The sequence below is a fragment of the Streptomyces flavidovirens DSM 40150 genome (genome assembly GCF_000429085.1).
Classification (GTDB): domain Bacteria; phylum Actinomycetota; class Actinomycetes; order Streptomycetales; family Streptomycetaceae; genus Streptomyces; species Streptomyces flavidovirens.
Genome location: NZ_AUBE01000023.1, coordinates 1 through 51,506 on the forward strand (window position 1 = coordinate 1; position 51,506 = coordinate 51,506).

The 51,506-nt window shown below is 69.7% G+C and carries 73 protein-coding genes and 1 tRNA gene (1 of these 74 running past the window's edge); 11 read left to right on the plus strand and 63 right to left on the minus strand.

Going from position 1 to position 51,506, the window contains the following annotated elements; translation table 11 throughout:
• Positions 1-18 precede the first annotated feature (18 nt).
• Together G412_RS0124630 and G412_RS0124635 are read right to left on the minus strand one after the other, a co-directional pair.
• Positions 19-288, minus strand: coding sequence for a hypothetical protein (locus tag G412_RS0124630; protein WP_028814417.1), 270 nt, complete (start codon positions 286-288; stop codon positions 19-21).
• 238 nt (positions 289-526) lie between these two features.
• Positions 527-832, minus strand: a complete 306-nt coding sequence (locus G412_RS0124635) for a hypothetical protein (protein ID WP_028814418.1) — start codon at positions 830-832, stop codon at positions 527-529.
• Positions 833-1,620: 788 nt separating this feature from the next.
• Here G412_RS0124635 and G412_RS0124640 point away from each other — a divergent pair.
• Positions 1,621-1,860, plus strand: a complete 240-nt coding sequence (locus G412_RS0124640; protein WP_028814419.1) for a helix-turn-helix domain-containing protein — start codon at positions 1,621-1,623, stop codon at positions 1,858-1,860.
• A gap of 494 nt (positions 1,861-2,354) precedes the next feature.
• Here the strand turns inward: G412_RS0124640 and G412_RS0124645 are convergent, their stop codons facing one another.
• The 33 genes from G412_RS0124645 to G412_RS0124810 all read right to left on the minus strand — a co-directional run bounded on the left by G412_RS0124645 (position 2,355) and on the right by G412_RS0124810 (position 26,882).
• A complete protein-coding gene (locus G412_RS0124645; protein WP_028814420.1) occupies positions 2,355-2,543 on the minus strand; it encodes a hypothetical protein in 189 nt (62 codons plus the stop codon).
• Positions 2,540-2,851: a hypothetical protein gene (locus G412_RS39305; RefSeq protein ID WP_157839153.1), complete on the minus strand. Its 312-nt coding sequence runs from the start codon at positions 2,849-2,851 to the stop codon at positions 2,540-2,542. Before G412_RS39305 ends, G412_RS0124645 begins: the two co-directional genes overlap by 4 nt.
• A 144-nt stretch (positions 2,852-2,995) precedes the next feature.
• On the minus strand, positions 2,996-3,727 hold the full coding sequence (locus G412_RS0124655) for a GntR family transcriptional regulator (protein WP_028814421.1): 732 nt from the start codon (positions 3,725-3,727) through the stop codon (positions 2,996-2,998).
• Between the two features lie 804 nt (positions 3,728-4,531).
• Positions 4,532-4,831 (minus strand): hypothetical protein, encoded by a 300-nt coding sequence (locus tag G412_RS0124660; RefSeq protein ID WP_028814422.1) that lies wholly within the window; start codon positions 4,829-4,831, stop codon positions 4,532-4,534.
• Positions 4,832-4,843: 12 nt separating this feature from the next.
• On the minus strand, positions 4,844-5,098 hold the full coding sequence (locus G412_RS0124665) for a holin (RefSeq protein ID WP_028814423.1): 255 nt from the start codon (positions 5,096-5,098) through the stop codon (positions 4,844-4,846).
• Positions 5,095-5,829, minus strand: coding sequence for a peptidoglycan recognition protein family protein (locus tag G412_RS35835; protein ID WP_037649787.1), 735 nt, complete (start codon positions 5,827-5,829; stop codon positions 5,095-5,097). Before G412_RS35835 ends, G412_RS0124665 begins: the two co-directional genes overlap by 4 nt.
• Positions 5,830-5,889: 60 nt before the next feature.
• Positions 5,890-6,135, minus strand: a complete 246-nt coding sequence (locus G412_RS0124675) for a hypothetical protein (protein WP_028814424.1) — start codon at positions 6,133-6,135, stop codon at positions 5,890-5,892.
• Between the two features lie 10 nt (positions 6,136-6,145).
• Positions 6,146-6,541 (minus strand): hypothetical protein, encoded by a 396-nt coding sequence (locus G412_RS37325; RefSeq protein ID WP_028814425.1) that lies wholly within the window; start codon positions 6,539-6,541, stop codon positions 6,146-6,148.
• Positions 6,542-6,550: 9 nt separating this feature from the next.
• Entirely contained in the window at positions 6,551-9,892 is a 3,342-nt protein-coding gene (locus tag G412_RS35845; protein ID WP_051338591.1) for a hypothetical protein, read from the minus strand.
• A gap of 11 nt (positions 9,893-9,903) precedes the next feature.
• Positions 9,904-12,465: a phage tail protein gene (locus G412_RS0124690; RefSeq protein WP_028814426.1), complete on the minus strand. Its 2,562-nt coding sequence runs from the start codon at positions 12,463-12,465 to the stop codon at positions 9,904-9,906.
• Between the two features lie 146 nt (positions 12,466-12,611).
• On the minus strand, positions 12,612-13,079 hold the full coding sequence (locus G412_RS0124700; RefSeq protein WP_028814427.1) for a hypothetical protein: 468 nt from the start codon (positions 13,077-13,079) through the stop codon (positions 12,612-12,614).
• Complete coding sequence (locus G412_RS0124705; protein ID WP_028814428.1) at positions 13,076-13,534, minus strand: phage tail tube protein; 459 nt, start codon at positions 13,532-13,534, stop codon at positions 13,076-13,078. The genes G412_RS0124700 and G412_RS0124705 overlap by 4 nt, the downstream gene beginning before the upstream one ends.
• A 67-nt stretch (positions 13,535-13,601) precedes the next feature.
• A complete protein-coding gene (locus G412_RS0124710; RefSeq protein WP_028814429.1) occupies positions 13,602-14,024 on the minus strand; it encodes a minor capsid protein in 423 nt (140 codons plus the stop codon).
• Complete coding sequence (locus tag G412_RS0124715; protein WP_028814430.1) at positions 14,017-14,367, minus strand: hypothetical protein; 351 nt, start codon at positions 14,365-14,367, stop codon at positions 14,017-14,019. Before G412_RS0124715 ends, G412_RS0124710 begins: the two co-directional genes overlap by 8 nt.
• Positions 14,368-14,379: 12 nt before the next feature.
• Entirely contained in the window at positions 14,380-14,694 is a 315-nt protein-coding gene (locus G412_RS0124720; protein WP_028814431.1) for a hypothetical protein, read from the minus strand.
• Entirely contained in the window at positions 14,691-15,113 is a 423-nt protein-coding gene (locus G412_RS35850) for a hypothetical protein (RefSeq protein ID WP_051338592.1), read from the minus strand. Before G412_RS35850 ends, G412_RS0124720 begins: the two co-directional genes overlap by 4 nt.
• Before the next feature lie 8 nt (positions 15,114-15,121).
• Positions 15,122-15,631, minus strand: coding sequence for a hypothetical protein (locus G412_RS35855; RefSeq protein ID WP_051338593.1), 510 nt, complete (start codon positions 15,629-15,631; stop codon positions 15,122-15,124).
• A complete protein-coding gene (locus G412_RS35860; RefSeq protein WP_037649789.1) occupies positions 15,631-16,164 on the minus strand; it encodes a hypothetical protein in 534 nt (177 codons plus the stop codon). Before G412_RS35860 ends, G412_RS35855 begins: the two co-directional genes overlap by 1 nt.
• Positions 16,165-16,177: 13 nt before the next feature.
• Entirely contained in the window at positions 16,178-17,182 is a 1,005-nt protein-coding gene (locus tag G412_RS0124740; protein ID WP_028814432.1) for a major capsid protein, read from the minus strand.
• Between the two features lie 17 nt (positions 17,183-17,199).
• Complete coding sequence (locus tag G412_RS37330; RefSeq protein ID WP_051338594.1) at positions 17,200-18,009, minus strand: hypothetical protein; 810 nt, start codon at positions 18,007-18,009, stop codon at positions 17,200-17,202.
• 264 nt (positions 18,010-18,273) lie between these two features.
• A complete protein-coding gene (locus G412_RS0124750) occupies positions 18,274-19,413 on the minus strand; it encodes a phage minor capsid protein (protein ID WP_028814433.1) in 1,140 nt (379 codons plus the stop codon).
• Positions 19,388-20,938, minus strand: a complete 1,551-nt coding sequence (locus G412_RS35870) for a phage portal protein (protein ID WP_244283204.1) — start codon at positions 20,936-20,938, stop codon at positions 19,388-19,390. Before G412_RS35870 ends, G412_RS0124750 begins: the two co-directional genes overlap by 26 nt.
• Entirely contained in the window at positions 20,925-21,122 is a 198-nt protein-coding gene (locus G412_RS0124760; RefSeq protein ID WP_028814434.1) for a hypothetical protein, read from the minus strand. The genes G412_RS35870 and G412_RS0124760 overlap by 14 nt, the downstream gene beginning before the upstream one ends.
• On the minus strand, positions 21,122-21,325 hold the full coding sequence (locus G412_RS0124765) for a hypothetical protein (protein WP_028814435.1): 204 nt from the start codon (positions 21,323-21,325) through the stop codon (positions 21,122-21,124). Before G412_RS0124765 ends, G412_RS0124760 begins: the two co-directional genes overlap by 1 nt.
• Positions 21,322-22,608, minus strand: coding sequence for a PBSX family phage terminase large subunit (locus G412_RS0124770; RefSeq protein ID WP_028814436.1), 1,287 nt, complete (start codon positions 22,606-22,608; stop codon positions 21,322-21,324). The genes G412_RS0124765 and G412_RS0124770 overlap by 4 nt, the downstream gene beginning before the upstream one ends.
• Positions 22,598-23,140: a helix-turn-helix domain-containing protein gene (locus G412_RS35875; RefSeq protein WP_051338595.1), complete on the minus strand. Its 543-nt coding sequence runs from the start codon at positions 23,138-23,140 to the stop codon at positions 22,598-22,600. The genes G412_RS0124770 and G412_RS35875 overlap by 11 nt, the downstream gene beginning before the upstream one ends.
• Positions 23,141-23,521: 381 nt before the next feature.
• Positions 23,522-23,656: a hypothetical protein gene (locus G412_RS41465; protein WP_279626786.1), complete on the minus strand. Its 135-nt coding sequence runs from the start codon at positions 23,654-23,656 to the stop codon at positions 23,522-23,524.
• A 163-nt stretch (positions 23,657-23,819) separates the two neighbouring features.
• Positions 23,820-24,341, minus strand: a complete 522-nt coding sequence (locus G412_RS35880) for a hypothetical protein (RefSeq protein WP_051338596.1) — start codon at positions 24,339-24,341, stop codon at positions 23,820-23,822.
• On the minus strand, positions 24,338-24,838 hold the full coding sequence (locus G412_RS0124790) for a hypothetical protein (RefSeq protein WP_244283205.1): 501 nt from the start codon (positions 24,836-24,838) through the stop codon (positions 24,338-24,340). Before G412_RS0124790 ends, G412_RS35880 begins: the two co-directional genes overlap by 4 nt.
• Positions 24,835-25,494 (minus strand): hypothetical protein, encoded by a 660-nt coding sequence (locus G412_RS39810; RefSeq protein ID WP_051338597.1) that lies wholly within the window; start codon positions 25,492-25,494, stop codon positions 24,835-24,837. Before G412_RS39810 ends, G412_RS0124790 begins: the two co-directional genes overlap by 4 nt.
• Complete coding sequence (locus tag G412_RS0124800; RefSeq protein ID WP_028814439.1) at positions 25,494-26,342, minus strand: hypothetical protein; 849 nt, start codon at positions 26,340-26,342, stop codon at positions 25,494-25,496. The genes G412_RS39810 and G412_RS0124800 overlap by 1 nt, the downstream gene beginning before the upstream one ends.
• A gap of 67 nt (positions 26,343-26,409) precedes the next feature.
• On the minus strand, positions 26,410-26,574 hold the full coding sequence (locus G412_RS40300; protein WP_167546486.1) for a hypothetical protein: 165 nt from the start codon (positions 26,572-26,574) through the stop codon (positions 26,410-26,412).
• The gene (locus tag G412_RS0124810; RefSeq protein WP_028814440.1) at positions 26,574-26,882 is read right to left on the minus strand and encodes a hypothetical protein; all 309 of its coding nucleotides are present in this window, start codon (positions 26,880-26,882) and stop codon (positions 26,574-26,576) included. The genes G412_RS40300 and G412_RS0124810 overlap by 1 nt, the downstream gene beginning before the upstream one ends.
• Before the next feature lie 159 nt (positions 26,883-27,041).
• Between G412_RS0124810 and G412_RS0124815 the strand changes: the two genes are divergently transcribed.
• Positions 27,042-27,335, plus strand: a complete 294-nt coding sequence (locus tag G412_RS0124815; protein WP_028814441.1) for a helix-turn-helix domain-containing protein — start codon at positions 27,042-27,044, stop codon at positions 27,333-27,335.
• An 82-nt stretch (positions 27,336-27,417) separates the two neighbouring features.
• On the plus strand, positions 27,418-27,765 hold the full coding sequence (locus tag G412_RS0124820) for a DUF6233 domain-containing protein (protein ID WP_028814442.1): 348 nt from the start codon (positions 27,418-27,420) through the stop codon (positions 27,763-27,765).
• 18 nt (positions 27,766-27,783) lie between these two features.
• Here G412_RS0124820 and G412_RS0124825 read toward each other — a convergent pair whose 3' ends face one another.
• Complete coding sequence (locus tag G412_RS0124825) at positions 27,784-28,104, minus strand: hypothetical protein (protein WP_028814443.1); 321 nt, start codon at positions 28,102-28,104, stop codon at positions 27,784-27,786.
• 112 nt (positions 28,105-28,216) lie between these two features.
• Between G412_RS0124825 and G412_RS0124830 the strand changes: the two genes are divergently transcribed.
• Together G412_RS0124830 and G412_RS37335 are read left to right on the plus strand one after the other, a co-directional pair.
• Positions 28,217-28,435, plus strand: a complete 219-nt coding sequence (locus G412_RS0124830; RefSeq protein ID WP_028814444.1) for a hypothetical protein — start codon at positions 28,217-28,219, stop codon at positions 28,433-28,435.
• 105 nt (positions 28,436-28,540) lie between these two features.
• Positions 28,541-29,161 (plus strand): FxLYD domain-containing protein, encoded by a 621-nt coding sequence (locus tag G412_RS37335; protein WP_157839154.1) that lies wholly within the window; start codon positions 28,541-28,543, stop codon positions 29,159-29,161.
• Between the two features lie 109 nt (positions 29,162-29,270).
• Here the strand turns inward: G412_RS37335 and G412_RS0124840 are convergent, their stop codons facing one another.
• From G412_RS0124840 to G412_RS41805, 24 genes are all read right to left on the minus strand, one after another.
• Complete coding sequence (locus G412_RS0124840) at positions 29,271-29,612, minus strand: hypothetical protein (RefSeq protein WP_028814445.1); 342 nt, start codon at positions 29,610-29,612, stop codon at positions 29,271-29,273.
• Between the two features lie 69 nt (positions 29,613-29,681).
• Positions 29,682-30,419 carry a hypothetical protein gene (locus tag G412_RS0124845; protein WP_028814446.1) on the minus strand — a complete coding sequence of 246 codons (738 nt, stop codon included), beginning with the start codon at positions 30,417-30,419 and terminating at the stop codon, positions 29,682-29,684.
• Between the two features lie 91 nt (positions 30,420-30,510).
• Positions 30,511-30,831: a hypothetical protein gene (locus tag G412_RS39315; protein ID WP_037649794.1), complete on the minus strand. Its 321-nt coding sequence runs from the start codon at positions 30,829-30,831 to the stop codon at positions 30,511-30,513.
• A 336-nt stretch (positions 30,832-31,167) separates the two neighbouring features.
• Positions 31,168-31,560, minus strand: a complete 393-nt coding sequence (locus G412_RS0124865) for a hypothetical protein (protein WP_028814449.1) — start codon at positions 31,558-31,560, stop codon at positions 31,168-31,170.
• Positions 31,557-31,844: a hypothetical protein gene (locus tag G412_RS0124870; RefSeq protein ID WP_028814450.1), complete on the minus strand. Its 288-nt coding sequence runs from the start codon at positions 31,842-31,844 to the stop codon at positions 31,557-31,559. The genes G412_RS0124865 and G412_RS0124870 overlap by 4 nt, the downstream gene beginning before the upstream one ends.
• Before the next feature lie 97 nt (positions 31,845-31,941).
• Positions 31,942-32,508 (minus strand): hypothetical protein, encoded by a 567-nt coding sequence (locus G412_RS0124880; protein WP_028814451.1) that lies wholly within the window; start codon positions 32,506-32,508, stop codon positions 31,942-31,944.
• Positions 32,505-32,726: a hypothetical protein gene (locus G412_RS0124885; protein WP_028814452.1), complete on the minus strand. Its 222-nt coding sequence runs from the start codon at positions 32,724-32,726 to the stop codon at positions 32,505-32,507. The genes G412_RS0124880 and G412_RS0124885 overlap by 4 nt, the downstream gene beginning before the upstream one ends.
• On the minus strand, positions 32,723-33,463 hold the full coding sequence (locus G412_RS0124890) for an ATP-binding protein (RefSeq protein ID WP_028814453.1): 741 nt from the start codon (positions 33,461-33,463) through the stop codon (positions 32,723-32,725). The genes G412_RS0124885 and G412_RS0124890 overlap by 4 nt, the downstream gene beginning before the upstream one ends.
• Positions 33,464-33,465: 2 nt before the next feature.
• Positions 33,466-34,299 (minus strand): hypothetical protein, encoded by an 834-nt coding sequence (locus tag G412_RS37340; RefSeq protein WP_051338599.1) that lies wholly within the window; start codon positions 34,297-34,299, stop codon positions 33,466-33,468.
• Positions 34,300-34,387: 88 nt separating this feature from the next.
• The gene (locus G412_RS0124900; protein WP_028814454.1) at positions 34,388-34,825 is read right to left on the minus strand and encodes a hypothetical protein; all 438 of its coding nucleotides are present in this window, start codon (positions 34,823-34,825) and stop codon (positions 34,388-34,390) included.
• Positions 34,826-34,860: 35 nt separating this feature from the next.
• Complete coding sequence (locus G412_RS0124905; RefSeq protein WP_051338600.1) at positions 34,861-35,379, minus strand: hypothetical protein; 519 nt, start codon at positions 35,377-35,379, stop codon at positions 34,861-34,863.
• Positions 35,372-35,599: a hypothetical protein gene (locus G412_RS0124910; RefSeq protein WP_028814456.1), complete on the minus strand. Its 228-nt coding sequence runs from the start codon at positions 35,597-35,599 to the stop codon at positions 35,372-35,374. Before G412_RS0124910 ends, G412_RS0124905 begins: the two co-directional genes overlap by 8 nt.
• Positions 35,596-36,042, minus strand: a complete 447-nt coding sequence (locus tag G412_RS37345; RefSeq protein WP_051338601.1) for a WhiB family transcriptional regulator — start codon at positions 36,040-36,042, stop codon at positions 35,596-35,598. Before G412_RS37345 ends, G412_RS0124910 begins: the two co-directional genes overlap by 4 nt.
• Complete coding sequence (locus G412_RS39320) at positions 36,039-36,524, minus strand: hypothetical protein (protein ID WP_037649796.1); 486 nt, start codon at positions 36,522-36,524, stop codon at positions 36,039-36,041. Before G412_RS39320 ends, G412_RS37345 begins: the two co-directional genes overlap by 4 nt.
• Positions 36,524-36,796, minus strand: coding sequence for a hypothetical protein (locus G412_RS35905; RefSeq protein ID WP_037649798.1), 273 nt, complete (start codon positions 36,794-36,796; stop codon positions 36,524-36,526). Before G412_RS35905 ends, G412_RS39320 begins: the two co-directional genes overlap by 1 nt.
• Positions 36,793-37,575 (minus strand): ERF family protein, encoded by a 783-nt coding sequence (locus G412_RS0124935; protein WP_028814457.1) that lies wholly within the window; start codon positions 37,573-37,575, stop codon positions 36,793-36,795. The genes G412_RS35905 and G412_RS0124935 overlap by 4 nt, the downstream gene beginning before the upstream one ends.
• Positions 37,572-38,630 (minus strand): YqaJ viral recombinase family nuclease, encoded by a 1,059-nt coding sequence (locus G412_RS0124940; RefSeq protein ID WP_037649801.1) that lies wholly within the window; start codon positions 38,628-38,630, stop codon positions 37,572-37,574. The genes G412_RS0124935 and G412_RS0124940 overlap by 4 nt, the downstream gene beginning before the upstream one ends.
• A complete protein-coding gene (locus G412_RS37350; RefSeq protein ID WP_051338602.1) occupies positions 38,630-39,091 on the minus strand; it encodes a hypothetical protein in 462 nt (153 codons plus the stop codon). Before G412_RS37350 ends, G412_RS0124940 begins: the two co-directional genes overlap by 1 nt.
• Positions 39,091-39,717 (minus strand): hypothetical protein, encoded by a 627-nt coding sequence (locus G412_RS0124950; RefSeq protein WP_157839155.1) that lies wholly within the window; start codon positions 39,715-39,717, stop codon positions 39,091-39,093. The genes G412_RS37350 and G412_RS0124950 overlap by 1 nt, the downstream gene beginning before the upstream one ends.
• A complete protein-coding gene (locus G412_RS0124955) occupies positions 39,714-40,091 on the minus strand; it encodes a hypothetical protein (RefSeq protein WP_028814460.1) in 378 nt (125 codons plus the stop codon). Before G412_RS0124955 ends, G412_RS0124950 begins: the two co-directional genes overlap by 4 nt.
• A gap of 69 nt (positions 40,092-40,160) precedes the next feature.
• On the minus strand, positions 40,161-41,003 hold the full coding sequence (locus G412_RS0124965) for a hypothetical protein (RefSeq protein WP_028814461.1): 843 nt from the start codon (positions 41,001-41,003) through the stop codon (positions 40,161-40,163).
• Entirely contained in the window at positions 41,000-41,365 is a 366-nt protein-coding gene (locus tag G412_RS0124970) for a hypothetical protein (protein WP_028814462.1), read from the minus strand. Before G412_RS0124970 ends, G412_RS0124965 begins: the two co-directional genes overlap by 4 nt.
• Before the next feature lie 87 nt (positions 41,366-41,452).
• Entirely contained in the window at positions 41,453-41,776 is a 324-nt protein-coding gene (locus tag G412_RS0124975; protein ID WP_028814463.1) for a hypothetical protein, read from the minus strand.
• Positions 41,679-42,053 (minus strand): helix-turn-helix domain-containing protein, encoded by a 375-nt coding sequence (locus tag G412_RS41805; RefSeq protein ID WP_157839156.1) that lies wholly within the window; start codon positions 42,051-42,053, stop codon positions 41,679-41,681. The genes G412_RS0124975 and G412_RS41805 overlap by 98 nt, the downstream gene beginning before the upstream one ends.
• Before the next feature lie 249 nt (positions 42,054-42,302).
• Between G412_RS41805 and G412_RS0124980 the strand changes: the two genes are divergently transcribed.
• On the plus strand, positions 42,303-42,677 hold the full coding sequence (locus tag G412_RS0124980; RefSeq protein WP_078607354.1) for a hypothetical protein: 375 nt from the start codon (positions 42,303-42,305) through the stop codon (positions 42,675-42,677).
• A gap of 198 nt (positions 42,678-42,875) precedes the next feature.
• A complete protein-coding gene (locus tag G412_RS39815; RefSeq protein ID WP_028814465.1) occupies positions 42,876-43,061 on the plus strand; it encodes a hypothetical protein in 186 nt (61 codons plus the stop codon).
• 16 nt (positions 43,062-43,077) lie between these two features.
• Here the strand turns inward: G412_RS39815 and G412_RS0124990 are convergent, their stop codons facing one another.
• The gene (locus tag G412_RS0124990; protein ID WP_028814466.1) at positions 43,078-44,049 is read right to left on the minus strand and encodes a tyrosine-type recombinase/integrase; all 972 of its coding nucleotides are present in this window, start codon (positions 44,047-44,049) and stop codon (positions 43,078-43,080) included.
• Positions 44,050-44,163: 114 nt separating this feature from the next.
• Positions 44,164-44,236, minus strand: a tRNA-Arg gene (locus G412_RS0124995).
• A gap of 320 nt (positions 44,237-44,556) precedes the next feature.
• On the opposite strand from G412_RS0124995, the gene G412_RS0125000 reads away from it, so the two are divergent.
• From G412_RS0125000 to G412_RS0125015, 4 genes are all read left to right on the plus strand, one after another.
• A complete protein-coding gene (locus G412_RS0125000; protein ID WP_028814467.1) occupies positions 44,557-46,167 on the plus strand; it encodes a dynamin family protein in 1,611 nt (536 codons plus the stop codon).
• An 8-nt stretch (positions 46,168-46,175) separates the two neighbouring features.
• Positions 46,176-48,068, plus strand: coding sequence for a YfjP family GTPase (locus G412_RS0125005; RefSeq protein ID WP_037649839.1), 1,893 nt, complete (start codon positions 46,176-46,178; stop codon positions 48,066-48,068).
• 100 nt (positions 48,069-48,168) lie between these two features.
• A complete protein-coding gene (locus tag G412_RS35915; protein ID WP_078607344.1) occupies positions 48,169-48,630 on the plus strand; it encodes a single-stranded DNA-binding protein in 462 nt (153 codons plus the stop codon).
• Between the two features lie 193 nt (positions 48,631-48,823).
• Positions 48,824-50,254: a Cys-Gln thioester bond-forming surface protein gene (locus G412_RS0125015; RefSeq protein WP_028814469.1), complete on the plus strand. Its 1,431-nt coding sequence runs from the start codon at positions 48,824-48,826 to the stop codon at positions 50,252-50,254.
• A gap of 208 nt (positions 50,255-50,462) precedes the next feature.
• On the opposite strand, the gene G412_RS0125020 is transcribed toward G412_RS0125015, so the two are convergent.
• A protein-coding gene (locus G412_RS0125020; RefSeq protein ID WP_028814470.1) for a tyrosine-type recombinase/integrase crosses the window boundary here: on the minus strand, positions 50,463-51,506 show its 3' portion. It continues 213 nt past the right edge of the window; the window shows 1,044 of its 1,257 coding nt (coding positions 214-1,257); its start codon lies beyond the right edge, outside the window; it ends in the stop codon at positions 50,463-50,465.

Sequence of the window (51,506 nt, forward strand, 5' to 3'; positions counted from 1 at the left end):
AATGCGGTGGCTTGCGCCTTAGCTGACGATGCCGAGGATGGGCAGTGCCGGGGCGTCGGAGTTGTCGACGATGGCGGACTTCTTCATGTCGTGGCACTGGTTGGTGCGTGCCTCGTCGAGGACCTCGATGGTGATGACGTCGATGTCCTGGATGGTCGGGCAGACATCGTCGATGATCTGGAGGTTCTGCGAGAACGACGGCTCGTCGGTGGCGATCGCCGGGGAGGCGGCGAAGCCGGTGGCGGCAAGCGTGAGCAGAGAGCCGGCGAGCACCTTCTTGGCGTTCATGCGATGAGCCTTTCCTGAAAGGGGGAGGAGATCCAGCGCCGTGGAGGCGCCGATGCAATATCTAACGTCACAATCGCGAGGGAGTTGCGGTTCTGGCGCGGGAATTACCTCGTTTGCCGCTTCTTTCCGCATGCCGCGAGAGGTCATACGAAAGCCAGGCCTCGTGGAAGGCGTCCACGAGACCTGGCGTCTCTCCCGGTATACCGGGGAAGTGTTGCGATTAAGCGCGCCGAGCGCCTTAGCGGACGGTGCCGAGGATGGGCAGTGCCGGGGCGTCGGAGTTGTCGACGATGGCGGACTTCTTCATGTCGTGGCACTGGTTGGCGCGGGCCTCGTCGAGGACCTCGATGGTGATGACGTCGATGTCCTGGATGGTCGGGCAAAGGTCATCGATGATCGTGATGTTCTGCGAGAACGACGCTCCGTCGCCCTTTCCGTGCCCACCCCGATTGTTCGGGTCCTCGTAGGCCATCGCCGGGGAGGCGGCGAAGCCGGTGGCGGCAAGCGTGAGCAGGGAGCCGGCGAGCACCTTCTTGGCGTTCATGCGATGAGCCTTTCATGAAATGGGGGAAGTCCGGCGCCGTTCAGGCACCGGTGGAATAGCTAACGCATTGATCGCGGACTGGTCGCTGCGGGAGGGGTAGATTCACTCCCTTGCCGCATTCCTGGCACTCGTTGAGGGGTATGTGGTGGCGCGAATAGGACTTTCGTAAGATGCTCCCGGCCCCGCGTTTCAGTGGGACGCCTGCGGGAGGATTTGCCGACCCTGGGGTGGTCGATGTGCTGCGCTCGGGCCATGCGCCGCGAGCCGGTGGCCCGGAGGGCCTCGTACGGGCGTGGCGGTCGCGGTAGTCGCAGTGCTGACGGCCGAGGGATGGACGAACCCTCCGCAATGATCTTGCGGAGGGTGTGGATCGCGCCTCTGGTCTGTGAAAGGCGCCCCCGGCAGGACTCGAACCTGCGGCCAAGCGCTTAGAAGGCGTGCGAGATTAAGCGATGTGCTGACCTGCGTTTCCGCTGGCCGCGCCGAACCAATCTAGGGAAAGGCGCTTGGCCTAAATTTCTCGGAACTTTGACGCAGAACCGACGCCCAGACGCGACGCCGCCCCGGCCTCCACTGTAGAGGCCGGGGCGACCGGGATGCTGCGGCTCCGTCATCTGGACGGAATGACGAACCTCGCGCGAGGCCTTCGACCGCAGACCCGTGCCCACCCGTGAGGGCGGACATATGCCGGAGGGGGGTGCCAAGCCGTTCTACCCCAATCCTCCGCGATCAATCAATGTGGGTTTTGCCCTACATACTTTGGATCATGAAGCGGCGAACGTGATCGGGTGCCGCGCTCTGTCCCTCCGCCTGACTGGGTCATCGCCCGTCGCCGAGCCATCGGGGAACAGATCCGAGCAGCCCGGCTATGGGCCAACCTCACGCAAGAGGAAGTGGCGAACAGGACCGGGATGGACCGGGCGACGTACAACCGCATCGAGCAGGGTCACGCTTCGGCGCTGCTCGACTCTCTGATCCTCATCGCCGACGCCATCGGTGTCCCGCTCGCCGACCTCGTACGGCAGTGAAGAGCCCCGGCCGGCCAAGTAGCGGCCAACCGGGGCGACGAGCTAACTCCCGCAGACGCTGCAGGGCCACGCCGTCTGGCTGACGCAGTTGCCCCAGTCGTCGTACACGTAGATCGTCGTTTTGGTGCCAGTGCACCCGTTGTTACCGCAGGGCGTTTGCTGGTCCTCTTGGTGTCCCATACGTGAACCTGACCTTCTGCTCGGAGGTGGGCTCCCATCGCCGTTTGCACTCGGTGCAGTACCAGCGCCATTGGTCGTCGGCGCCGGGCCGTGTAGTCGTGGTGTCTTTCCACAGCAGCGGGTGCGTGGGGCAGTGGGGGCAGTACGGCGGCTGTTGCGCCACGGCAGGCTCCGTTCTCGTAGGTTCGCCAGCGTGTCGCGGCAGCCGGTCGTGCAGGGTGCTGACCCGCGGCTGTCCACCCGTACGAGCGACCAGCGGCGGGGCCCGTCTCGGCCGTCGACCTGTCCAGGGGCGTGGCGGCCGAGACGGGGGCTCAGTGGGGGTGCTGGCCCAGCGCGCGCGGCGCGGGCGGCGCCGAGCGCCGGCCGTGAGGCTCGGGCGCGAAGTCTTCGGGGGTGATGGGCGGCCCGTGCCAGAGGAGGGTGACGCCGTGCTCGTCGCAGTGGGCGCCCGTGTCGTCCTCGTCGGGGAACTCGTGGTCGCCCTTCGGGCACTCGGTCATCGCCGGGCCTCCCGTACTGCCCGCCGCAACTGAGCTCCGGTCTCGCACCCTTCGGGGCACGTCGGGCAGTCCGTGCAGTGGTCGAGGAGTGCCTTGTACGCCGCGTCTCCGCGGTGGCCCTGGCAGGACCGAGGGAACCAGTGAGTGGCGTAGTCGAGGATTCGGATCGGGCGCGGTCCGAGGTCGATGGCCGTGGACGCGGTGAGGGTGATCCCACACCACACGCAGTCCATGCCGCGCTGCTGCCGCTGGGACAGTCCGCGGAAGGGCGGGAGTGGTGCGGGTGCGGTTGCGGTGTCGTTGGACATGCTGGACCCCTGCGGCAACAGTGGGTGATCCCTGCGGAACACCCCGTACATGCATGGTCCACCGGTGGACTAGTCAGGTCAAGGGGTTGCACACGAAAGAGCCCCCCGCCAACGGCAGGGGCTCACAAGAGGGTTGACGGAATATCAGCCGCCCATCGGATACTCCTCCGTCCGCGACCAGCGGCCCGCCGGGCTGATGCCCACCTCGTAGGCCAGCGCGCGCCCTTCAACGTCGTAAGCCACGTGTCGCGCCTCCGCCACGGCGGCCGGGCCCTCCAGCCGCAGCAGCTCCAGCTCCTGCTCCGTGGCCAGGCGGGCAGTCCACCAGTCGCGGCCGGTGTGGGGCCGACGGCCAGTCTGCATCTCCACGTACCGGGTCGTCCCCTCGCGGACACGCTCACGCTGCAACAGCCTGGGCGCTGCTGCGCCGACCTCGGCCGTGAACCAGCTGTACGAGGTAGCCGTGGGCGTCTCGCCCTCGAACGTCACGCGGTGGCGGCAGACCACGTTCGCGCCGGTCTCGATGCCGAGCCCGGTGGCCACGTCCTCCGGCGCCGGGACGATGTCGGCGGACACGATCTCGGCGTACTCCCCAGCGGTGTAGATGTTGCCGGTCGCAACCGAGGTGGCGTACCGCTCTCCTGCGGTACGGGCAAGCGGGGTTCGCTCGCGCACCGTTGAGCCGGTCCCCTGGCGGGTCTCGATGAGTCCTTCCTGGCGGAGAACGTCGAGCGCCTTCACGACAGTGGCGCGCGAGACACCCCACTTCTCGGTCAGTTCGCGCTCGGACGGCAGCGCCTGGCCGGCCGTCAGTTCGCCGCGCACGATCCGGCCTCGGAGGTCGGCGGCGATCTGGTCGTACTTGGGCAGTGCCATTACTTTCCCCTGCTGACTAGTGGACTGGCCCAGTAGTCATGCTGAGGGTCAACGTGCGTAGAGGTCAAGCGTCCCAGGACGCACGAATCGCCCCCTGCCCTCCCCGAGGGGAGAACAGGGGGCGTTGTCGTCAAGAGCGCCGTCGTTCGGCAGGGAGCCCGAGCACGCTCGGGTTCGATGGGGGCGGGTCAGGATCTTCCGGCGGCGGGGCCCCGTCGCGGCGGCAGACCCGTGCGTCCTTGTCGTACTCCGGCGTCTGCCAGCTGTACCCCGTCTCGCAGGACTGGCCTGCCGGTCCTGGGGGTCCCGTGTCGCCGGTGTCGCCCTTCTCCCCGCGCTCGCCCTGCGGTCCCGGCACGGTGGAGTCCGCACCCGGCTGGCCGGCCGGGCCGGTGGGTCCGGGCACGGTCGAGTCGGCGCCCGATCGCCCTGGTTCACCAGAGGGTCCGGGTTCTGTGGAGTCCGAGCCCGGTCGCCCTGGCTTGCCTGGAGCACCGGACGCGCCCGGCGACGGTGTGATCGTCGGCGCGGCCCTACCGTCCTTGCCGTCCCTGCCATCGGTCCCGGCGCGGCCGGGTACTCCGGACGGTCCGACGTCGCCGCGCGAGCCTGGTTCCCCAGCAACTGGCGTGCCACCCATCTGCTGCACCTGGCGGGCCAGCGCATCTCTGGCCTCGTTTGCTTCGCGCAGGTCGACGGCCAGATCCTGCACGGTGAAAAGGGCCGCGCCAGCGAGGATCGCGCCGCCGACTGCAAGAACGTCCCTGCTGCGTGACCGGCTTTCGTCCGGCGCCTTGTGCCGCCTCACGCTTTCGCCCCCGTCACGATTGCTGTCAGGTACGGAAGCAGGACCGCGACGACGGTGATGACCACGCCGATCATCCACCGGCGGGTAGCGAGGATGCGTTCGGCGTCCTTCTCCCGCTGCGTCTCCAAGGCGGCGACGCGTTCGGCAATCGTGGTCTTCTCGATGTTGTAGACCTCGACCTGGACGACCTTGTCAAGGCGTGAGTTGAGCTGTCCCAGGTCCTCGCGCATGTCCTCGCGCAGGGATTGGATGAGCCGCCCAAGCTCCCCGTTCGACATCGACGGCTCATCAGCCACGTGCTACTCCGATCAGATGGAGGTCGGCCCGCGCGGGGTCGTCGGGGCGGCCACGGTCTCCGTGATGCCGGGGCCCACCGTGCCGCCGCTGGTGACGATCGCCGTCAGCAGCGCCAGCACGGCGGCGAGCCCGCCAACCGACAGCGCGGCGACCCACTCGACGTCGAGCAGCCCGAGCCCGTCGGCGCTGATGACGCCGAGTACGGCCTGCGCGAAGGTGCGCACCATGCGCTCGGCGGTCGCCTTCCAGAATGCTGCTGTGGTCATGCGTTCCTCTTCTCCAGCGCGGTAACGCGCTTCTCCAGAGCGGTGATTCGCTCGGCTGTTGTGGGGGGTTTCGGTGCGGGGGCCGGCGCCGGTGGCTTGGGCGCGGTCGGCGACCAGCTCGCCGGGTGCTTCAGCCGCTCGGCGACCCGGCGGCGGATGTCAGCCATGCCGACCCCCGGCCCGCGCGGGTCGATCTTTCCCGGCTGCCACTCGGAGTGTCCGATGACGGAGGTGTCGCCGCCCTTGCCCCAGCCGTGCGCGCGGAGCAGGGCGGCGGACGCGCGCACCGCTGCCTCTACCTGTACGGCGGGCCACGGGTCTTTGCCGTCGCCGAGGTTCTCGCACTCGAAGCCGTAGAAGTGCTGGTTGCCGTCGGTGTTCGCCTCGTTGTCCGGCGGGAGTGCGGTCTCTGCGATGACGGCACGCAGTACGTCGTCGTCACCGAGCCCGGCGTGGTTGGTCCGGCCGTGGCCGACGAGGTGCACGGTCCCGTCCTTGGCGATGACGCCGTGGCACAGCGGTCCGGGCAGGGCACTGTGCCCCTTCCGGCACAGGGCGACCGTGTCAGCGGTCCCCTTGCTCACGGTGTGGTGGATCATCACCCCGTGGACGGGGCCCCACGCGCCCTTGTGGTTGCGGTTGTGCGTGCGCCAGTTGCCTTCCTCCTGCACCTTGACGCCCTCGGCGCGCAGAGCGGAGAGCAGACGATCAGCGGACAACGGTGCGGCCATGAGATCTCCAGACATGACGAAAGCCCCGGCCATGGGCTCGGGGCTCGGCGGGGCGAACGGTCAGACGGTGGGCGTGACCGCCTCGCTGTACGAGTACGTACGCGACGCGCCAGACAGACGGAAATGCTCTGACCTCGCTATGAGGTCCACGAACTGCTGGACGATCGCCCCCATTTCGGGCGCGTTTGGGTTGTCGGTCGTCGCAGTGATTGCGAGCTGGACTGGGTATTCGCCGATCGTTGTGACGCTGCGCGCGTCGATCGTCCACTGGCTGCTGGTCGGACCCTGCGGGGCACCGAGGGGCATGCGGTATCTCCTATTCGACGATGAAGCTGACGTGCATCCGTAGATTTCTGCCAGTCGCGATGTCCCCGGTCGACGTCCTCAGAGTGCAGAGGCCGTCGGTGCCGATAACGAACCCGCCGGTGGCGGTGCCGTCATCCCAGTCGCCGTTGATCGTGCCGTGCGTCGGCCGCCAGCCAGCGGGCGCGGTGCAGGCAGCCGTGTCCGGGAGATTTCCTGAGGTCAGCGCGATGGCGGCGCCTGTGCGCTGGACGTACATGTCCAACACGATCACGTTGCCCGACCTCGCGCCCCGGAAGTCGTTCACGCTGAATCCACTGGCCGCGACCAGCCCTGTGGTGGTGATGGTCGGGGTGTCAGTGAGCAGCCGTGCTGCGGTGATCCGCATACCGGCAAGCCACGCGGTCATGCAGGCCTCCTACAGGGCGACGATGGTGGGTTGAGCAAGCCGGACATCCGTACCGGCCGGATGGGCCTTGGCGATCCCGTTGACGCTGCGGGTGACGGTGAACCGCTGTGGGTTGACGACCTGGAAGCTGTCGAAGCGCGCTTGCGGGTTGACGTTGGTGTTCTCCGCAAACGCAGACGCGGTGACGCCGACGGCCCCGGACGCGATGGTGTTCGTGGTCACCGTGCCCTCGTGGTGCCACACCGTCGGCTCCTCCGTGCCTACCGGCCACACCCGCATCTGAACCCGGTGCCCAGTGAGCAAGACTCGAACTTCGAACTCAGTTCCAGCCGCGTACGTGTACGACAGAGTCGTGGTGCCGCCCACCTGCGTCGTACCCCGCGTGACAGAGGCGTACATCGCACCGGACGTCCCGAAATGCAGCCGCGCACGGTAGTAATCCGAGCCGTTGACGTAGCGCAGCAGCACCGCCGGCAGCATCGAAGACCCGGTCGAGACCTGGCCGGCCGACATGCGGCACCGCACCTCACAGTCCGCGATGTCTCCGACCGTCATCTGGAACCTGATGGTGGGCACCGGCGCGCTGAGGGTGAGGACGCCGCGGGCCCCGTCGACCGAGCGGTCCGCGGCTACTGCGCCGACCTCCGTCCACAGGTGGCCCGAACTGCTGGTGCCCCATGTGTTGGACAGGGTCCGGGTGAAGGTGTCGGTGCGGTTGGTCACGGTCACGGCGGTGACCACCTCACCGCCCACCCGCAGATCCATCGGGAAGTCGCTTGCCGTCGTCGTCCACACCGGGCCCACATCGGAATGGACCTCCAGCGCAGTCGCCGATGCGGTCGCCGCCGTGCTGAGCGTGGAGCCGTCCGTGTCCGCCCGGCCAAGGACCGCATCATCGACCACGCCGATGTTCCACGGTCCGGCCGGTGAGCAGAACAGGGTGAGGTCCCAGGTGAGGGGCCCGATGTTCTCCTGGTAGCCCTGGACCATCAGGTCCAGCGGTCCGGGCGGCAGGAACGGGGGCAGGTCGGTGATGCGGATGATGTCGCCGACGTCCAACTTCAGCACCTGGGGGATCAGCGCCGGGTACTTGTGGAGGAAGAGCCGTACGGACGGGTACCGGGCCTCGTCCCACGTGCCCAGGTGCGCACGCCACCCGGCGATCTGGACGGGCTGGTCGTCGGTGTGCAGGGAGACGCTGACTGACTCGTCGTAGATGCCGACGCCGGCCGGGGGCTGCTGCACGGACAGAGGGCCGTCCTCGATGACGACGCGCCCCGAGCTGCCGCCCTCCCGGTGCACGGTGACGTCGTTGCGGATCGCCCGGTCGTCGTCGACCGGCTCCAGGGGCGGCGCCAGTTGCCCGTACGGCACGGTCAGCACAGGCCGTTGGTTGTAGAGAGACGATCGGTCCCGGTACACCAGGCCAGTGGATTCCCGGTCCTCATACAGGAAGCCCATGTCGGACTCCGCGCACTCCTCCAGCAGCGTCAGCAGCGCGTTGGGGCGCTGTGGGCCCATCAGCTCGGAGTTGACCGTCGGATCGCCGTCGTACAAGGCGAGCGGCAGCCTCTCCTCGGCTGCCAGGCGCCTCAGCCGGTTGACCGCCGATTCACCGGAGAAACCGCTGTCGGCGCTCTCGTAGGTGGTGACGCCAGCGGCAGGAGGGGTGATCGTGCCGCTCACGCCGTTCCACACGGCGACGTGCCCGACCGCCATTCCGTCCAGGGCACTGCCCCATGAGGCGGTCACGTCGGTGGCCCTGCCCGGCGATCCGGAGTAGACGGTGCGCGCGTACCAGTAGGTGTTGGCTACGACATCGCGCCACGCGGCCGCTACGTACGTCTGCCCGTCAGCGTCTGCGGTGAAAATCTGGAGCCTGTTCCAGACGCCCGCGAAGTCGGCCAAGGCGCGGGGGTCCGTGTACTCGGCGTAAGCGACAAGCGCATCGTCGGGGTCGCGGATCTCCACCCGTACGGCCGCCGTGCTGACCAGGACCACGGCCGATGCCATGCCGAAAAGGCCCGTCCCGGCGACCTGCACCCGCATGACCTGCTGCATCGTGGGCGGCAGCGTCGGCAAGTTGTAGACCGCCTCGACATGCCACCCTTGCGTGTTCGTGCGGGGCACTCGACCGGCGATGCTCGCGGGCCCCTTGATCGTGGGCAGGGCCGATGACCCGTAGAGGCTGTCATCAGCGCCGAAGCTGAGGCCTTTCACCTTGAGGGGTGCAACCTTGGCGATGGGTGAGTACGCGTGTGTGGCGTCGCGGTCCTCCTCCATCGGCCAGTACGCGTTGGGGCTCCCGGACGGGATGCGGCGCCGGAGCGTCGAATCCAGGGCCTTCGTGCCCTGGCCCATGCGGCGCAGGGTCCCGGCCGCCTGCAAGGAGGCCCGTACGTCGTTCCCGGAAGCGTGCCAGCTCGGCGGCCACTCGGGGATGGCCTGGAGGAATCGGTACCACCGGTCAGCGATCGTCGCGTTCCCCGCGACGGTCCAGGTACGGCCGGCGCTGTCCACGAAGCTCCCGGCGCCAGCGGCCTGTGTGGTGAAGTTCGGGTTGGCGACGACCGTACCGCCGATGCCGTTACGGATCTGTGCAGCTGCGATCTGGCCCACAGGAGCCAGGTACGTCAGGCTTTGGATCTGCCCCACGTCCAGCGGTGCGGTGCTGGCGAACACCGACGTGACACCTGCGGTGACGGTGGGGGTGCCGAGCTGTACCCAGGTCCCGTTGATGGTGTCGGAGGTGTAGAAGGTGACGGTGTGCCCGGTCGAACCGTTGTCGACGTCGAGGGTCACGCGCAGGGCGAGTCGCCGCGACAGTGGGATGGGCAGCGTGGTGGAGGAGCGTTCCAGAACGTCGGTGCCGGTCGTGGACCAGGCGAGGTAGGCGAACCCGTTCTGGATCACCAGTCGGTAGGAGCGCTGGTTGCTGGCGGTGTCGTACTTGCCGATCAGACACGTCGCCGTGGTCGTCCCCCAGTCGTCGAGGCGTGCCTCCACCCGGATGTCGAGGTCTCCCGTGATGTCGAGCGAGGCGTGATCGGGCGTGGACGCACGGTCCCCCGAGCTGTCCGCGATGCGCAGGTACGACGGGCCCGCCACGCTCATCCTGGCCGGTGTGTTCCGGCCGAGGAGCCCGAAGTTCGGGCTGTTGGGGTTGCGGTTGGAGTACTTGCCGCCGGGGCTCGCCACTGTGAAGCTGGCCGCCCCTGGGTCCACACGCACAGCGCCCTCCCGGCGCCCCCGCGCATGCGTGATCTCAGTGCCCGCGGCCCGCACATCAGCGGTGACGTCCACCCACTGGCCGCCGATCTGGAACTCCATACGCGCGCCCGGCACCGGCATGGTCTACCTCCTCACTGTCCGAATGCGGTTTGCACGCTGCCGCGCCCGTCGGTCTGCACGATCTTGCGGATGAACCGCTTGACCTCTTCCGGCCCGGCCAGCTCGATACGGACCGTCGTCACCCCACCCACGGGCGCCGCTCCTGCCCGGCCGCTCGTCATTCCCGGCAACGCCTGGGGCATTCCCGCCAACTGACCGCCAGGCATCCGGAAGGGCGGCGCGGACAGGCCCGCGAATGCCTGCTCCGCGGCCCCCATCAGGGTGGTGGCTGCCGCGCCCACGGCGCCCGTACGACTGGCCAGGCCAGCCGCCACCGCCTCACCCATGGACTGCCCCGAGTACAGCGTCCAGCCCTTCCCGGCAAAGGGGCCTTCCTTCGCGGGGCTGAAGGGGAAGTAGTCCCGCGCCGCAGACATCAGGCTGCTTGCCGCATTGCGGACAGAGGAAAGCATCGACCTCAGTCCGTCGATGAATCCCTGCACCAGCGATCGGCCAGAGTTGTAGAGAGTCGAGCCAAGGTTCCCCAGGGCGGACCGGATCGCGCCGGGGAGCTCACCGATCTTCTGCCCGGCACGCTGCCGCAATTCGCTCATCTTCGCCACGAAATCGTTACGCATTTCCGCACCCTTGACGGAAATATCGCGACGCATCTGTCCCAGCTTCTCCAAGGCCTTGGCCTTAATCTGCGTCCAGATCTCGCCGAGCTTCTGCCGGAGGTTATCGCCCAGTTCCCTCATCCGTCGTGCCGCTTCACCAAAGTCACCGCGCATAACGGAGGCAAGGATTTTGATGGCCGGGATGACGACAGTGTTCAGGAGAATCGCGATGCCCTGAAGGGCGCCGGACAGGCCACCCGCCAAGAACGCCGCGACCTCCGCGACGACCGGCAGCACATCTCCGGCACACATCGTGGTGAATTTGAAGAGCATCAGAAGCACAGGTGCCAGCGCGACGACCAGGTCAGCAAAGGCCGTTGACAGTTCGACGAGGCTGGGGGTCAGCTCGACGAGGATTTCCGTCAGGAGGGGGAACAAATCCTGGGCCAGCTGAACGAACGGCACCGTGAGCGCCTCGACGAGGGGTGTCAGGGCCGCCAAAATCGGTGTGAGGACAGCACCCAAAGTTTCGGCGAGTTGCCGCACGAACGGTGCCGCCGCCTCGAAGATCTGGCGTAGCGCCTCGAAGAGCGGGATCAGCGCGGGCAGGAGAGCGGCGACCAGCTCACCCCCGACCGTGAGCAGCGGCGCCACAGCTCGGATCAGTGACCCGAACGCCTTCGCCAGGGAGACCAGGACCGGGCCGAGCGCGTCGATCACTGGTTTCAGGCCCGCGCCGAGGGCCTTAACGGCCTCCTGAATGGGCGGTCCCAGCGCCTCGAAGACGGGCCCAATGATTTTGAGCATGTCGACGAGGAGCGGGGCAACGGTCGTCGCGACGACCGCCATGGTCTTGAAGATGGCCTTGAGGCCGCCCTGGATCTCCGGGGAGGCGAACGCGTCGGCGAGTGCCCCGGTGATCTCCTTCAGTACGCCGATGAACCCGCCGCCGGAAGCCTGAGCCGCGCTGAAGATCGAACCGATGACCTGGAAGACGTTCCCTGCGATTTCCGCGAGGTCGCCGATGACTGTGATGGCCTTCTCGATGGACTTTTCCATCGCGCCGGACTCGAACGACTGGGTGAACTGCTTTGAGAAGCGGTCGAATGCCTTCCCGGCGGCCTTCGTGAGCCGGTCGAAAGACGGCGCCGCCGCAGCTGCCACCTGCGTCAGTCCGGTGACCAACTGGCCCGGAACGCGAGAGAGGTTTTTCAGCCCGGCCGTTGCCCCGCCGATAGCCTTGCCCAGGGTGCCGTTCTTGGACAGGGTGATCGCTGCGGCACCAACACCCTTTCCCATCGAGTTAAGGGCGCCACCAGCCTCCAGCAGTCCCTTACGGACAACCGGCAGCGTCGACTTGCCCATATCGCGCAGGGTCTTGTCGAAGCCTGAAAAGAGCTTGTCCTGGACATCCTGTTGGAGCTTTTTGAATGCCGGGGCGAGCGTCTTTACTTCGCGGGCGAATGACCTGGCATTCGGGGAGAGTTTGGCGATGGCCTGCTCGAACTCGGCAGCCTTCGAGGGGTCCAGAGCCGCCGACACGGCGTCTTCGACGCCGACCATGCCGAGCTTCAGCGCCGTGGTCGCCAACTTGACCGCGAGCAGCCCCGTGACCGCCACACCGGCCGCCGGCGCGACCTGCGCCAGCGTCGCCCCCAGCCCAGCGACCAGTGGCACTGCGGCACCGACTTGCGCCGCGATGGTGCCGATCGACATCGCTACGCCACCGAGCCCGCCGGCCGCACCGACCAGCCGACCGAGGCCGAGCTGGAAGCCGCCCGCGCCCTGCTCGGCCCGGCCGAATCCAGCTGCGGCCTGCTCGCCGAGGCTGACGAACCGGCCGTTGATGTCCCGCAGGCGCCCGTTGACGTCCCGCTGGAAGCCCCGCATCCGGTCTTCGGCGCCAGCCAGCCCCTGCCGCATCCCGGTGTCGTCTGCGCGGATGTGGCCGACGAGATCACCGATGGTCAGGGACATGGCGCTGCCCTCCTACGTGGGTCAGGAGCGCAAGGCGCGCCGGATCTGCTCGGGGTCGTCGACGATGTGGAGCTCGTCGCCCGCTGCCCGCCGGAAGGCGGCTTCGGCGGTGAGGCCGGTGAGGAGGTCGTAGAACTCGGTGCGACCTATGCGCGCGAGCTCTTCCGTGCCGATGCCGTACTCGCGGCGGAAGTCCGCGCGGACCGCCCACCAGTGCTCGCGGACGGCTTTCTGCGTGCGGCTCGGTTCTGGCCGCTCGGTGCTTTTCCCTCGCCCTGCGCGCTCATGACCGCCTCGTACGCCTCGGCGAACGTCAGCGGTTTCCCAGAGGCGTGGGCCATGCCCCAGGCGAGGACGGTCTGAAGCTCAGTGAGTCCCATTCCGGCGTCGCGCCACGCGTCGAGGTGGTCGGCGCCGAAGAGCATGCCGAGCAGCTCGCGGATGTCCTGTTCTGCGGAGGACTCGCGGAGTTCGCTGATCCGCATCTCCATCGCCAGCGGCACGTCCGTCGGGATGGTGACGGTGACGCCGCGGATCGTCTCTGTCTTGCCGCCGGAGACGGTCGCCCAGAAGGCGTCGAAGGACCCTGCGGCGGGGGTCTTGCGGGCGGTCATGCCTTGGCCGCCGTGGTGTTCGGGCCGGACCGGGTGAACACGGCGGACCAGGTGACCTTGCCGTTATTGCCCTCGCCCTGGTCGCCGAGGTTCACGTGGGCCTTGGCCCACACTTCCCAGGTGGTGTCGTCCTTGTGGGCGAAGCGGAAGCCGGACAGGGACTCTTCGCCGAGGCGCTCGGAGAGACCTTCGACGAGCTTCTGTCCGGGGTCCAGGGCACCGGTGACGGAGTCGCGCAGCCGGAACCCTTCGAGGGTCATGGTCTTGGCGATCTGCATCTTCTGGCTCTCGGCCTGCCCTGCGGAGCCGAACGTGGTGGTGTCGGCAACCTCCTCCTCGTGGGTCTTGGAGAAGGTGTTGATGCCTGTCGGGGCGATCGCGACCCAGGTTCCGGGCGCGGCGTAGTCCTCGATCTGGAACACCACGTCGCGGGCGTTGTACTTGATCACTGCCATGTCTGCCTCCGGGCATGACGAAGGCCCACAACCGGGGCGGTTGTGGGCCTGAGAAAGAGGGGGTGGGTCAGACGCGGTGCGTCGTGATGTTGCGGATCTCCATGCGGAAGTTGCAGACGTGCTCGTGCCGCCCCACCGAGTCCACGCCCATCGACGCGGGCGCGGCCTGGAGCGCGACGGACAGGATCAGCTGAGTGCCGTCCGGCAGGACGACCGGCCCGAGGCCGTGGAGCTCGTCGCGGATCGCCGCGCACCGCTGGCGGCTGATCTTTGGGTTCTTGGTGCCCCGCACACGGAGCTGGACGTTGGGTTCGTCGTAGCCCAGCAGGGAATCGGACTCGCCGCCGCCGTAGATGGTGAAGACAATCACGGTGTCCGGGCTGCTGGGCATCGACTCGATGAACGTGTCACCCGACGCCGCGGTCTCGTCGTAGGTGAGCAGCCCCCGCACCTCGCAGTGCCGGGCGAGCCCATCGAGGAAGTCAGCCACGCAGCCACCTCCGCAGCCCCACGGCCATCAGATCGAGCACGACATCGCGCTCCGAGTTCATGGGAATTTCGAGGTACTTCGCGCTGCGCCCTGGCAGGTGCCGCCACGTCAGCTCCTCGTGCTGGCGGACCGCGTAGACCGTGTCGAACGTGACCGCCCCGTTCAGGCCGTCCCTGGTCACCCGCCCCGAGCGCTCCAGCGTCCCCTCGTCGAGCGGCACGATCCGCCGAGCTTCCCCCAGGACGTGCTCCAGCCCGCGTTGCAGGCCTTCCCCCGCCAGGCGCCGGCCGCGGGAAGTCCACTGCCGCTGACCGTCAAAGCGGAACGTCGTGTACTGCCCCATGACCGCCTCCTCTCAAATGAGTTGGACTTCGAGGTGGTCGGGTGTCGGCAGGCTGCCGCCGTCGCGCTTGAGCGCGGTGATGACGGTGGTCTGCCGCCCGCCGGGCAGGGTCACGCGGGACTCTGCTGGGCAGACCGTCTCCAACGGGGCGTACAGCGTGGACGACGACGTGGCCTCCTCTCCTGCCTTGTTGCGGACGGTCTTGGTCTGCTCGTCGAGGAAGCACCGCACCGACACAGGAGCGGCGTACAGGGGCTCGTATGCCGAATCCCCCAGGTACGCCTCCACCGTGACCGTGTGCACCAGCAGGAAGGCAGGCAGGCTCATGTGCACACCGCCCCGAGCTGGAACAGGTCCGCGGTCAAGTCCGGGGACTGGAGTGCGTCCCATACCTCCGGCGCGATCTGCCGGCCGGGGGCATCGTCGCCGGACACGGCGGTGACCGACCGGGACAACTTGACCGAGCCGATCTCCACCGTGCCCCACCCGACCGCGGCCGCCCCCGAGGTGTCGCCGACATCCACGCCCCACTTCACCTGCGCGCACACCGCATCCCGGAACGCCTCGATCACCAGGGCGTTGGACGGCAGCCCGGTCGCTTCGACGACCTCGTACCAGCACAGCCGCAAGACCTTGCTGTCGAGGAACTTGGACGCCTTCGCGAGCCGCGCATCGATGTCCGCGGGCGGCGGCGCCCCGGTGTACGTCGCGTACTGCGCGGACGTTGCGTAGATCCGGGCTGCCACGGCACCTCCTACGCGCTCGCGCCGACGATGACGATGTCGTACGTGACCGGCGTGCCCGCGCCGGAGTTGGCGACCTTGAGCAGGTCCCCGGTGCCGGCGGTGACCGCGTACGCCGTGGCGTCCGCCGCTCCTGCCATCAGGCCCATGCTGGCGCCCGGCCGCAGCGTCAGCGTGCCTGCCGCGCCGAGCAGCGCCGCCCACGGGTTCGTCGCCGCCGCGCCGATGACGACGTTGTTCGTGTTGGTGATGTCGGCCGCGATGAACAAGCCCTTCACCTTGACGAACGTCAGAGCGGCGCCGAAGGCGTCGAGCAGGACGCCGGCCAGGTCCAGATCCTCGGTACCGCTGGCCGCCAGGGTGCGCCGGTCGTGGAAGGCCCGGTCTGCCTTCCCTGCGGCGGTGCCGTCCTCCAGGTGCACGCCCCGACGGAAGGCCAGCTCGTCCGCTGCGGTGGTCAGGTCCAGGACCTTGGTCTGGCGGACACTCGCCGTGATGCCGAGATCCGTGACAACGGCCATTACTCAGCGACCTTCCCGGCGTTGTAGCGGTCGGCGAGCTCGTCGCGGGTCGCCCGGTCGGCGTCCTCCTCAGACATGCCCTGACCGATCGCGTACGCCTTCCAGTCCGCCTTGCTGGCCTTGCGCGTCGGCGGGTTGTCCTGCGGCTCCACCTCGGTCACCGGCACCAGGCCGTCACCGCTGGGGTCGGCGACGACCGGGGGCGCGCCGATACCCGGTGCGACGACCTCGGGGCCGTGTGGGTTCGCTGCGCCCGCGTTTGACGGCGGGACGTCACCCGGACGCGGGTCGACCGCAGCGTCCCGCAGCGGCGATGTGTCGCCCACGTGGCGCACGAACCGCGGGTCGGCCACCGGCGTGACACGGGCGGCGGGCGGCGGGTCGGTCATGGTCTGGCCGTCAACCGTGTACCCGGCGCCCTGGCAGTACGAGATGACGGCGAGGCTGTCGGTCTCCGCCACGCCGTCCTGGAAGTGGATGCCGCCGGGGCCGGGACCGGTGTAGGTCTTGTCCGGCGATTCGATGCGTGCCATGTCAGTGCCCCTCTCAGGCGGACTTGATGTTGCGGAAAACCCCGGCGGCCTTGGTGGCCTTCAGGACGACCGCGAGCGGCCCCATTTCGACCTCGCCGGTCTTGACCGCGCCGGCGCGGTTGAAGTCGGGCAGCCACGTCTCGACGAGGTCGCCGACGATCGACGCCCCGTGGAATCCGTCCATGCCGTAGCGGACGGCGTACAGGTCACCAAGGTTGGAGATGGAACCACCGGCGCCGCCGCCGTCGGTGTCGCGGGAGACGAGGCCGATCACGTCGTTGTTGGACCCGGCCTTCGACTTCAGGTCGACGAGGTCGATCCCGTTGTAACGGGTGATCGGACGGCCGAAAGCGTCCTCACTCTTCTCGTACTGGTCGCTCCAGACAGCGAGGGTCTTGAAGTAGGCGAGGGTCTTGCGGTTCCCGTAGATCACGTCTGGGATTTCGTCGAGGGTGGCGAGCCACGAGTCGACGTGCCGAAGCTGGGTGAGCGCCGCGGCCTTGTCGGCGACGGTCGTCCAGTCGACGTATCCGGCGGCGACGCCGTTGTTGAGCGGCAGGTACTCGGTCGCGGTGCCCGTCAAGATCTTCGACAGGCCGTCGAAGCCGTTCGCGTCGACAGCCGTGTCCCCGTTGATCACGACATCGGCGAACTTCGCCCGCGCCGCCTTGATCTTCTGGGACATGTTCAGCGCGACCGCACCCGACGCCGCAGCGCCGAGCCGGGCGACCACACGGTCCACCTGGAAGCTACCGCCGAGGGGCTTAAGGTCCACGGTGTACCGCTGCGTGGTGACCTCGGTCGGGGTGTACTCACTGTTGATCGCACGGAAGTCCGCCGACACCTGCGTGATCAGGCGCCGGTATCCGTACGTGAGGGTGTCGCCGCCGGTCGGGGACACGACGTCGTCGAAGGTCATCCGGTTGAGGATGTCCGAGCTCTTCTGGAACTCGTCGATGACGTTGACGTCCACGTCGTCCTGCGCGTTGAGCTTCGCCTCCGCAAGGGTGACGGGCATGAGGTGCTCCTAGGGTTTCAGCCGCCCATCTGGGCGGCGATGGCGTCGTGCAGTGAGGTGGGGCGGTTCTTGGTGCCGGGCCCGCCGGCGAAGTCGCCCCCGCCCCGCCGTCCGAGCGCCTGGCCCGTGCGGAGCTGCTGGTTGTTGTCGACGGCGGCCTTGATCGCGTCGTCGAGCTTGGTGGCGAAGTCCGCTGCTGAGGGGTCCAGCCCCTTGACGGACTCCAGGAAGCTGCGGGAGTCGAGCAGGGCTGCCGGGTTAGCGTCGTGCTTCCCGGCGGCCTTGTAGGCGGCCAGCTCGATGGACAGGGCCCGGTTTGTGCCCTCCAGCTCACCGATGCGGCCGGTCTGGGTCGTGATGGTCCGGGTGAGCTCGGCAGGGTCGGCAGGCTTGTCGTCCTTGACGAGTCCGAGGGCCTTCCCGATCTCCTGCGCCAGCTCCTGACGCGCTTCGTTCGCCGCGTTCTGCTTGGCGGTCGTGCGCGCCTTGCCGGCCTCCGAGCGTGCGTCGGTGAGGGCCTTCTGAGCCCAGGGCGGCAGGGACTTGATGTCCTCGCTGCCGTCGTTGCCCTTGCCCTCTCCGGACGCTGATCCGGACTGTCCGGACTGCTGTCCGCCCTGGCCAGAGCTCTGCCCCCCGGACCCGGCACCTGCCTGTCCGGAGCCTCCGGACTCACCGGATCCGGACTGTCCGCCGGATCCGGACTCGCCTGCGCCCTCGCCGCTGCCACCCGCGATGGCGTAGATCGGCGATCCGCTGCGGCGCCAGCCCAGGATCGTCCCAGCGGCGTGCGAGGCGAGCGGGTGTCGGAAAGGGGTGGTGTGCATGTGCCCTCCAGGGGCGCATCGGGCCCGCGCCAGGCGGGCGAGAGGCATGGCTCCGACGTACTGTCGGCTCATGGCAATTTCAGTCGTTCTTACGTCGCAGTCCTGGAAGGTCGGGGCTGAGCAGTCCCCGTCTTTCCCGGAGGACCATCGCGGAGTCGTTGCTGGCGGCGTGCTGGCCGTCCAAAATGCCGAAGGTGCCATCGTCGTCATGTACGGCGCGGGGGCCTGGGCTGAGGCCAGAGGGGACGTGAGGTTCAGAGCGGGCTAGCGCGCTGCACCGATCTGCTCGCGGGCAGGCTTGCGGCGTAGGTGCGGGTGGGCGGCGACGTGCTTGCGCTGCTCCGCCTGCCACGCACGGACCTTCGCGTTCGCACGCGCGCGGGTCTGCTCGTCCATGGCGACCGCCGTCCGCCTTTTCCAGGCGCGGATGTGCCTCTCAATCTCCCGCTGCCGCTGCGTGTCCTCGTACGTCGTGCCGGGCGTCGCGTGGTGCGGTGGCCGGCTCGTCACACCAGGCAGATACGCGGCCAAGCTGTGACGGCAGTTCGGATGAAACAGGCCGGCCGCGCGCGCCTCGGTGAGGCTTCCGGCGACGTGAACAGCGACCGTGCGGGTGCGGGCGAGAAGCCGTGTCGACTGGATCGTGTGCTCGGCGCGGATCGTGTGCGGTCCGGACTGCCGCCCCAGGGTGAGGACTTCCCCCTCCCACTGGCGACACAAGGGGCACTCCAGCGGCGCATCGGAGACGATGACCAGTCCCACTCGGATCTCCGCGAGGGCGTCGATGTGTCCCTCGATCGCGGCGCGCGCGGTGACGGAGCGGACGGCCATCTCCGCGTAGCTGGCCAGCTCCCAGGAGCGGCCGGCGGAGTCGACGAAGCCAGTGACGCCGCGCTGGGCGAACTGGTCAAGGGCCCGCTGCGACGCCTGGCGTCGAGTGAGGCCGCCCAGGAGTACGGAGGCGGAAGAACGGGAAACAACTGACCGGTAGGTGTCCAGCACGGCGCGCGTGATTCGTACGTACAGCGGGCGAGTGTCCTCGGCGTACGACGCGGCCAGCCGGTCAACGGCAGGCGCTCCAGGGAGCACCCGGCGGGCTTGTAGTTCCCGGCCGATGTCCAGCGCGCCCAGCTCGGCGACGGCCGCTTGCCGGCCCCGCCCGTATGCCTGGGCGAGCGCGACCGCTACGGCTCCGTTCGCGTCGGTCTGGAGCGCGGTGGCGATCTCCTCCACGGCGGCCCGAAGGTCCCCGATGCTGCGGAGCTTGATCTCCGCCCACAACGGGGAGTCGATGCCCTGCTCCAGCGCGGCCCGAAGCTTGTCCAGGAGCGCCAGCTCGGCATCCTCGTACAGCACGGTGACCGCGGCTGCGAGATCCTCAGCGAGCGCCGGGGAGACTGGCATCCTTCGCCTCCTCTCCACCCTGGCCGAACCCCGGTGCTCCGGGGCCCTCGGCGCCGGTCATCATCGGATCGGCGACCAGCTGCCCGGTCTCCTTCAAGATCCGGTCGGTCTCCTCGCGGACGGCCGTGTCGTCCAGGTCGGGATTGCGTAGCCGCACTTTTGCTTCGGTGCTGATGGCCTGCGCGCGGGCGAGTAGCTCGATGGTCTCGGCGAGCGCCTTCGGGTCCTCGCTGACGGAGTCGCCGAACTCGATGCGCGGCCGCGACGGCGTGACGCTGCTGAATCCCAGTCGCTTGTCGAGCTGGAGGACTGCGAACGCGAGGTCGCCGAGGGGCGGCTTCTGGTATCCGGCCTTCTGATCACGGGTGATCATGCTCTTGCGCTCGCGGGCGACAACTTCCGTCGCTGTGACGGCCGTCGAGTCGCCAAGCCCAAAGGATTGTGCCGAGTAGCCAGCCGCCTGGACGGCTTGCCGCGTCAGGGCATTCCAGGTCTGCTCATGCTCCTGCACTCGGATCGCGAACTGGTTGAGCGTCAGGCCTTCGCCGGACGTCGGGGAGGCGTTGATGCCGGTCCAGACCTCTCGGTCGTCGTCGAAGAACGCACCCTCGCCCGGCCCGAGGTTGGTGAGCATTCCGTTGGGCGCGATGATGCGGGACTTGGCGAGCTTGATGTCCCGCATCCACGACGTGTAAGTCTCGTCGAGGCTCATGAACAGGTCCCGGACGCCGTCCGACTGCCAGTCGCTGCGCCCGAGCATCGAGCCGCGGTACTTCCGGTTGGGCCGAATGTTGGGCACGTAGACGGCGGTCAGGCCCTTGATGCCGGTGCTGATGGTGTCGCCGGGGCCGTCCGCGTCAAGGGATTCGGCGATCGGCTCCAGGGACGTGTCTTCGGACAGCGGTACCCGGTGCCCGAGGTTCGACTGCGTGCCCTGGTAGAGAGCATGCAGGATTTTGCCGGGTTCGTGGCGCTCCAGGTGCCGCAGGACGATCGCCCCGTCGTTTTGCACCTCGCGCCACATGGTGACGCCGGTCAGGATGCCGTATGAGAAGTCCGGCAGGGCGCCGTCGGCGTGCGCGGCGGTGATCAGGGGCCGGTCTGCCAGGTCCAGGTTCCAGGTGGCTCGCAGAACCCCACCGCCAAGAGCGGAAGTTACCTCGGCGCTCTCTCGCAGGACGTTGTTCAGCCCGCCCTCGTCGGTGATCTTGTCCCATCGCTCCTGCGTGGCGTCGTCCTCGAACGTGAACGTCGGCGGCTCGGAGTACAGCAGGGAGGCGGAGGTGGCGGCGATGTCCTCAGCGAGCGGGACATGCAGGCGACCGTCCTTCTTCCCGAACGGCTTGGGGCGCTCCCAGAACCGCCAGGGCCGGCCGTTCTCGTCGCGCCGGTTGTCGGGGGTGCCGTACGCCTTTGCGAGCTTCTTCCGGTCGCCGCTGTACCAGGCGTCTTCGATGCGCATGTCGGCGAGCTGCTCGGCGTACTGCTTCGGCGGCCACGGGACGTTGTTCTCAGGCAGGGGCATCGGGCGTGTCCTCCTGCATCCTGGCGTCCATCTCGTTGGCAGTGGCTCGCAGGGCGGCAGCGATGTCCGTCAGGGTCAGCGTCGCCATTCCGGTGCTGTCCACAGACACGACCACTTCGCCGATTTGAGTCTCGCTCCCGTTACCGACGCGCAGGTACACCGGGATGGGCAGCGTCGCAGCCATCAGGCGGCCTCCTCGGATTCCACTTCCTGTGCGCCTTGTCGAACGTCTACTTCGTGGGCGAGGAGTTCGATGATGATGAGGGGCCGACAGTTCGCCTCCGTGCGTACGGTCACAGCGCGTACGCCAGGAATGGGCTGTCCGTCCAGCTCGACAGTGCCGTGGCCGCTCGCGTTGAGCCTGACCTTGGCCAGCTTCGGGATCACGCGGCCACCTCCTCGTAGTCGATCAGGCCGCGCCACTCGTGCGCGGTGCTGTGCAGGGCGTACCGGAGGGCGTCCGCGCTGTGGTCGTCCATCTTCAACGGCCGGTCCTCACCACGCTCGGCCGCCTTCTCGTCCCAGGCGTAGCCGGGCAGCTCCCCGAGCAGACCGGTACAGGAGCGGTGGACGCGGAGCAGACCGGAGCCCAGCGCCACGGACACGGACCGGATGCCGTCGAGGACGTCGTTGACGGCCGGGGCGATGCCGGGGACGCGTTCGGTCCACAGCTGGTTCATGAAGGACGCCGCGGACGGGTCCACGAAGATCCACTCGGGCCGTACGCCGCGCGCTGCGCCTTGCTCGCCCGGCCGGCGGACCGACGCGAGCCACTGCCGCACTCCGGCGCTGTACTGGGCGTCCGTGAGCTGCCGTAGGGCCGTTTTGGAGTCGTGCCGGTACTCGGACACGGCGTACAGGTGGTTGTCCTCGCCCTGCCCTATGAGCACGGCGGAGAACGGGTTGACGGTGCCGTAGTCGATGCCCACGGCGGTCCAGCGACGCATGTACGGCAGGAGGTCGACGACGTGCCGGTCCTCGTCGAACATGTCGTAGACCGCACCGCTGGCCAAGCACCACTCGCCGAGGATGAACCGCTTGTACCAGAGGCCGATGTACTGGGCTTTCAGGCGGGCGACGAACCCAGGGTCCAACGTCGGGTTGTCGTCCAGGGTGAAGTGCCAGTTCGTCAGGCCCACCTCAGCGCCGCGGAGGATGAAGTCCTTCCGGAGCCAGTGAAAGGGCCCGTCAGGGTTCGTCGTGGCCAGGAGCCGGGACTCCGCGCCCACTCGGAGGCGGGACAGCAGCATCATCCAGAACGAATGCGGGAGCAGCGTGGCCTCGTCGACGTAGGCGAGGGCGATCGTCGCACCGCGGATGCGTCCCTCCGCGCGAGCGTCGCTCGCGCCGACCAGGTGGACCGTGCGGCCGAGGATGACGGCCGTGGTGGACCCGGTGGTGTGGTGGACGTGGCGCGCCAGGGGGCCGAACAGGTGGCTGCTCTGGAGCGGGTCCAACAGGTTGCGCTCGATGGTCTGGAGCGTCCGGCCCACGATGACGATCAGCCCGTGGTCGGGGGCCACCGTAAGCCGGATCAAGAACGCCAACAGGGACGCGATGGTCTTGCCCGACGAGACAGCCCCCGACCACAGGGCTATCGGCGCGTCCTGCGACTCGACAACCGACGCAATCTGCTTCGGGGACAGGGGCAGCGGGACGTCACGGAGCATCACCGTCCCCCTCGCCTGCGGCCTCCTGCGCCCGCTGCCCGCGGTACACGTCAGCCAGGCCGCTCATGAGCTGGCCGACCATGGAGCGGGCCTGCTCGGCTCCTCCGTCGTCGGTCGGCGGGACCAGGCGCAGCGACTGCGCGGCGGCCGCGGTGGCCGCGGTCATCAACTGCCGCTTGTCGGAGGCCGGCGGCTCGTCGACGGGCCGCTCGTTGTAGGTGTTCTCCTTGCCGCCGAAGCTGTAGACCACCGACGGCTCCCACACCTGCGCGGAGAGGCGCAGCGCGTCGTCTACGAGGGCGTCGGCGAGGATGGTGCGCTTCTCTTCCAAGTCCGCCTTGCGGGCGCGGGTGGCTTCCTCGGTGGCGGTGCGGTCGAAGGACAGGTTCATCCTCGCGGCGTGGACGCTGATGGTGCGCAGCCCGCGGTTCATGCGGCGGGCGATCTCGTTGCGGCCGTGGCCTTCCGCGTGGAGGCGCCGCAGGGTTTCCAGCTCTTCCTCGGTCACTGGGTTCGTGGTCTGGTTCGCCACGGTCACCTCCGGGCACGCAAAAGCCCCCGCTGGTGGCGGGGGCTGGTGTCTTTGTTTCCGGGCATGCCGGATCTGCGGTCAGGATGACGGATGATCGCGAGTTTTGCAACTACATCCGTAGTGGGGAATGAGAGCGCCCCGCCGGGTGGAGGCGACGGGGCGCTAGTACGGGCGCGCCGAGCGGTAGGCCGACGTATCTCGGCTGTACCGCTACGCGCTACAAACGCGCAGTGGCCCCTACGCGCACCGTGCGGGCGACGGTACGCCGGTACCCCGCCTGTGTGTAGCCCTTGAACGCAAGAGAGGTCCCTCCACAGCACCCCTGTGGAGGGACCTCATGCCGGGCGTTACCCGGCGCGCAGCTGCCAGTGTGGCAGGCGGTCAGCGCTTCTCGTCAGGCTTCGGCTGAACGGGCTTGGTGTATCCGCCGGTGCTGCCCGCGTACTGCCGGGAGTGCTGCGGCTCGGCCTCGGCCCGCTTCTCGTCGCGGGTGGGCATGGTCTTGCGGAGTGCCATGATCGGTCCTGTCTCGTGTGATCGGGATGGGAACCGGGGCGGCCGTTCGCCTGGCAGTGAGCCGGCCGCCCTGGGGTCTCGGTGAGCGCAACGCCCGGTAGATGGCGGGTAGATCCGCCGGTAGACGGCGGTAGAAACCGCAGGTAGATGCGGGGTAGACGGCCTACGCGGCGGTCTCGTCAACCACGGCGGGGGAAGGGGCCGTCAGGTCCTCCCGGTGCACCCCCCACGTCACCCGCTTGTCCACCTTCACGGACCGCCGGACGGGCACCCCAAGGGCCCCCAGGCGAGTGCGGAGATCGCCCACCGTCCAGCCCATTCCGTGGCCCCTCTCCTGGAGGTGTGCCAGGGCGGTGGACAGGTGCACCCCGGTGCGGTCCCCGACGAGGTCCCGGAGGAGCTCGCGGACGGCCTCCACATCGGGCTCCGCGGGGGGCTCGTCGGCGGCCTCGGTGGTGGGTGCGGAGCGCCACGCGGCGCGCATCCACAGGCCGGTGATCAGCCACAGCAGCGACGGCACCGCACGGACCATTCGCCACGCCAGGTAGGCGCCCCCGAGGAGCAGGCACAGGCGCACCACGGAGCCGGGTCGCGACCCTGCTGCCCGCACCCACGCGGCCGCGCCCCGCACGAGAGCGGTCGTGCCGCGGCTGAGGCGGTCGGCCGCCCGCTGGTGCCACCTCACAGGACGCCGCCGCCCTCGACTGTGGTGCGCAGCATGATGCCGGCCGTGTTGATGACGTCGGGCACCCATGCCAGGGCCCCGGCGATCCCTGCGGTGAGGCACAGGGTCACGCCGCACATGGCGCCACCCGCGTACCGGCGCTTGTCGGTCTTGCCTGCGGTCTTCCAGGCGATGAAGACGCCGCACGTGATCAGGAAGGTGACCGCGGCGCCTTCGGGGGTGAGGGTGCCGAGGGTGCCGGTGCTGATGGTTGATCCTCCGGTGCCGGTCGTGCCTCCGACGACCTTGTCCCCGGCTCCGTTGACGATGCTGACGAGGCGCCCGGCGAGGAACCCGAGGATGCCGCCGACGCACATGGTGGACAGTGCGCCGAGGGAGAACCCGGAGCCGAAGGGGATCAGGGCTTTCGGGTCGCGGCTCCCCTTCCACCAGGGGCGCAGGTTGGCCCACAGGATGGCGAGGGAGAGGGCGAGGCCGCCCATAGTCAGGCCGGTCACGGTCGTACTCCAGTCGTCCAGAGAATCGGGTCGTACCAATGCATGGCGCCGAACAGACCGATGAAGGTCACGGCGGTGCCGGTGAGAGCGAGGAGGGAGCGGCGGCGGGCGCAGCGGTGCGCGGCCAGGGCGAAGCAGCCGAACGCGAGGCCGTAGCCGACGCCCATGTGCATCTGCCTGGCCTCACCGACGGTGTAGGCCCACGTCGTGCCGGCGCTGTATCCGGTCCAGGGGATCGGGACGGCTGCTGCGGCGAGTGCTGCGCCGATCTTCCACGGAGGAGCGATCCCGAGGACCCAGCCGGTGATCCGCTCCCACCGGGACGGATCTGGATCAGGGTCCGGGCTGGTCAGAACGATCTCGTGGACGTGCCGCACCTCCACGATCCGGGGCTCCGAAGGGGGAGCCGGGAAGGGGAGGGGGCCGGCGGGCGGTGGTGCTGTCGGCGGGGGCGGCGGCGGGGTACGCCACGGCGGGGCTTCGTCCGGCTGCGGGGAGCGGGCGGGGAGCGGCGCGCCGGGCGGGATGATGCGGGTCGGGGTGATGGGGCGGTCCACGTCGGGGTCCTTCGGTGGCAGAGGTGGAGTGAGGGCATCGCCGAGCCGGACGAGGTAGTGGCGTATCCGGGCCTCGTCCGGGCCCAGCTCGGCGGTCATCAGCCAGCGATCCGCAGGGCGCGGAGGTACCGGTCCACGGTGTCCGGGGAGGGGGCTTTGCCGGTGACCTTGGCGACGTAGCGGGTGGCGCTGTCCTTGTCCCGGAATCCGGCGTCCCACGCGATCCGGACCGCGTCCTTCGTGTTCACAGTGCCGGGGTGAAGTTCGAGGACATCGGCGTCCGGATCGTCCGTGGACTGTCCGGACTGGTCCGGATCGGCCTCCGGATCGGATCCGAGGGCGATCCGCTCGGCCGCCACGAGCCCTTGCGCTCGCTGCACCTGACGCCGCACCGGCACCAGGGCCAGACTCGCGCCGGCCTCGGCCAGCTCCTGGCGGATGAACTCGCGGGTGCGTCGGTCCAGCGGCGGGGCCTGGTGGCTCAGGACGACGGTCCACAGGCCCTTGGCGAGGCCGGAGACGACGGCGCCGACGATCCCGATGACCTCGTGCCCGGACAGCCAGCCGTGCGCAGCGACGGCGACCATGGCCACGAGGAGCGCACCGTGGCCGGCACGGCGCGGCACCTTGGCTCGGTCCTGGTCGTAGCGGGACAGCCACTCGACGGCCATGCACGCGATCCAGACGAGGTCGAAGACGACGGCCGCACCGTAGGCCGCGGGCGCGATGACGACGATGTCGAGGAGGTCGCCGATGCTGGCGGTGGACCAGACGACGGACGCGGTGAGGACCAGGGCCGCGACGCCGGTCACCCCGGTGAGGACGATTCGGTCCCAGTCGCGCGGCGGCGCGGGGATCTCGGTGGTGACGTCGTCGTGGATGAGCCGGGTTTTGCCGTCGATGGTGTGCGGGACCAGCTGCGTTTGGGTGATGGTGCGGGTCTTCACGGTGCAGCTCCGGGGCGGGAGGGCGGCCGGGCCCGTGCGTGGGCGGGCCCGGCCGGTCAGGTGGTGGTTAGCGGTGGCGTGCGTCCTGCTTGGCCGCGGTCGCCCGGACATCGGCCGCGGCCGCGTAGTCGGCGGCGCAGTCCTCGACGGTCGCGGGCTGCCCGATGATCGGGTTCGGCCGGATCTCCTGGACGGTGGTGCGCACCTCGGGCGCGTCGTGCTCGGGCGCCATCAGAGGCTCGGCGCGAGGTCGCGGAGGCGGACGGCGTACTCGCCGCACCGTTCACCGGGGTGGGCCGGGGGGAACGCGTGGGTCGCGGCGGTGATGGCCTCCGTGGCCACTACGTCGGGCAGGCCGTCGGTGACGTGGCGGAGTGCGATGGTGGCCGCGTAGTCCAGCGACAAAGAGTTGATCGTGAGGAACGGGTGGGTGTCGAGCTCGTCGGCGGTGGCGGTGATGATCCGCGCGGTGGTGGAGGGTTCGGCGAGGATGCGCCTCAGTGCTGCGTCGAGCTCGGTGTGATCGGTACGCTCGGGCATGGTCATCTCCTGGTCACGTCAGGTTGGTGACTGGCCCCGGCCATGTGGCGCTCCAACGCCGGCCGGGGCCGCTTTGCATCAGCAGTGCGGACTGCTTGCCCATGACTGTAGGGGTCCCCTACTCTCAGGGCAAGCGGCCCACCGAAAGAAAGGGCCGGGATGAGCGAAGAGGAGGTGCAGCGGGTGACGAGCGCCCTTGATGAGGTCGAGCGGATCGCGGACCGTGAAGCCCGAGTGCGGGCTATGAGTCGGATCATGGCTGAGCAGGTGCGCCGGAATCGGCCGTGGGCCGAGGAGCGAAAGGCCTTGGTGATCGAACTCTGGGACGAGGGGCGCGGGCTGTCCTACCGGGAGATCGCTGCCCGCCTAGAGATCAAGCTCAGCACCGTGCAGGACATCTTTCGCGGCTACACGGGGTCGGGGAAGCACCGCCCAAAGGCCACCGAGGAGTAGCCCGTGCGTACGCGCGTGCCCCCGACCTCGACGAGGCGGGGGCTCTGTGCTGTCCGGGCGTGGCGGCGGTAGACTCGAACGTATGTCCGATCTGCCGCCTGATCTGCCCCGCCTCCGGACCCTGGAGCAATGGCACACCATGTGGCTGACCCGCATCCGCACCGCGATCCTGGCCGCCGAGCAGCAGGAAGCGACCGCCGCGGCGGAGAAAGCGCGTCGGGAGCAGCAGCGGCCGCCCGCCCCCGAGTGGGTCGTACAGCTCGGCATCGGCGTAGGCGCGCCGCCCGTCGCCGTCCACATGGGTGGCTGCGCCATCGTCGGCAAGCGGCACAAAGGCGTGGCGCAGGAGCAGGCCCTCCAACTCCTCGCCGCGGGCACCGCGGCGTGCCACCTGTGCCGGCCGGACACGGAACTCGGCTTCCTCGGCTGACTCTGTACTGTCCGGGGCCTACCGGTCGGCAAGGTGAGCGATGGCCGCCAGCGCAGCGTCAACGTCGTTCGGCGGTGCGATGCCGACCTCCTGCCTGGCGTACCCGGCGGCATCAGCGTCCCATCGCTGGTCCGAGGCCGGGACGGGCCCGTAGGTGTACCCGCCGGGCCCACGGGCAGCGTCGAGGAGATCGCGCGCGCACCGAGATTCGTCGGCCGGGGAGAGCTGGCGGTGCTGGGCGGCGACGGCGGCGCGGAGGGCGATCGCAAACGGGGTGGTGCGGGTCGCGGTGGTGGCGCGGAGTGCGGCCCGGATGGCGGCGAGGGTGATGGGCGTCATGGGTTCAGCGTCTGGGATGCCGGGCGGGCTGTCGGCTCCATCGGCCCCGACGGGACGTGACGGGGGCCACACTCGGGATGCGCCCGGACTGCTCCCGATCGACCATGGGGGCATGTCCGGACCGCCCGTGATCGTCTACCCGCCGAGCCCGACCGGCGGCCGGCGCGTGCGCGTGGATGGGGAGATCCTCGGCCTCGCGTACGGCCTGCGGGATGTGGCGGAGTTCCTGCGCCGGGCGGGCATGGACGGCATCGAGGAGTCGGACGTCGAGCGCTCCGCCCTGATCGAATGGCGGGGCGGCGGGCCGGACATGTGGACGACCGGGCCGTGACGGACCCTCACCTGATCAGTCACAGATACGACACGACCGGGACGGCGGAGTCCGCTTCGCCCGTACCGTGATCCCCCTCATCACCGAGCATCCCTGGGGGGACTCATGTCGAACGCCTACCCGCCGCCCGGACAGCAGCCGCAATGGGGGCAGCAGCCTCCGTCGCCGCAGTGGCAGCAGCCTCCGGGGCCTGGCTGGGGTGGCCCGCCCTCAGCGCCGAAGAAGAGCAAGGCGGGGCTGTTCGTGGGGCTGGGGTGTGGTGGTGCGCTGCTGCTGTTGCTGGTGTTCATCGTGATCGGTTTTGCGGTGGGTGATGGCGACAGCACCGCCAAGGGGAAGCGCAAGGGGGCGTCGGGCACCGCGAGTTCTGCGCCGGCGGGGGACGCGCCGGCCAAGGGCGAGGAGGCGCCGACGAAGCGGAAGGACGCTGCGCCTGCGGCTGATGATCCTAAGGGCGACGCGAAGGTCACGGGGTGTGTGGTCGAGCCTGTGACGACGTGGCCGTCCGCCGACGTGACGATCACGAACCGGTCGGCCCGGTCGTCCAACTACATCGTGGCGGTGGAGTTCGTGGACGGGTCCGGTGCGCGGGTTGGTGAGGGGATGGCTGCGGCGAACAGTGTTGCGCCGGGGCAGAAGGTGAAGGCTAAGGCGCAGGCGTTGAGCGACACCACAGGCAAGATCACGTGCAAGGTTTTGAAGGTGACGCGGTACGCGTCGGGCTGACGGCCGTTGTTTGGGGGTGCCGGCGCCCCGTTGTCCCTGGTGGGCGGCGGGGCGTCTGAGTCGACTGGCGTGGGGGCGGACCCGACGTGTGGCCCACCCCCTGAGCTGCTTAGCGGTCTACGCCGAGCTTGCGCGCCTCACGCGCGATCCACTCGGCCAGCGCAGCAGCAGTCACCGCCCGCTCGTGCGCTTCGCCTGTGAGGTGGTCGGCAACAGGGAGCGCAGAGCCAGACGGGTCGAGCAGCAAGGCTGCCTTCCAGGGCAGAGGGTAGAGATCCGCCGAGGCGTAGCAGTCGCTCCAAGGGATTCGGTGGCCGCTCGGCGGGCAGACGCGGTCGGCGTGGGCGGTCGCGAGGATGTGGTGGGATTCTTCGCCGCCGAGTGCGGCTTCGGCCGCAGGTTCGAGGTAGCGGCTGATGAACTTCGCGGCGTTGACGCGGCCGTAGGGCATGACGGGCCTTTCTGAGCATCAGGCCCCGCGCCCACCACCACGGTAAAGCACGGGGCCGACATGCATGCCCTACGCGGCTATGCCCTGCTCGCTCCAGATCCGCCCGCACCTGACGCAGTGGGCGAGCGGGGATGCGCCGGCGCCGCCGTGGACTTCGATGCGGCCGCCGCACGGTACGAGGTTGCGCAGCTCGGGGCAGGGCTGGGCGATGGGTGCGAGCTGGGCGGCGATGTCGAGGGCCTTCTCCACCCGGTCGGCTGCCGTGCGGGCGACGGACGCTATGTAGTCGGTCTGGCGGGTGGTGAGGCGGTGGAACGGGCCGGGCGCGCCTTGTACGCGGCCCAACAGCCAGAGCGCGGTGAGGGGTGCGCTCGGCCGCGGCCCGTTCCACTTCCAGCGTCGGGGGTCGTGGGCGTCGCGCATGGCGAGGACGGCGCGGCGCGCCCGGTCCGCTTCCGGGTACGTCGCGGGGAGCGGGCCCATGGGCGGGCGCTGGGCTGCTGCGGCGGTTGCGTCGGCGCACTCCAGCAGGTCGGCGTGGATGGCCTGCATGGTGTCGAAGATTGCGATCCGTACGGGCGTCGGGCGTTCCCCGATCTGGGACGGGTCGCGCTCCAGGAGGCGGCGGTCGAGGGCGGTCTGGCGGTCGGCTTCGGCCTGCTGCTCGTCGATGCGGTCGAGGGCGGCGAGGTAGCTGCGGAGCCCCACACCGAAGCCTTGCACCTTGGCGGGGGCGCCGAGTGCGTCTTGGAGGTCGGTCCAGTGGCGGATCACGGTGGTGAGGTGGCCTTGCTCGGTCGTGTGCATCGTGGCTCCTGTGTGGTGCGGGGCGTACGGTGGGGCCACTGGTGGGGCGTGCCTGGTCTGGGGAGATCGTGGGCACGCCCCGCGTTCATGCTCAGGCGTGTTGGCGGCGCGCTTCGGCGGCTTCCTGGGTGGCAGGGTCGTCCGGGTAGCCGCAGCGCTTCAGCTCGAAGAACCAGTGGGCGTTGGGCATGCCACAGTCCGGGCTGATCGGGTGCCGGTCGAAGTAGGCGAACCGCTGCTGCGCCTCGGCCATGTGCTGGTCGCAAGCGAGCCCGTTCTCCATCTGCGCGTCCCACGCGATGTGCCACGTCGCGGGTACGCCACAGTCGTTGGCGTCGGTGTCGCCGGGCGAGTAGGTGCAGAGCTGGGGGCTCGCGTCGACCATGCGGCCGACGGGGACGTTGGGGTTCATGGTCATTTCCCCTTGGTCTGGTTGACGCGGACGGCGGCCCATATGAGGGCGCAGAGCAGTGCGGTGACGCATACGGCGATCACTGCGGCGAGGGTGTAGGCGTTCACGGTGTGGGCTCCGAGGGCTGGGCAGGGCGGTGGATGGGCTCAACAACGGCCTGGGTGCACCTCTGGCAGATCCGGTACTTGGTTGTGCGGCCGGGCTCCAGCTGGGCGTCTACGGGCTCTGCCTCGTGCGGCTGCTCCCTGGTGGCAAGGCACTCCTGGCAGGGCTGGTATGCCTCCCAGTCGTGTCCGTGGGCGCACGTCCACCGGCCGCCTGGAGGTTCGGGTGCGCTCATGTGGTGGGCTCCTTGGGCTCGGCGAGGGCGTGCACGTGGGCGAGGGCGGCGCGGATGTCTCTGAGTGCTTCGCGGTAGCCGTTGCCGAACTCGGATCGCGCGGTGACGGGATCTCCTGCGATCCAGGCGCGCACTCGGTCGATGGCGGCCTCGGCGCGGTCGGCGCGCTGCTCGGCGGCGAAGCCCCGGTCCCGCTCATCGGCGGCCAGCTGGGCAGCTACGCGGAGACGCTGATCGGCCAGGCCGCTGTAGGCGTAGTGAAGCGCGTCACGGGAGTCGTGTCGGCGGTACGCGCGGTCAGTCTGGGCGCGGAGCCGGTCGCGTTCGTCGTACAGCGCGTCTAGGGCGTCGCTGGTGATCGTGTCGGCGGTGTGGCGCTGCTCGGTCATCGGTCGCTCCAGGTGGGGCAGTTGGCGGCGTGGATCTCGCCTGCGGAGGCGGTCCAGAACGGGCAGCAGGGCACGAACAGGGGGCTGGTGGTGGCGCCGGGCCCTGCGGGGCGTGCAAGGCGCTCAGTACGGCGTACGGCGATCCGGTGCGCGCGGGCGGTCTCGGCGAGGGCGAGGGCGAATCCTGCGCTGAGGAGGGCTGCCCATATCTGTCCGTGGACCGCCAGCCAGACGGCGGTTGCGGTGCTGGCGGTGGTGAGTGCGGCGAGGAGCAGTCGGGTCACGGCTTCCTCCAGGGCAGGTAGAGCGGTTTCTGGGTCCAGTGGGCGAGGGGAACGCCGGCCACGACGGTGACGACGGCGACGAACAGCACCACGACGATCACGAGGGCTCCTCGTCGGTCTCGGGCAGCGGGTAGCCGGCCTGCTCCAGGCGGTCGACGAGGTCGTTCGCGTCGAGGCCGCCGACGTCGTTGGACTCGATGACGTAGTCCAGGACGATGCGCAGCACCTCGTCTCGCTGCTGCTCCGCCTTCTGGCGCGCCTCGTGCGGGGTGAGGACACCGGGCGCGTGCCGCTGGACAACGAAGGTGTAGAGCTCCGGGGACTCGGCCACCTTGACGTCCATGGACACCTTGGTCTCGGTGTAGTTCGGCGCGTCGCCGAGCATGGTGCGGGCGGCGGCGACCCAGTGGGCGACGAGCTCGCGGGCGGGTTCCAGTTCCATCTCTGCGCCGTTGCGGAAGTCCATGGCGCGAATGCCGGTCTCGGCCAGCTGCTTCTCGATCCAGGCCTGCGAGGCTGCCTCGTCCAGGACGGCCTCCACCATCGGGCGGAACACGGTGTCCGGGTCGTCGGGCAGGGCCATGTCGACGGCGCGGCAGTGGTGGACGAGGACGGTGCGTGCGAGGTCGGCAAGTTCGGCGATCGGGTCGGGCTGCTCGGTCATGGGGTCTCTTCTCGTATCGCGCGCGGGCGGCGGGGAACCGGATGCACGGCGGTGGTCTGGTCGGGTTGGGGTTGGATGGCCCATCCGCTGCTGAGGAGGTGCTCGGCGATGCGTTCTGCCTGCCCTGCGGGGGTGGTTTCGGTGGGTGGGGTGGTGAGGCGGTATTCGTCGATGGCGGAGGCGATGACGGCGATGGCGGCCGGGGGCATGGGGTTCATGCGGCGGCTCCTCGTCGGCGGTCGCGGCCGACCATGGCGATCACGTGGGTGTCTTCGGTGAGGCGGGAGACGATGCGTTCGCCGAGGGCTGTGGTGAGGTCGGGGCCTTGGCGGTTGCCGTGCTCGTCGCGGGAGTCGGCGGGGAGGTTGCTGGTGTAGAGGCTCGGCCGGCAGGCGTTGTAGCGCTCGTTGATGAGTCGGTAGGTGACTTCCTCGGTCCACTCGGAGGCTTTGGCGCTGCCGAGGTCGTCGAGGAGGAGCAGGGGGACGCGGCAGAGGCGGCGGAGTTCTTCCTCGGCGCCGCGGGGGGAGCCGTTGGGGCGGAGGAGGCCGTACATGTCGGCGGCGGTGGTGGCGACGATCTCGTAGACGTGGGGGCCGGCGGCGGCGATGCGGCGGAGTGCGCCGTACGCCTCGTGGGTTTTGCCGGTGCCGGTGGTGCCGGTGAGGAGGAGGCCACCGGCGGTTGTGGGGTCGGCGGCGACGCGGTCGGCCCAGGCGACGACGTCGGGGTGGGTGGCGTCGGCGTGGCGGTAGCGGGGCGGGGCGACTGCGGCCCAGCGGCTGAGTGCCCAGTCGGCTCGGCGGAGGCGGTGGTATTCGGGGTGGCCGGGCTCGTTGGGGGTGGGGGTTTCGTCCACAGGGCCGGGCTGTACCTGGGGACGGTGCGCGATGCCCGCCATGATCTTCGCGAAGGCGGAGGGGCCGAGGCTGCCAACGGTCTGCGGTTCTCTCATGGTCAGAATCCGTTCTGGTACACGGACGGGTCTACGGGGTTCTGGTAGGGCTGCCAGCCCTGGTTGGCGACGGCGCGCAGAGGGGGCCGGTCGGTGCCCGCAGGTGGAAGGGGCGGGAGTTCGGCCCAGCCGTTGAGGAAGTACTTGGCGGACTCGACTTCGGTTCGGCGGGCGACCTTTACGGCGTGATCGACCATGGCCGGGACGCCGGTCTTGGCGATGAGGGCGAGGAGGGGGAACCACTCGTTGCCCTTGAAGGGCCAGCGGACGGAGACGCCGGCGGTGGTGAGTCCGTGGACGAGGGGCCGTGCGTCTTGGGGGATGTCTGCGTCGGGAGTGACGGGTGTGCTTGCTTGCTTCTTCTCCGTAGGAGAAGAAGGGGTAGGGGACGGGGGCGGGGACGGGGTGTCGTTACTCCCCCCGTTACGCGACGCGTTACGTGACGGGTCCGTAACGCCGTTACGTTTGATCTTCTCGGCGTTCCGCTTCGCTTCCTGCTCGGCCTTCTTCCGCTCCCGATACGCCTGCTGACGTGCGGCGTTCGCCTCACGGTCCGCCTTCACCTTCGCGCGGTCCGGGTTGTACTCAAGGAAGTCGTGAATCATCCAGCCGTCATCAACACGGTCCCAAAGCTTGGCGGCTTCAAGCTCCGTTGCTGCGCTCTTCGTGTTCCGAACGCGCGCCACGAGTGTCAATTCGCGGTCGAGGATCTTCCCCTCGGTGAGGTTCTCGGAGGACCAGCACAGGGCCGACACGTACAGCCGGAACGCGCGGTCGGACAGGAGCGCGACCTTGCGGTGGGACGGGAACCGGTCGTCCAGGCGGACCCAGGGCATGTGCGGCTTCTCTCGGTCGTGGTGCGGGTGTCGCGTCCGGGGCGGGGCTCGGGGCCGGCCGCCCCGGACGGTCATGCGGGAGCGGTGGTCAGCGCACGTACTCGTCGCGGCGGCGCTGCTCCTGCGCCCGCTGGTGCGCGGTGTACTCGGCCTCGGACGGGTAGGTCGCGAAGGCGTCGCCGATGACCTGCTCGGCGTCGCGGGGGCCGGGGCCGACCTCGTCGAGGGTTCCGTCCATGCGGCGGGCCCTCCACATGGCGCGCTTGGCTTCCAGGAGAGTGGTGGCCTCCGCGTCGGACCGGGCGACTTCGCAGCCGGTGACGCGCACCTTCACCTGGGGCTCCTTCTCCTCGCCCTCGGCGTGGCCGGTGTACGACTTGGACGTCAGCTCGACGATGGCGACGATGACGCTGCCGGGCTTCTCGAACAGGCCGCGGCGCTGGTCGCGGGTGAGACTGGCCTCGACTGCACCGGCGGCGGAGTCGAGCTTGACCTCAGGGGCCTGTGCGGGGCTGAGCTTGGGCATGGGGTTCCTTCCGGGTGGGGGCGGGTGGGAGCGGGTCAGTGGCGGTTGAGTGCGAGGTGCATTTCGCGGGCGGCTGCTTCGCCGAGGCCGGTCACGAACGCGTCGCGGGCTTCGTCGGACAGCTCGGGGGCGAAGGCGAAGTGCACGCGGATGATGGGCTTGTCGCCTGCCGCGAACCCGAAGGTGTGCTCGTCGGGCTCCAGCCCGTCGGCGCCGAGGTTCACGGCCCACGCGGAAACGTCAGCCGCCCCGTTGATCAGGTCGTGGATCTTCTGCTGTGCGGCGTGGAACTGGTCCTCGTCGAGCGCCTCGTCCCAGTGCCAGCCCTCCGCGCCCTCGGCCTCTGCGGGCGGGAGGTGGCTCGCGATCTCGGTCCCGTTCATCTGCTCGCCCACGCCCATGAAGTCCGGGTCTTCGGCGAGCGTGGCGTGCTGGCGTGCGGCCTCGGCGCGGAGGTCGTCCTCGGTGTACGGGAGACAGGAGCAGTTGGGGCCAATGCCCGCGGCGTACGCACACGGGTTGTCGTGGCCGCCACGGTGGGGGAAGTCAGTCACTGAGTCGTCCGTTCTGGTAGGCGGCCGCGGCTTCTGCGGCCTGGATGGTGAGGGCTTCCTCGGCGCAGACCTTGTGTGCGGGGCTGCGCTTGGAGTCGCGGAGGTGGGTGGGGAATCCGCAGTAGCGGCAGGGCTTCTCCGTCCGGGACCAGTGCGAGGCATCGCGCCAGTCGAGGAGCCCGCCGGGCGGAGGCTGAGGGCGGGGCCGGCGGGCGGTCATACGGCGGCGCCGGCGGACTTGGCGGCGGCCCGCCGCTCCCGCTGCCACTCGGTGTGCGCGTCGCGGCACGCCTGGTCGATGACCTCGTGGCGCTTCACGTGCCGCTGGTATGCGGCTTGCGTTCCGCAGTCCGAGGTGTCGGCGGGGTCCTTGCGCGGCGGTTGTGAGGCGGCCTTGGCCCTGGCTTCCTGCCGGTGCTTCCTGGCCCGCTCACCGGGGGTGAGGCCGCCGCGGACTCCGGCTCGCACGTGGCGGTCGGCGCCTTTTTCCTCGGCCATGGCGGCGGTCAGGCACTGCTCGATGACGGGGCAGGCGCGGCAAATCCTCTTGGCGGTGGTGTAGTCGGGGTCGCCGTCGTTCTCGGGGATGAACAGGTCGGGGTGCTGGGCGCAGGCGGCGGCGTCGCTCCAGTGGCGGGCGCGGGGCAGGGTGGTGACCGTCATCGAGCCACCGCCCCGAGGTTCGGCCAGTCCTCGTCGGGGGCCAGGCCGCGGATGACGAGGACGAGCTGGCTGCCCTTGACCTTGTGGCCGAGGCGCATGTCCGGGCCGAGGAGTCGGGTGTGGTCGTCATCGTCGAGGAGGCCAGCGTCGACCAGGCCGTCCACGCAGGCCTTGAACGACGGGTACCAGTTCGCCGGGTCGCGGCGCCCGGCGGTGTTGGGGTGCAGGATGCCGAGGATGTGCGCGCGCTGGAAGAGCGGGCCGGGCTTGGCCGCGGCGAGGGCGTCCATGAGTGCGGGGCACTCGGTGACGGCTTCCTGTGTCTTGCCGCGGAGTACCTTGACGATGCGGGCGCGGCGGGCTCGGTGCTGGCTCTGGTTGGAGTTGATCAGTTCGAGGCCGGTGGGGAGCGCCACGGTGTAGAGGGGGCGGGGCCCCGCCGCCGGCACGGTGGCCTGCGCGCACAGGGTCAACGTGGTCATCAGGCACCTGCCGGGGTGTCGGTGCGGCAGGTCCAGCAGGTGCGGGACCCGTCGGCGTGGAGGGCGTGGTACGTCGTGCGGGTCTCCTCGGGGCACCAGGCGGTGTCGTTGCTGTCCAGCTCGCCCGCGGCGAGCAGGGCGGCGAGCGGCGCCATGTTGGGGACCGGGGTGGCGCGGCGCTGACCGGTGGGGCGCAGCGCGTGCCAGACGAAGAGGCAGCCGAGGGCGCGGAGTGAGGCGAGGGCGCCTGCGATGACCTGGAAGGCGCTCACTGAGCACCGCCCGTGCGCTCGCGGTACATCCGGCCGCCGATGGAGTCGAGCGTCTCCAGCTCACCGGTCTCGTTCTGGACCTTGGCGTTGAGCATGCCGTGGCTGCGCAGCTCCATACGGATCTGGTCAAGTCGGCTCGGCGGGGTCTTGGGGTCGAGCTGCTCGTCCCGGTAGGACTCGGCCGACCGCACCGGGGCCTCACCGCGCTCGACGTTCGAGGCATCCGGGTCCGCGTCGTTCGTCGGGACCAGCCCGCCGAGAAACAGCAGCGAACGGAGGGCCGTGGACAAGGCCTTCGCCGTGCCCTTATCCGCCGAGTCCATCGACTCACCGGCCGACTGCACCTCGATGCTGTCGCCGGTCGGCCCGATGATCCGGTATGTGACGGTGGCGGTGCACTCACGGGACGGCTTTCCCCCGGACGTCTTCACGTCCCGGTAGGCGGTCTCGGTGCGGATCGGCAGGACCAGCACGCCATGTAGGCGGCACGCCGGGCCGAATGCGTTGAGAGCGGAGTCCACGCCACGGAATTGGTAGCTGCCGGTGGTGTTGGCCTTGCCGTACCAATTGCCCTTGCTGACGCCGCGGACTTCTCCCATGACGCGGGACCAGGCGACCCACACGGGGACCTGCTCCGGTCCGTCCGGGCCCGGCTCGGGGATGCCTGGGTCCTGTAGCGGTGCCGGGGTGAAGGTGTCCTCGGGGGCGGTAGCCACCGCCGTGGTCGGGGTGTCGGTGCGGCCGGCCGCAGCCGCCGCGCGTTCTGCGAGCGTGGTCATACCTGGTGCGCCTCTCGGACGGTGTGCGGGATGTTGATGCGGCGGCTGGACCGGTCCTCGACGCACGCGGCGTACGCGGCGGGGAACTCCTCGCGGAGCCGCTCGCGGTCGACGTACTCGCGGGTCTCCTCGTCGTACGAGTAGGCCGTCCGGCCGCCGAGGAGCGCGGTATCGGCCGAGCCGAGGGCGCCGATGAGCTTGGCCTTGGCGGTCTTCTTACGCGCCTTGGCGTCGCGCTCGTCGTTGCCCGCTTCGAGGTAGTCGGCGAGCGCGTCCTGGGCGTCACCGTCGCGGTCGATTGCGACGGGCTCGCCTGACCGGTTCGGGTGCAGCTGCTCGTACAGGTCCATCAGGACGTCCGGGTCGGCCGACTCCGGAAGGACCGGCGGGCGGCGCGTGGTGATCTGCTCCCACGCCCGCTGTCCGGCCGCCCGCAGGTCGGCGATGAGCGGCTCGTGATCGGCGCGGCGTACGACGAACTGCCGGTAGTCGTTGCCGCCGATCAGCGTCCCGACGTGCAGGTGATCAAACCCGCACACGTCGATCTGCCAGAGCACCTGCGCCAGGACGTCGTCCGGGCAACCGGTGCGCCACTGCCCGGCCTTGAACGCGGCCCGGCACTTGATCTCCACGGCGCAGCGCTCGCGGGTCTCGGAGGAGAGGGGACACACAAGGACTCGGCGGTCCAGAGTGCACATCTGCCACGGGCGATCCACGTTGGCGACCAGCCCGACGCGGCGCACGGCCGACCGGTTCCGGCGGGCCCACTCGCGGGCCACGGTGTCCTCGATGGCCCGACCCCACAGAGCAGGTTCTGAGTCGTCGCCCTCCAGCGGTAGGCCGCCGGTCTTGTCGTGCCATACGGACAGCGCGTTGCCGTACCGGCTGATGCCGAGGACGGCGGCGAGGTCGGAGGAGCCGATGCCGTTACGGCGGGCGGTGAGCCATGCGTCGCGGTCCGCGTCGGCGGAGAGGATGAGTCGGCCGGTGGGGGTGACCCTGCGGCCGGCGGCCGGGGCGGTGGTGGCCGCCCCAGCCTGCGCGGTGCTGTTCATCAGGAGTCCGCCTCCGGGTCGTACTCGGTGGCGACGGTGATGCGGGTGACGGTGTAGTCCGTCGGCTGCTCGTCGCCGTCACGGGTGATGACCAGTTCGTAGGGGGCGTCGGGCTCGGAATCGTCGCCGAGCCAGTCGAACGTCAGCCCCGTGGGGTCCGGCTCGTTGTTGGTGGCGTCGGCCTCGCAGTGTGTGCGGGCGGCGGCCTCGTTGGTGTAGGTGCCGACCGGGGTGGTGTGCCACGCGGCCCGGTAGACGTACGCGACGGCGGGTTCCGTCTCCAGCTGCACGGCGGGGGCGGCCGGGGTCTGCGCGGCGGCGAGGGCGAGCGTTGCGTACACCTGCGCCTCGGCTGCGAGTGCGTGCCCGGTGACCGGGTCGGCGCCGTCGCCGTAGGTGAAGTGGTGCGCCTGCTTGGCGAGGCGCTCGGCCTCACAGCGGTAGTGCTCGGGTCCGGTCATCACTCGCTGTCCTTCGCGTAGTTCGGGGTGTACGTGCGGCGGCCGGGTACGTCTTGCTCGGTCAGGTAGCCGAGTCCGGCGAGGTGCTGGAGGATGTGGCGGGCGCGGTGCCGGGTCGTGGCCGGGTCGACGTGGGCGACGAGCCAGCGGTGGGCGCTGGTGGTGGTCCAGTGGCCGCCCGCGCCGAGGATGTGGTCGTAGAGGCGGGCGGTGAGCTCGTCGAGGTGGGGAGCGGCCCCCGTGTACGGGTGCAGCCACGCGCGGGTCTCGTCGCTCGGGCAGAGCAGGCAGCCGGGGCCGCCCCAGGTCCGGAGGTGCTTGTGGGATGTCGGGCCGTGTGCGCAGGTTGCGCACGGCTGGGGAGTGGACGTCGCGGCCGGGGTCGTGTCCTTCTCGCCCTGCCCGGCGGCGTCGATCGCTTCGAGTTCGAGTTGCGCCTCGACGACGCCCGCCGACATGGGCAGCCCGTCGCGGCGCAGTATGTCGGCGACCTCGCGAAACGTCTCGGCACGGATCAGCGGAGCCGCGGCGGCCAGCACGGCGTCAGCCAGTGACTCGTACGGAGCCATGAACGTGGTGGACGGGTGGTCCTTAACCGCCTGAATCGCGGCATCGCGAGCGTTCACGCGGCACCCGCTTCACGCTGCGACGGGACGGCCTTGGGCGCAGCCAGCACCCGCAGCCGCTCCGCGAGGCGGAGAACCTGCTGCCCGTACACCGGGACCTTGCCGCCGTCGACCAGCTCGTCCAGCAGGTCCTGCACCCGAGCGTCCCGCTCGTGCGTCGCACCGGAGTCGATGCCCTGGTGGCCGGCGGACCGGTCCAGCTCAGCAATGTTCACCAGGTCTGCGAGGACACCCTCGCCATCCTCCTCGGCGGCCTGCGCCAGGGCGAGGACCAGCGTCGAGAGGTAGTGGGAGACGTCGAGGGCCACGCCGGTCGGCAGCATGTCGACGGAGATGCGGAACGGCCCAGTGACGGGCGTGCGGTCAGCGTGCATCGGTGCCTCCGAGGAGCAGTTCGAGGAGCCAGAAGGCGAGGAACGCGAAGCAGGCGGCGATGAGCCAGATCACGCGACACCGCCCCACCGGGCGTTCGCGTGGGCGCACGGGTTGTCGACGTGCCCGCCGTGGCACCCGCTGCGGCAGGCGGCGCAGTCCGGGCACCACTTCGACGGGCTGTCGCCGCAGACGTCGCAGGCCCCGGCCTTGTCGGGCGCCATGACGCGAGCGTGGACGTCGTCAGTGCAGGTGCAGTCCGGGGACGCCGGCCACCGGCACGGCGCCGAATGCTTCGGCTCTTCCACGGGCCACCCGAAGTGGCCGCCCGCTCCATCACTCATCTCGTGATCGCCGTTATGCCCGGCGTCAAGGTCGCAGGTGCAGCCGTGCGGACTGACGTGACGGCAGAAAGGCGGGGCAGCCTTGTCCGTCTCCGTCGCCCGATGCGCGATGGTCAGGTCGGCCTCCAGCTCCGCGACACGGGCCCGCAGGCGCCCCAGCTCACCAGCGTCACCAGCCGCCCGCATGACCTCCCACAGGCCGATCACCGCAGGGAGCCCGATGCCGAACGCTGAGCTGTCCCAGTAGCCCTTGGCGTACGCCGGGTCGGTGTGGCAGCTCGACGGCCACAGGTCACACGAGCAAGCACGCTCGTGGTAGTAGTCGTTGACCGCCCGGTCGCCCGCGTTGACCAGCGCGTCCATCTGCGCCTCGGTCAGCTCGGCGGGCTGCGCGTTCATGAGAGCGCGCAGGCCCTCCAGCTGGCCGGCCGCGCCCTCCGGCTGGAGCAGCTGCTTGCTGTGCAGTGCGTCGGCGAGGTGCGCGAACAGTTCGGCGGGCCTGCCGTTCCACTGCGTCGCAGCGGCGGCCATCGTGTTCGTCGCCGTACGGATCAGGGGCTCGCCGCTCATGCCGACACCTCCGCAGCGTCAGCAGCCTCGACGGCGGACACCAGCGCCCACGCGGTGACCTTCACCCCGCGCACCAGTTCCCCACTGGCCTCCGTGAACTGGTCACCGCTCCCGTGCGTCCTGGTGTCGACGGTCATCGACTGCTCGTCCGCGAACACGGCGACGGCGGCGGGGTCCTGGTGGAAGTAGAACTGGATGCTCGGCTCGTCGGGCGCGAAGTCGGGGCACTGGATCGTGAAGTTGGTGGGGATGACGGTGCTTTCGCTGAGGATGGTCTCCGCCAGCGCCAGCGCGGTCATGTAGTTCATGCGCCGGGTCAGGCTGCTGTCCGGCATGGCCGGAGCGGTAAGGTCGATGGTCACGGTGTCCTCGTTTCTCGTGTGGATGAGGTGCCGAGGGGTCGCGTACGGACGGGCTAGGTCCGGGGCGGCCCCGCTTTACGTGGTGGGTCAGGCGACGGCGCCGGCCTTGAAGGCAGCGAGTTCGGCGGCCTGCTGCCGGCGCTTCGCTTCCTTCGCGGCCTGGCCCTTGATGCGGCGGGCCTGCGCCGAGCGGAGCGCCAGTTCGGTGTAGTGCGCCTTGCGGAGCGACTCCGCGACGGCCTTGATCTGCTCGTCGCTGGCGTCCGGGTGCAGCTCGCGGGCCTTGGCGATGAACCGCGTGAAGTGGCTGGCCTTACGGGCGGCGGCGGTACGGCTCGCCCTGTCGGGGGTGGCGGCCCAGCTCTTGTGCGCGGCGAGGCGCATTTGCATCGACCGCTCGCTGGTGCTCATGCGTCGTGTCCTTTCGAGAGGCGCCCACGCCCATGGGCGTGGGCAGTGGCTCAAAAAAGAGAGCGCCTTGGTGGACGCCGAGCGTGGCGGCTATCCGTCGTGCCACTGCGGGCTCCACCGTTGCGCGCTCTCCGCTGAGTAGCGCGGAGATCTTCTGTTTGGAAACTCCGACCCGCCCTGCCAGTTGCTGACCGGTGATGCTTTCCCCTCCGGGCGCCCATTGCATGAGCCCTCGCAAGAGGTGCGGGTCGGTCAGGCGAAGTCTGGCAGGGGTCATCGGTGCCTCCGTCGTGCTGCCCACGTTCGTGGACAGCTCCACTAAAGCACATCGCTTAAGCGGTGTCCACGATCGTGGGCATGTTTCCTTTCGGTCAACAAATGGCCTAGGCCACGCCTGCCTCTACTAAGGTGCCCCTGATCGTGGACAATGACTGACGACAGTAAAAGGTTGTACGCCTTGACCTGGGAATTCTGGGTCAGTACCGGCCGGAAGGTGTGGACTGTGACGCCCAGGGAGGCGGTAGTGATGCCAGAGCAACGGGATGCGCTGACCGAATTGATCTGTCAGCACGTGGGCACCGGGAAGCGCTGGTCCACACGCACCTTTGCCGAAGTCGCCGTGGACCCCGCCACTGGGTGGGCGCCGAGCAAGTCGCTCGTCGGGAAGATCGTCAAGGGCCAGTCCTACGACATCACGCCAGAGCTGGTGTCCGCCGTCGCCGTCGGCCTCGGCCTGCCGCGCGAGGTGGTCGCCGCTGCTGCCCACTTCCAGGTCATCGGATACACCGCGTCCGAGCTGGCCGGCGAGGCGCCCGCGACGGTGCTGCATGAGATCGGCCAGCGTCCGGAGAATATGCCCAAGTCCCGTGCCGTGGCCGAGCGTTGGGCCTCCGAGGAGTAGTACATCGGGCGGCGTGGGGTAGCTGAATCTTGGACACTCGGGGGGTGCAGGCTTTATCTCTGAAGTGTCACAATGCGGAATGGGCCTTCGCCATTCTGCCTGCAACCTGCACGGATGGCCTCTGTAGTCGTATGGTTACAGCACCTCGCGCGATACGAACGCGTGTGCGATCTGGCATGCGGCGGGACAGGGGGTCATGTGACGGATGTCCAGATGGAGCGGGCCGAGCTGGATGGCGGGATACCCGTGATGTACCGGGACTACGGTCACCGTGTCCGTATGGCTTACGACCCCGCACAGATCGACGAAGCCGCGGCCATCGCACTCCTATGCGTGCGCGTACCGCGGCTCGTCAACAGCCTCGAACTTATCCGTCGCCACTGAGCCCGACGGCGGCCGGCTACTTCAGCCGGTCGCCGGGGCTCAGCCTCGCGTGAGCCGCCTTCGCCCGCTCGGCGCCCGCAGACGAGGCGTACCGGGACAGCATCTGCCGGGACTTCCACCCCGTGATCCGCATCAGATCGTCCTCATTCCCGCCGCCGACCTTCCACTGGTGAGCGAACGTGTGCCGGAACTGGTGCGGGTGGATGGGCGGGATGCCGGCCTCGGCGCACCGGCGCTTGAGCATCGTCCCCACGCCCCAGATGGTCAGCCGCTGGCCTCGGTTGCGGTCCCCCCACCAGAGCCACATGTCGTCGTCCAATGGCTTCCCCTTGTGCTTGGCTGCGGCCCTCAGGTACCGGTCGAGGGCGGTCGCGGTCGCGCGGCCGAACGGGACGCTACGGACCTTGTTGGCCTTGCCGAGCACCTGGAGGACCATCAGGTCCAGGTCGAGATCGGCAACCCTGCGGTCGGTCGCTTCGCTCAGCCGCACCCCGGTGTCGAGGAACAGCATGAGGAGCGCCGTGTCGCGCCGGTCCGCGTAGGTCTTGCCCTTGCACGTCTTGAACAGCTTGGCGAGATCGCCGTCGCTGATGACTGGCACCTCTACTTCGCCGGGGTGGGGCGCTTTCATCGTGCGCATGGGGGAGCGGTCCAACTCCTCCTCATTGACCAACCAGTTGAACATCGTTTTCAAGCTGCGGAAGTGCTGGTTCGCATTGCTCGCCGACGTCCTCTTGATGGTGGCGGTGATGTACGCCTCTACATGCTCGCGGTGGATCTCCTCGATGGTGGTCGGGGCCTGCTTGCCCTCGTTCCCGTCGTCGTCGATGGCCGGCCGGTAGCCGTTCTCCTCGTCGAGGAGGAAGGCCGTGAACGCTTTCGCGGCCTGGCCGTAGATGCGGATGGTGTTGTCCGAGAGGTGCTGAGACTTGAGTGCGCGCAGCCATGAGGCGCACATCGGCCCGAGGTTGTACCGCGTCGATGTCATGCGCTCCACCATGCTGCCCACTATCGTGGACAGTCAAGGCGCTTGGCGCATAAGCGATGTGCTTGGGGCGAGAAAAGGAAATGACCAGCGTTTCCGCTGGTCAGGATGTGTAAGCGCCCCCGGCAGGACTCGAACCTGCGGCCAAGCGCTTAGAAGGCGCCTGCTCTATCCACTGAGCTACGGGGGCCGGATCATGGCCTCGGTGGCCTGGAACCCCAGGGCTGTGAGAGTCCTGGGCCTTGCCGGGGACAAGGATAGGGCTCCGAGGGCCTTGGGCCGGTTGCTTCACCTGCGTGGCACGATGTGGAGGTTCAGTGAAGCGAACCTGATAATCGCAGGCGAGTGCGAATCGCGCACCGCTTTTGGCGTCTCGCGCCTCGGGTGTTGTGCACTCGTTATGCCTGCGCCCCACTCGTACCGTCTGTCCCTCACCGCCAATCGGCGCGCAGAGGTGCCTTTAAGCTTCTAAAAGGCTTCAAAATTGGGCATTCTTCGCATGTGGTGACCTTGGACGCACGGCCTCAGCTGATCGACGCACTCTCCGCCCTGCGCGACCGTGTCGCCGCCGTGCGCCTCCCGCTCCCGCTACCGGGGGCTCCACGCGCCCGGCAGGCCCGGGTCGAGCTGCTGGCGCAGCTCGACGACTATCTGCTGCCCCGGCTGAAACAGCCCGAAGCGCCGCTGCTCGCCGTCATCGGCGGGTCGACCGGGGCCGGCAAGTCCACCCTCGTCAACTCCCTGGTCGGCCGGAGGGTGAGCGAGGCCGGCGTGCTGCGGCCCACCACGCGGACGCCCGTGCTCGTGTGCCACCCGGACGATCACCACTGGTTCGCGAACCTGCGCGTACTGCCGCAGCTCACCCGCGTATGGCTGCCACGGCAGGACGGGGAGGAAGAGGGCGCGGAAGTGCCGCTGGAGGCGGGCAAGGGCGCCGACGGCGGCGACACGCTGCGGGTCGAGACCGTCGGGACGCTGCCGCGCGGGCTCGCCCTCCTCGACGCTCCCGACATCGACTCGCTCATCACGGGGAACCGCGTGCTCGCCGCCGAGCTCCTCTGCGCCGCCGACGTCTGGGTGATGGTGACGACGGCTTCCCGGTACGCCGATGCCGTGCCGTGGCACCTGCTGCGTACGGCGAAGGAGTACGACGCCACCCTCGTCACCGTCCTCGACCGGGTGCCCCACCAGGTGATCGGCGAGGTGTCGCAGCAGTACGCCGCGCTGCTCACCAAGGCCGGGCTCGGCGACGTACCCCGGTTCACCATCCCCGAGCTGCCCGAATCCGCTGGGGGCGGAACCGGACTGCTGCCCTCCACCGCCGTCGAGCCACTGCGGGCCTGGCTGGCGCACCGGGTGCACGACTCGGCGGCCCGCCAGCAGACCGTCGCCCGTACCGCGAGCGGCGTCATCAAGTCGCTCAACGCCCGGATGCCCGAGCTCGCCGGGGCCGTCGCCGCGCAGTACGCCGCCTCCGTACGGCTGAGCGCGGACGTCGAGGAGGCGTACGAGAGGGAGGGCGCGCGGGTACGCAGCAGGCTCCGGCGCGGCGCGGTCCTGTCCGGGGACGCGCTCACCCGCTGGCGCGGCTATCCGCTGGACAGTTCCGCGGGTGAGCTCCTCGACTCGCTCGTCGCGAGCCTGACCGCGCTGCTGCAGTGCGCCGTCGCCGCCGCCGACGAACGCGTCCACGAGGCATGGCGGCGGGAGCCCGCCGCGGGCGCGGTGGCGTTCGGCATCCCCGACCGGGAGGCGGGCGAGCGGATCGCGATGGCCGCACGGCGCTGGCGCCGGGTGCTCGAAGAGCTTGCCGAGGAGGAGGTACGGGACCTTGAGCGGCCGCCCGCGCCCGACGCCGAGACCGTCGCCGCCCTGCTCGCCGCCGCGCTGCTGGGCGGCCGCCGTGCGCGCACCGCCGGGGAACGGCTGGCCGAGCGGATCGGCGCCATCGCCGCGACCCGGCTGCGCGACAAGGGCGGGGAGCTGCTCACGACGTACATCGACCGCGTACTCAATGCCGAGAGGGACCGGCGGCTCGCGCCGCTCGACGCCCTCGAAGTGACCCCGGAGCCGCAGGCCGCGCTGATCGCCGCGCTCTCCGTGCTGCAGAAGGAGAAGTGATCGCAAACGTGACTGCTGTGACTGATGACACCGATGGTGTGGACGGTATGGATGGGGAGCGGGCGGACGGGGAGCGGGCAGATGGGCCGGCGGAGGGGCGGTGGGACGACGGGCTGATTGCCCGGCGCGCCGCCGAGCGGGCCGCGGCGCGGGGCGAGCAGCAGGCCGTACGGGCATTGCGTCCCACGCCGCCGCTGCCCGACCGGCCGCCGTCCAACCCACCGCCGTCCGACCGGGCCCAGGGCGTCGACGACGACTACGACGACTACGACGGTCTGCTGCCCGGCGGCGCCTACGGCGGACGGCTGCGCGGACGTCTCGACGCGCTGCGTGAGCTGGTCGGCCTCTCCCGTACGCGCCTCGACGCGACCACCCTCGCCGAGGCCGGCCGCGTACTCGACGAGGCCGCCGCCCGCCAGCGGCTCTCCGCCCGCCACACCGTCGTCGCCGTCGCCGGCGCCACCGGCAGCGGCAAATCGACGCTCTTCAACGCACTCGCGGGCGTACAGATCTCGGAGACGGGACTGCGCAGGCCGACCACGTCCGCGCCGATCGCCTGCAGCTGGACGGACGGCGCCGCCGGGCTGCTGGACCGGCTCGGCATCCCCGGCCGGCTGCGCCGCAGGCCGGCGCCGCCCGGGTTTCGCGACGAGGCGCTGAACGGGCTCGTACTCATCGACCTGCCCGACCACGACTCGGCCGCCACCGCCCACCGGGACCAGGTGGACCGGGTGCTCACGCTCGTCGACGCGGTGATCTGGGTCGTCGACCCGGAGAAATACGCCGACGCCGTGCTGCACGAGCGCTACCTGCGGCCGCTCGCCGGGCACGCGGAGATCACCTTCGTGGTGCTCAACCAGGTGGACCGGCTGCCGGGCGACGCCGCCGACCTGGTCCTCGACGACCTGCGCAGGCTGCTCGACGAGGACGGCATGGCACTCGGCGAACACGGCGAACCGGGCGCCACGGTCCTGGCCCTCTCGGCGCTTACGGGGGAGGGCGTCGGGGAACTCCGCGAGATGCTCGGCCAGTTCGTGCAGGAGCGCGGAGCCCCCGCGCGCCGGCTGTCCGCCGACGTGGACGCCGCGGCGGCCCGGCTGCGCCCCGTCTACGTCGCCGACGGGAGGCGGCCGCCGGAGCTCGGCGAGCGGGCCCGCGCCGAGTTCACCGACCGGCTGGCCGAGGCGGTGGGCGCGGCGGCCGTGGGCCAGGCGGCGGAGCGGGAGTGGCGCCGGAACGCGGGGAAGTCGTGCGGGACGCCGTGGCTGAGGCTGTGGCGCTGGTACGAGGCGCACCGCGCCCTGGGGGCCGGGATCGACCCGATTTCCGGGCAGACCCCGGCCGAGGGGGAGGAAGAGGAGATCACCGCCCGGCAGCGCGTGGAGCAGGCCGTGCGTACGGTCGCGGACGCCGCCGCCGCCGGGCTGCCCGCCCCCTGGGCGCAGGCGGTACGCGAGTCCGCGGTGCGCGGCGCGGCCGGGCTGCCGGAGGAGCTGGACGTACTGGCGGTACGGGCCGGATTGCCCCGCGGCAGGCCGCCGAAGCCCGCGTGGTGGCCGGCGGCGGTGCTGACGCAGGCCTCGATGACGCTCCTCCAGATCTTCGGCGGGCTGTGGCTGGTGGGCCAGATCGTGGGCGTACTAGAGCCGCAGCTGCTGCCGCCCGTCCTGGTGATGCTCGCCGGCATCGTCGGCGGCCCGCTGCTGGAGTGGGCGTGCTCGGTGGCGGCCAGGGGGCCGGCGCGGCGGTACGGGCAGGACGCCGAGCGGCGGCTGCGGGAGGCGGCGGCCGGGTGCGGCCGGGCGCGCGTGCTGGACCCGGTGTCGGCGGAGCTGATGCGGTACTGGGAGGTGCGGGAGCAGTACGTGGCGGTGACGGGCTTGTCCACAACCGGCCGGTAACCCACAGGCTCCGGCGGGCTGGCCGCGTCCGGTCCAGCATGGGACCAGTCAGCCTTACAAGGGCGGTGGCGGAAGTGGCGAGAGCGGAGGGGGAGCCGGGATGAGTGACACCTGGGTGACGCTGGTGGGCAATGCCGCGACAGGCGTGGACTACCGGGATTCGGCGGCGGGCGGTGTGGCGCGCTTCCGGTTCGCGGTGACGGCGCGGTACTGGGACCGCCAGAAGGAGAGCTGGGCGGACGGGCAGTCCAGCTTCTACACGGTGTGGGCGCGGCGGTCCCTGGCGACGAACCTGGCGGGCTCGGTATCCATCGGTGAACCACTCGTCGTACATGGGCGGTTGCGGATTCGCGACGAGGAGAAGGACGGGCAGCGCAGATTCTCCGCGGACATCGACGCCCTGGCGGTCGGGCACGACATGACGCGCGGTACTTCGGCCTTCAGACGGGTGGTGAAAGGGGACCCGGCCCTGGCGCGGCGTTCGGTGACGGAAGGGCACAACTCGGCTGATTCGTACGGCGATTTATCGACAGCACCGGCTGCGAGAGGCGATCAGCGATAACGATTCCGATTCGGAATGGCTATCTGACGGTATGACAGGGGGCTGTCGTTCCGGGCGTCTCTAGGATCTCTGTCTGGATACTCACGGGGCACTTGAGTCTGCCGGCGAGGCACTCCCCCCACAGTCGCACCACGCGAAAGGGCCTCGCCCGAAGGGGAATTCTGTGTTTTCTGCGCTCTCTGCGTTCTCTTCGTTGTCTGTACGTCGGCGGGGCTCCACCCGTCTCGCCGCCGCGGCCGTGGCTTCGGGGCTCCTCGCCGCAGGGGCGCTGGCGGCCGCCGGGCCCGCCGCCGCGGAGGAGACGCCGCAGCACCAGGGCGGCGCTGTGGCGACGCTCGACGGGCTGAAGACCTACGACACGGCCGTCCTCCACACGGACGGCGGTGACCAGCAGATCCCCGCAGGCCTGTTCGAGATGACCGTCGACGGCGGCGGCACCCTCAAGACGTACTGCATCGACGTCCACCGCCCGACGCAGGAGCAGGCGAAGTACCTGGAGACCTCCTGGGACGAGACGTCGCTCGGTGCGAACCGTGACGCCGGCAAGATCCGCTGGATCCTGGACCACTCGTACCCGCAGGTCGACGACCTGAGCGCGCTGGCCGAGCGGGCCGGGGTCGACTCGCTCACCGAGCAGACGGCGGCGGCGGGCACACAGGTCGCGATCTGGCGGTACTCCGACCACGTGAAGGTCGACGCGCTCGACCCGAAGGCGGAGAAGCTCGCCGACTTCCTGGAGAAAAACGCGCGCGGCGCCGCCGAGCCCAGAGCGTCCCTGACCCTGGAACCGAACGCGGTCTCCGGCAAGGCCGGCGAAAAGCTCGGCCCCGTCACCGTCCGCACGGACGCCGGCCACGTCACCGTGGTCCCGCCCGCCGATGCCGCCGCCAGCGGCGTCAAGGTCGTCGGCAAGGACGGCAAGCCTGTCACCGCCGCCACCAACGGCAGCGAGCTGTACTTCGACGTACCCACCGACGCGGCCGACGGCTCGTCCTCGCTGACCGTGCAGGCCACCACGTCGGTACCGGTCGGCCGCGCCTTCGCCGGCGTCACACAGAGCCAGACCCAGATCCTGGCCGGCTCCAGCGAGTCCACCGTCTCCGCCGCGGCTACCGCCACGTGGGCGAAGAAGGGCGCCATCCCGGCGCTCTCCGCCAGGAAGAACTGCGCAAAGGGCGGCGTGGACATCACCGCCGTCAACAAGGGCGACGAGCCGTTCAGCTTCGAGCTCATGGACTTCAAGCACACCGTCGCGGCCGGCCAGTCCCGGACGGTCACCGTCCCGGTCCAGGAGGACCAGGCGTACGACTTCACGATCGAGGGCCCCGGCGGCCTGAAGAAGAACTTCAAGGGCGTCCTCGACTGCAAGACGTCGGGCGCCACCGCCGCGGGCGCCGGCTCGTCCGCAGGTTCCGGGACCGGCACCATGGACCAGCTCCAGAACCAGCCCAGCCCCGCCACGGCCGGTAACGCCCCCACCGCCGGCGACGGCCTCGACCTCGCCGAGACCGGCAGCTCCAACGCCACGCCCATGATCCTCGGCATCGCGGTCGTCTTCCTCGTACTCGGCATCGCCGCAGTCTTCTTCGTCCGCAAGAAGGACGCCACCCCCGGCGAAAAGTGACAACGCACGACGCACGGTGAGCAAGCCATGGCCACGGCCCCGGTATGCCCTGGCGCACCCGGGCCGTTGCCATACCCGTTTCCGTCGCGGGGTGGACGTCAGGCAAGATGGGGTGTTTCTGGCGGCTGCGGGGCGCTATGTGGCTCCTGATCAGCGGCGGAACCGTCGGGCAGGGGCCGTTTCGGGGCCGTGGGCCGTCTGTGGGCCGTCAGGCTGCTGCGGGTAGCTCCAACACGGGCTGGATGCGCTGGAACACGGAAGATACGGCAGCCCGTGCCTTCTCCTCGCTGCTCGGCATCAGGTGGGTGTAGATCCGCAGCGTGAATCCGGGGTCGGAGTGTCCCAGGTAGGTGCTCAGTGCCTTGATGCTGCCACCGGCTTCCAGGACCACCGAGGCGTAGAAGTGCCGCAACGCGTGCATGCCGTCGTCCGGAGCGGGAGCGTAGCGTTTGCCCGGCTCCCTGGGCGGGATAACGCCCGCGTGGGCAAGGGCGGGCTTCCATACGTAATCGTCGAAGTAGCTTCGCCAGACAGCATTGCCCACGGTGCTGGTGAAGACGAGCCTCAGCGTCATCGGCGGTCCGTCCGGCGTCTTCCACGGCAACGTGACGGCGACCGGCGGAACCTGCCGCATGTGCGCTCGGAGCGCCGCCCCCACCACCGGGCTGAGTGGCGCGTCGCGGAGCTTGCCGCGCTTAGGCGGGGCGAAGACCAGCGTGCCGCCCACCCGCTTGACCTGCTGGCGGACGTGCACCCATCCCGCGTCGAAGTCGAGATTCTCTTGGGCAAGGCCGAGCACCTCCCCCTGACGGAGCCCACAGCCCCCGCCAGCGTCCACGGTGGCCGCGAACCGGTCGGGCAGCCCCGCGCGAACGGCCAAGACGCGCTCTTCGGTCCACGGCACGATCAGACGGTGCTCAGGGATCGGGGCCTTGACCGACTGGGCGTGACAGGGGTTCGACCTGATCACACAGTCGTCCACCGCAGCATTGAACAGCGACGACACCGAATCGTAGATGGCGCGGCGGTACGTTCCGTTCGGCACCGCCGAAGTGAGCTTGTTCAGCCAGGTACGCATGTGCTCGGGCTTGAACGACCCCATGGGGCGCGTGCCCAGGTAGGGGACCGCGTGCAGCCGGATACGCCTGCATACGACTTCCCGACTACCCAGTTCCGTCGTCAGACCCCCCAGCCACTTCTCGGCGTACTCCCGAAACGTGATCTGTCCGGCTTTCGGGTCGATGTACTGACC

What these genes read in the sequence shown, in the direction of transcription:
- G412_RS0124630 (WP_028814417.1), bottom strand. Translation starts at nt 288, where the DNA reads ATGAACGCCAAGAAGGTGCTCGCCGGCTCTCTGCTCACGCTTGCCGCC.
- G412_RS0124635 (WP_028814418.1), bottom strand. Translation starts at nt 832, where the DNA reads ATGAACGCCAAGAAGGTGCTCGCCGGCTCCCTGCTCACGCTTGCCGCC.
- G412_RS0124645 (WP_028814420.1), bottom strand. Translation starts at nt 2,543, where the DNA reads ATGACCGAGTGCCCGAAGGGCGACCACGAGTTCCCCGACGAGGACGAC.
- G412_RS39305 (WP_157839153.1), bottom strand. Translation starts at nt 2,851, where the DNA reads ATGTCCAACGACACCGCAACCGCACCCGCACCACTCCCGCCCTTCCGC.
- G412_RS0124655 (WP_028814421.1), bottom strand. Translation starts at nt 3,727, where the DNA reads ATGGCACTGCCCAAGTACGACCAGATCGCCGCCGACCTCCGAGGCCGG.
- G412_RS0124665 (WP_028814423.1), bottom strand. Translation starts at nt 5,098, where the DNA reads ATGACCACAGCAGCATTCTGGAAGGCGACCGCCGAGCGCATGGTGCGC.
- G412_RS35835 (WP_037649787.1), bottom strand. Translation starts at nt 5,829, where the DNA reads ATGGCCGCACCGTTGTCCGCTGATCGTCTGCTCTCCGCTCTGCGCGCC.
- G412_RS0124675 (WP_028814424.1), bottom strand. Translation starts at nt 6,135, where the DNA reads ATGCCCCTCGGTGCCCCGCAGGGTCCGACCAGCAGCCAGTGGACGATC.
- G412_RS37325 (WP_028814425.1), bottom strand. Translation starts at nt 6,541, where the DNA reads ATGACCGCGTGGCTTGCCGGTATGCGGATCACCGCAGCACGGCTGCTC.
- G412_RS35845 (WP_051338591.1), bottom strand. Translation starts at nt 9,892, where the DNA reads ATGCCGGTGCCGGGCGCGCGTATGGAGTTCCAGATCGGCGGCCAGTGG.
- G412_RS0124690 (WP_028814426.1), bottom strand. Translation starts at nt 12,465, where the DNA reads ATGTCCCTGACCATCGGTGATCTCGTCGGCCACATCCGCGCAGACGAC.
- G412_RS0124700 (WP_028814427.1), bottom strand. Translation starts at nt 13,079, where the DNA reads ATGACCGCCCGCAAGACCCCCGCCGCAGGGTCCTTCGACGCCTTCTGG.
- G412_RS0124705 (WP_028814428.1), bottom strand. Translation starts at nt 13,534, where the DNA reads ATGGCAGTGATCAAGTACAACGCCCGCGACGTGGTGTTCCAGATCGAG.
- G412_RS0124715 (WP_028814430.1), bottom strand. Translation starts at nt 14,367, where the DNA reads ATGGGGCAGTACACGACGTTCCGCTTTGACGGTCAGCGGCAGTGGACT.
- G412_RS0124720 (WP_028814431.1), bottom strand. Translation starts at nt 14,694, where the DNA reads ATGAGCCTGCCTGCCTTCCTGCTGGTGCACACGGTCACGGTGGAGGCG.
- G412_RS35855 (WP_051338593.1), bottom strand. Translation starts at nt 15,631, where the DNA reads ATGGCCGTTGTCACGGATCTCGGCATCACGGCGAGTGTCCGCCAGACC.
- G412_RS35860 (WP_037649789.1), bottom strand. Translation starts at nt 16,164, where the DNA reads ATGGCACGCATCGAATCGCCGGACAAGACCTACACCGGTCCCGGCCCC.
- G412_RS0124740 (WP_028814432.1), bottom strand. Translation starts at nt 17,182, where the DNA reads ATGCCCGTCACCCTTGCGGAGGCGAAGCTCAACGCGCAGGACGACGTG.
- G412_RS37330 (WP_051338594.1), bottom strand. Translation starts at nt 18,009, where the DNA reads ATGCACACCACCCCTTTCCGACACCCGCTCGCCTCGCACGCCGCTGGG.
- G412_RS0124750 (WP_028814433.1), bottom strand. Translation starts at nt 19,413, where the DNA reads ATGCCAGTCTCCCCGGCGCTCGCTGAGGATCTCGCAGCCGCGGTCACC.
- G412_RS35870 (WP_244283204.1), bottom strand. Translation starts at nt 20,938, where the DNA reads ATGCCCCTGCCTGAGAACAACGTCCCGTGGCCGCCGAAGCAGTACGCC.
- G412_RS0124760 (WP_028814434.1), bottom strand. Translation starts at nt 21,122, where the DNA reads ATGGCTGCGACGCTGCCCATCCCGGTGTACCTGCGCGTCGGTAACGGG.
- G412_RS0124770 (WP_028814436.1), bottom strand. Translation starts at nt 22,608, where the DNA reads ATGCTCCGTGACGTCCCGCTGCCCCTGTCCCCGAAGCAGATTGCGTCG.
- G412_RS41465 (WP_279626786.1), bottom strand. Translation starts at nt 23,656, where the DNA reads ATGGCACTCCGCAAGACCATGCCCACCCGCGACGAGAAGCGGGCCGAG.
- G412_RS39810 (WP_051338597.1), bottom strand. Translation starts at nt 25,494, where the DNA reads ATGACCGCCGAGCTGGGCCCGGACGAGGCCCGGATACGCCACTACCTC.
- G412_RS40300 (WP_167546486.1), bottom strand. Translation starts at nt 26,574, where the DNA reads ATGGCGCCCGAGCACGACGCGCCCGAGGTGCGCACCACCGTCCAGGAG.
- G412_RS0124810 (WP_028814440.1), bottom strand. Translation starts at nt 26,882, where the DNA reads ATGCCCGAGCGTACCGATCACACCGAGCTCGACGCAGCACTGAGGCGC.
- G412_RS0124815 (WP_028814441.1), top strand. Translation starts at nt 27,042, where the DNA reads ATGAGCGAAGAGGAGGTGCAGCGGGTGACGAGCGCCCTTGATGAGGTC.
- G412_RS0124820 (WP_028814442.1), top strand. Translation starts at nt 27,418, where the DNA reads ATGTCCGATCTGCCGCCTGATCTGCCCCGCCTCCGGACCCTGGAGCAA.
- G412_RS0124825 (WP_028814443.1), bottom strand. Translation starts at nt 28,104, where the DNA reads ATGACGCCCATCACCCTCGCCGCCATCCGGGCCGCACTCCGCGCCACC.
- G412_RS0124830 (WP_028814444.1), top strand. Translation starts at nt 28,217, where the DNA reads ATGTCCGGACCGCCCGTGATCGTCTACCCGCCGAGCCCGACCGGCGGC.
- G412_RS37335 (WP_157839154.1), top strand. Translation starts at nt 28,541, where the DNA reads ATGTCGAACGCCTACCCGCCGCCCGGACAGCAGCCGCAATGGGGGCAG.
- G412_RS0124840 (WP_028814445.1), bottom strand. Translation starts at nt 29,612, where the DNA reads ATGCCCTACGGCCGCGTCAACGCCGCGAAGTTCATCAGCCGCTACCTC.
- G412_RS0124845 (WP_028814446.1), bottom strand. Translation starts at nt 30,419, where the DNA reads ATGCACACGACCGAGCAAGGCCACCTCACCACCGTGATCCGCCACTGG.
- G412_RS39315 (WP_037649794.1), bottom strand. Translation starts at nt 30,831, where the DNA reads ATGAACCCCAACGTCCCCGTCGGCCGCATGGTCGACGCGAGCCCCCAG.
- G412_RS0124865 (WP_028814449.1), bottom strand. Translation starts at nt 31,560, where the DNA reads ATGACCGAGCAGCGCCACACCGCCGACACGATCACCAGCGACGCCCTA.
- G412_RS0124880 (WP_028814451.1), bottom strand. Translation starts at nt 32,508, where the DNA reads ATGACCGAGCAGCCCGACCCGATCGCCGAACTTGCCGACCTCGCACGC.
- G412_RS0124885 (WP_028814452.1), bottom strand. Translation starts at nt 32,726, where the DNA reads ATGAACCCCATGCCCCCGGCCGCCATCGCCGTCATCGCCTCCGCCATC.
- G412_RS0124890 (WP_028814453.1), bottom strand. Translation starts at nt 33,463, where the DNA reads ATGAGAGAACCGCAGACCGTTGGCAGCCTCGGCCCCTCCGCCTTCGCG.
- G412_RS37340 (WP_051338599.1), bottom strand. Translation starts at nt 34,299, where the DNA reads ATGCCCTGGGTCCGCCTGGACGACCGGTTCCCGTCCCACCGCAAGGTC.
- G412_RS0124900 (WP_028814454.1), bottom strand. Translation starts at nt 34,825, where the DNA reads ATGCCCAAGCTCAGCCCCGCACAGGCCCCTGAGGTCAAGCTCGACTCC.
- G412_RS0124910 (WP_028814456.1), bottom strand. Translation starts at nt 35,599, where the DNA reads ATGACCGCCCGCCGGCCCCGCCCTCAGCCTCCGCCCGGCGGGCTCCTC.
- G412_RS37345 (WP_051338601.1), bottom strand. Translation starts at nt 36,042, where the DNA reads ATGACGGTCACCACCCTGCCCCGCGCCCGCCACTGGAGCGACGCCGCC.
- G412_RS39320 (WP_037649796.1), bottom strand. Translation starts at nt 36,524, where the DNA reads ATGACCACGTTGACCCTGTGCGCGCAGGCCACCGTGCCGGCGGCGGGG.
- G412_RS0124935 (WP_028814457.1), bottom strand. Translation starts at nt 37,575, where the DNA reads ATGACCACGCTCGCAGAACGCGCGGCGGCTGCGGCCGGCCGCACCGAC.
- G412_RS0124940 (WP_037649801.1), bottom strand. Translation starts at nt 38,630, where the DNA reads ATGAACAGCACCGCGCAGGCTGGGGCGGCCACCACCGCCCCGGCCGCC.
- G412_RS37350 (WP_051338602.1), bottom strand. Translation starts at nt 39,091, where the DNA reads ATGACCGGACCCGAGCACTACCGCTGTGAGGCCGAGCGCCTCGCCAAG.
- G412_RS0124955 (WP_028814460.1), bottom strand. Translation starts at nt 40,091, where the DNA reads ATGCACGCTGACCGCACGCCCGTCACTGGGCCGTTCCGCATCTCCGTC.
- G412_RS0124965 (WP_028814461.1), bottom strand. Translation starts at nt 41,003, where the DNA reads ATGAGCGGCGAGCCCCTGATCCGTACGGCGACGAACACGATGGCCGCC.
- G412_RS0124975 (WP_028814463.1), bottom strand. Translation starts at nt 41,776, where the DNA reads ATGAGCACCAGCGAGCGGTCGATGCAAATGCGCCTCGCCGCGCACAAG.
- G412_RS41805 (WP_157839156.1), bottom strand. Translation starts at nt 42,053, where the DNA reads ATGACCCCTGCCAGACTTCGCCTGACCGACCCGCACCTCTTGCGAGGG.
- G412_RS0124980 (WP_078607354.1), top strand. Translation starts at nt 42,303, where the DNA reads ATGCCAGAGCAACGGGATGCGCTGACCGAATTGATCTGTCAGCACGTG.
- G412_RS0124990 (WP_028814466.1), bottom strand. Translation starts at nt 44,049, where the DNA reads ATGACATCGACGCGGTACAACCTCGGGCCGATGTGCGCCTCATGGCTG.
- G412_RS35915 (WP_078607344.1), top strand. Translation starts at nt 48,169, where the DNA reads ATGAGTGACACCTGGGTGACGCTGGTGGGCAATGCCGCGACAGGCGTG.